Origin of the sequence: Pseudonocardia xishanensis (assembly GCF_039541715.1) — a bacterium.
Classification (GTDB): domain Bacteria; phylum Actinomycetota; class Actinomycetes; order Mycobacteriales; family Pseudonocardiaceae; genus Pseudonocardia; species Pseudonocardia xishanensis.
This window is the reverse complement of record NZ_BAABGT010000038.1, coordinates 1-55,418: the sequence shown is the minus strand read 5'-3', so window position 1 is coordinate 55,418 and position 55,418 is coordinate 1. Positions and strand designations below refer to the sequence as shown.

Here is a 55,418-nt window from a genome sequence, read left to right as displayed (position 1 = left end):
TCGGCCTCGAACTGCGACCAGCCGACGACGGTCGTCCCGATCGGCTTGTTGGCCTGCCCGTTCGTGCACTTGGGCGGGAAGACCTTGCCCTCGCGCCGGACCTGTGAGCGCTCCACCTCCAGGACCATCGTGTGCCGACCCGGGCGCTGGGCCTCCGGCAGCGTGGCGGGATCGACGGCACGCCGCTCGGCGGCCTTCGCGTTGTCGGCCGCCGCCTGGTCCCGGCGATCGGGTGTCACGCACACGAGGTCCTTCGGGAAGGCCAGCCGCCACACGAAGCCCGACTTGCAGGTCTCCGGCCCCCAGGCGCCCCCACCGGGCTCGCGGCGCGACGCGGCGAGGGCGTTCTCCTCGTGCGTCGTCTGCCGGGTGGCGGGGGTGACACAGACCAGGTCCTCCGGGGCGGCGGTCCGCCAGACGTAGCCCTGCTTGCAGGTCGCGGGCCCGTACGGCAGCGCGACCAGCCGCACGTCGGGCGCGGCGCTCTCGTGCCGATGGGTGGCGCCGGCCGCCGGGGCCAGGCTCGCGAGGACGCCTGCGGCGGCGATCCCCGTGAGCAGGCCTGCGGCCACTCGCCTGCGGATGGTTCTGGACATGACGGCTCCGATGCTGGTTGCGGGTGGGCTGCGGTCGACCGCACCGCGCCGGGTGGACTCCGGCGCCGGTCTCGTCCTGGTGGATGCCGGGCCGGGCACCGGAGTTACACGGGAGCGGAGGATTCCTGCGGCGGCCCCGCCCCGGCTCCCCGCGTCGATCATCGGGTCTCGACACGGGTCGCCCGGTGCCCAACACTTCCGTCTCACCGTCGGACTTCAGGGCCGTCCGGGTGGAGGGCCGCGATGGCGGGCCGGAGAGGCGAGGACGTGGAACAGTTCGGCCAGTACAGGCTCGAGCAACTGATCGGCCGCGGCGGGATGGGAGAGGTCTTCCGCGCCCACGACACCGTGCGCGACCGCGTGGTGGCGCTCAAGCGCCTGCCGGCCCACCTGGCCGCCGACGCCACCTTCCAGGCCCGGTTCCGGCGGGAGTCGGCCCTGGCGTCTCGACTGTCCGAGCCGCACATCGTCCCGATCCACGACTTCGGCGAGATCGACGGCCGGCTCTACCTGGACATGCGGCTGGTCACCGGCCAGGACCTCGGCGAGATCCTGGCCGCGGGCGGTGCCCTCGCCCCCGACCGGGCCGTCGCGATCATCTCGCAGATCGCGGGCGCGCTGGACGCCGCCCATGCGGACGGGCTCGTCCACCGCGACATCAAGCCGTCCAACGTGCTGGTCACCGGCCCGGCCGGCCGCGAGTTCGTCTATCTCGTGGACTTCGGGATCGCCCGAGCCCTCGACGACTCCGCAGGGGCACCGGTGACCGACACGGGCACCACCGTCGGCACGCTGGAGTACATGGCGCCGGAACGGTTCCTGGGCGAGGGCGTCGATCACCGCGCGGACGTGTACTCCCTGACCTGCCTGCTGTACGAGACCCTGACCGGGCACAAACCGTTCCGCGGAGACGGCCTCCCCGCCCTGATGCACGCCCACCTGCAGCGCGATCCGCCGGTCCCGAGCCGGGAGCACCCGACCGTCCCGGTCACGTTCGACTCCGTCGTGGCGCGCGGCATGGCCAAGGAACCCGACGACCGGTATCCCACCGCGGGGGCGCTGGCCGACGCCGCCGTCGCCGCTCTGGCCGGGCACGCAGCGGTCGATACTCGCACCGTCCCGGTCGGTCGACCGCCCGTCCGGGAGGACGCGACCGCACGCCTCCCGCGGCAGGACCAGCTGCCGCGGACCCGGTCGGAGCTCCCGCTCGCACCCGGCGGACCGGGCCCCGGCGACACCCCACCGGCGTCCCCCCACCGCCGGCGCGGTCTGCTGGCGGGGGTGGCGGCCGCGGTGGTGCTGGTGGTCGCGGCGGCGGTTTCCGTCCCCCTCCTGACCGCAGGCGACCCGACGACCGGGACCGCAGGCGGGTCACCCGGGACCGGTAGCGCGACGACGACGGAGCTGACCCGCCCCGCATCACTGGCCGGCGGGGACCCGCAGGCGGACCAGGAGCTGTGGGACTCGTTGCGGAACGCCGGCGCGGCGGACGGCCTGTGCTCCTACGTCGATCCCGCCCTGCCCGGCGTGCGGTCCAGCCTCGCGTGCGAGACCGCCGACCCGGAGCTGGACCAGCCCGTGCGCTACGACTCCCACGCCGGCCCGCGAGAGGCGCAGGCCGCGGTCGCCGACGCGCACTCCCGGCTCGGCGGGGACCCCGGCACCTGCGATACGGGTGGCACCTTCCTGGGCGAGCAGTCGAGCCGGTACATGGCGTGCGGGATCCTGGAGTCCGCCGACAGCACCGCCACCAGCGTCTACCTGATCAGCTGGAGCGATCCCGGGCTGCCCATCACCGCCACCCTCGTCGACGACGACGCCGCCTCCGCCTGGGCCTGGTTCGCCGACCACGACACGCTGTGAGGCCCCGGAGAAGAATCTCCGAGGGCGCTGTAACTCCGGTGACCGGCTCGGCATCCCACTGGACAAGACCCCAGTGAACCGACGCACCGAGGAGGACGCCATGTCCGACAGCATCGACCCCACCGCCACCGCCGAGATGATCGGCGAGATCGACTTCGACGGAGACGGCCGGAACGAGGTCCTCGCCGAGGACCGCGACGGCGACGGCACCGTCGACGCGGTACTGACCGACGCCGACGGCGACGACATCACCGACTTCGGCCGGTTCGACACCGACCACGACGGACACCTCGAGACCGTCGCAGTCGACGCGGACCGTGACGGCGACGCCGACGTCCTGCTCGTCGACTCCGACAAGGACGGATACGCCGACACCACGAAGGCCTCGATCGACGAGGACTTCGAGCCCTTCTCCCTCGACGCGACGTCCGGTGGCGAAGGCCTCGACGAGACCGACCAGACCGACGAGACCGACGAGAGCGACGCCGCCGAGAGCGGGGACCCTGAGACCGGGAGCCCCGAGGCCGCCCCGTTCGACGTCTCCGCGTACGAGACCGAGAGCGACGGCGACGGCGCACAGACCGCGGAGATCCCCCCGTCCGCGGCCGTCGACCCGGCGCCGATCGAGCCGATGCCCGCGCAGACCGCCGAGGGCGAGAACGTCCTGTCCGAGTGGATGGACAACACGCTCAGCGGGCTGTTCCGCTGAGACCGGCGCTCGCCCTCCCGGAGCGGCGTGACGGGGCCCCGGCCACCGGCACGCCGCTCCGGCGGGTCCGGGCGGGGGTCCGGTGGACCGCGCCGAAGGAGGGGACTAGTGGCCCAGCGTCGACCGCATCGCACCCCGCGCCCGGTGGATCCACACCCGCACGCTGTTCACCGGCGCACTCATCACCTCGCCGACCTGCGCGTAGGTCAGCCCGCCGACCCACAGCAGGAGGGCCTCACGGTGCTTGTCCGGCAGCGTCTCCAGCGCGGCCTGGACGGTCATCGTCTCGACCACGACATCGGCGAACGGTGCCCCCGCCGTGTCTCGCGGACGGTCCGGGACCTCGTCCACGACGTCCTCCGGGCGGCGACCGCGTCCCCGGATCAGGGCGAGGGCGGCGTTGCGGGCGATGGCGTGAACCCAGGCGCCGAACGGACAGCGCCCCCCGAACCGGTGCAGGTTGCGCCACACGGCGATCTGAGTCTCCTGCAGGGCATCCGCCGCGTCGGCGCGATTTCCGGTCAACCGGAGACACAGGGCATACGCCCGCCGCTCGCTCGCCTGCCACAAGGCGCGGAAGGCAGCCTGGTCGCCCGCCATCGCGGCGGCGACGAGCTCCTCCTCGGCGGGCTCGTCCTCGACGTCGGGGAAGGGTCCGCTGGCGGCCATCGCACTCCCCGGTTCGGTCCACATGGGCCGAACCGGACGACGCCGCGGCGGGAGACGTCGAAGTCGGGCTCGACAGCTGGGAGGATACGGCCATGAGCAGCGACGAGGTAGCCAGGAGGCAGCTGCAGGAACGGCTGCTCGACGATGTCGAGCTACCCACCGACGTGGACCGTGAGGCCATGTTCGAGCGGACGTTCGCGTCGCCGCCGGACGCGGGACAGGACCTGATCCCCTCCGACGGCTTCTTCGACGCCGCCCGCGACGCCGCGGACGGAGAGGAGCCGACGAGCGGCGGCGAGTCCGACGGACAGGACCTGTTCGCCGACGACGGTGACCCGGAGCCCGCCGACTCGGAGCCCGCCGACCTCGAACCCGCCCCGGGCCCCGAACCGCTCGACGCCGAGCCGGACGACCACGACCACGACCACGAACCGCACGACGACACCCCACCCGCCGACGATTCGACCACGGACTGGTAGCGACGCACGATGAACGAGCCCGACCCGGTCTCCGTGCTGCGCGCGCTCTGCGCGGACGGCGCGCGCCGTGCCCGCGACGCCACCCTGCGAGCCGAGCTCGCGGCGATCGGACGCCTGCTGGACCGGCCGCTGCAGCTCGCGGTGGCCGGGGCGGTCGGGGTCGGCAAGTCCACGTTGATCAACGCGATGCTGCGGCGGCCGATCGCGCCGGTCGACGCCGGTGAGTGCACGACGCTGGTCACCTGGTACGAGCACGGGCCACGGGAACACGTGCTCGTCGAGTGCAGGGACGGCACGGTGCGCGAGCTCGACCTCGTCGCGGGCCGGGTGCCGGACACCGTCGGCGTCCCGATCGACCGGGTCGCGCGGCTGCGGGTCCGACTGCCGGACCCGTGGCTGCGCACGATCACCGTGGTCGACACGCCCGGGATGGACACGGTCTCCGCCGAGAACGAGGAGCGGACCCGACGGCTCCTGTTCGGCGACGCGGCCGAGGAGCACGCTCGCGCACTGCTCTACGTGGTGCGCCACGTCCAGCGGTTCGACGCCGACCTGCTGACCGAGCTCCGCGAGCTCTCCCGGGTCTGCGGGCTGACCACCGCCACGACCGCGGCGGTGCTCACCCAGGTCGACCGGCGTGGGGACGGCGTGACCCCGTGGCCGGACGCCCGCAGGCTCGCTCGGCGTGCCGGGGACGATCTGGGCGCTCTCGTGCTCGACGTGGTCCCCGTGGTCGGGCTCCTCGCGGAGACGGCGCGAGCCCGGCTGCTGGGGCCCACCGAGATGGCGGCCCTGAAGGAGCTCGCCGCACTGGAGCCCGACGAGCTCGACGACCTGCTGCTCGATCTCGCGGAGTTCGTCGATGAGGACTCGGTCGGTCCGGTCGCCCCGGCGGTGCGGCGGACGCTCGTGACCCGCCTGCACCGCTACGGCCTGCGCGAGGCGGTCGCCCACCTGCGCCGCCATCCCGGATGCAGCGCCGAGGAGCTGCACCACCAGCTGGCCGGCCGCTCGGGGTTCGGGTCGGACGACCCGGTCGGCGCCCCCACGGTCGCCTTCCGGGTGACCCCGGACGATCCCGAGCTCGGCCGCACACTGGCCGCCGTGCTGGACCGTCTCACCCGGCACGCCGGCAGGCTCACGGCCTTCGCCGCGCACCAGCGACTCGCCCGGCTCCGCGGGGGACCCGCCGACCACGCCCTCGTACAGCGCATCCGCGCGACCGTGGACGAGACCAGACCGGTCCACGACGACCTCCGATCGCTCAGACTGCTGGCCGCCTGGGACGCCGTCGGCCGGGACCGACTGCGCCTGGACGCGGCGATGACGTCCGAGCTCGTCGCCCTGGCCAGGCACGACGAACCGACCGCGCAGCTCGGGCTGCCGCCGACCGCGGGCCCGGCCGAGATCCGTGCCGCGGCGGCGACCTCGTCGCGGCGCTGGCGACAGCTCGCCCAGGTCGCGGGTCCGGGCGTCGGCGGGCAGCGGGCGCACGACGTGCTGAGGGTGCTCGACGACATCGCCGCAACCGGAACCCCGCCGCCCGCCCCTCGGCCGCCCTCCGTCGGTGGGCCGCGGCCTCCGCTCGGTCGGCAGGCCCCGCCGCCCGGGCTCGCCGACGGCTCGCCGCTCGATCGCGCGGCGCTGGACGACCTCCTCGGCTCCTCCCTGCTCGCACCCGCCGAACGAAGCGCTCTCACCGCGCTGCGGAACGCGCGCGGGGTGCGCACCGCGACCGGCGCTCCGGCGGGCGCGTCCCGCTCCGAGGTCGCCGCGGCCGCCGCCGAGGTGGCCGCCGGGTTCCGGGGGCTGCTCGACGGGCCCCTGCGCCCGTCGCAACGACGCACCGCGGAGGCCGTCGCCGAGACCATGGAGGCCGTCGCCCGCAGGATGCGAGCGGGCGGAGGGGAACGGCGATGAGCCCGCTCACACCCGTCGTCGGCCGAGTGTTGAAGCTCGCGAACGAGGTCCACGGCCTGGCCCGGAGCGCAGAGCGGGCGGACGTCGCCGACGCCCTCGCCGAGCAGGCGGCACGCTGGACGGACTCCGCCGCGACCGTCGTCGTCGCCGGAGCGCAGAAACGCGGCAAGAGCCGGCTCGTGAACGCCCTGGTGGGCCGTCCGGGTCTGATGCCCGTTGACGCCGATCTCGCCACGCACACCCAGGTGTGCCTCCGCCACGGCGACGGTCTGCGGGTCGTCGTGCACCGGACCACCGAAGCCCCCGACGGCACCCGGCGGAGTGTGGAGACCGAGATCGGCCTCGAGCAGCTGCCCGCCTTCGCCTCCGGGGCCGGGGACCCCCGCATCCTGCGGGAGGTCACCGGCGTCGAGGTGACGCTCGACGACTCTCTCCTCGAGGGTCTTCGGCTCGTCGACACACCCGGCATCGACGGCCTGACCCTCGGGCACCGGCACGCCACCACCGCCGCGCTGCGGCGCGCCGACGCGCTGCTGTTCACCGTGAGCGCGCAGGACCAGCCGATCCTGCGGCACGAGCTGGAGTTCCTCGCGGACGCCGCAGCCCGGCTCCCCACCGTCGCGTTCGTGCTCACCAAGGTCGAGGACTCGATCTCGGCGGACGCTCTCCTCGACGAGAACCGCGCACGGCTCGCCCACTTCGTCGGTCCGCGGGGCGCCGACCTCGACCCGGCCGTCGGGAGGCGGTTGCTCGACGCACCGTGGCTGCCGGTGAGCGCGACGCTCGGGGAGGCCTCGGCCGCGCTCGCCGCCGCCGGGCACTCCGAGCGGGCACGTGCACGCGCGGAGCGCAGCGGCCTGCCCGCGCTTCGGGCCCACCTCCGCGGGGTCGCCGACCGGCGCGAGCTGGTGCGGGCGACCGGGGTGCTCGCCGTGACCGCCGCCGGGCTCAGGGCCCTGGCCGCGGTCGAGGAGGATCGGATCGCGGGCGGCGCCGACAGCGACGGGCTGCGAGCCCGACGCGACGTGGTCGAGTCGCAGCTCGCCGCCCTCGCCGCGCTCCGGCGGGACCGTCGGCGGCACGCCCTCGACCACCAGCTGCTCGGGCGGGGGATCGCAGGCCGGGTACGAGCCCGGTCGGAACGCTACCGGCGCACGTACGAGCGGGAGATCGCCGAGCTCACGACGCCCGCGGCGGTCGCACGGTACGCCGACGAGCTCCCCGGCAGCCTCGACCGCACTCTCGGCGCGGCCTGGGAGGAGACCGCCGCCGACATCGACCAGACCGTCCGCAGCGCCCTGGGCCGCTACCTGAGCGGGATGGGTGCCGATCCCGCAGCTCTCGGCGCACCCGTCGCCGTCGCGCCGGTGCGGTCGCCCTCCGACCTGCGGGCGACGTCGCCGAGCGCCGCCTTCGACGTGATCGGCGAGGGGCTGCCCGCCGCGATGATGGCGGGCGGCGCCGGGTTCATGGCCTACAACGCTCTCGGCCTCGCCGCTCTGGGGATCCCGCTGATCGCGCCGCTGGCCCTCGGCGGCCTGCTCGCAGGCACGCTCGTCGCCCACCGGCGGCGGGTGGCTGCCGCCGCCCGCAACCGAACCGCGCTGACCAAGGCACTCGGAGACGCGTTCGCCGTCGCCACCACCGAGATGTGCCTGGCCGCGGAGCAGGCGGTCGCCGCGTGGCGAGCAGACGCCGAGGACGCCGTCGACCTGGCTTTCGGCGTGCGGCAGAAGGAGCTCGACACCCGGCGCAAGGCGCTGGAGACCGCGACGGCCCGCGAGGCGGCGGAGCGGCGCCGCAGCGCTGCCGCGGCGACCGAGCGACTGCAGACCTTGACCGCCTGCGCCGAGCGGGCCCGGGCACTGGACGTCGAACTGGCGGCGGCTGTGCGCGCGACGTCGACCGGGGAGGACGTCGTCCCGATGTGATGTCCAGGGGTTTCGGAGCGCGTCGAGCAGACACTCTCCCGAGGTGAGCGCGCGAAGCGGGGCCTGCCCGAACACCGTCGGAGTCGGCTTCGTGGGGGCGGGTGGCGTGGCGACGAGACACGCGGCGGTGCTGGCCGGGATCGAGGACGTGGAGCTCGTCGGCGTGACCGATCGTGATGCCTCTCGGGCTCAGCAGTTCGCCTCGACCTTCGACACGACGGCGTTCGGTGACCTCGACGGCGTGGAGATCGCCACCGACGGCCTGGTGGTGGGTGTGGGGTGGTGGCCGGGGTCCGCCGCCCGTGCCGCCCGGGGGCACGGGACGTTTCGCGGGTCGGGTCGCCCTGGCGGGGTATGTCGTGTCGAGACAGCCGAAGAGGACGGACGACGATGACACAGGACCAGTTCACCCAGCAGGACCCGACCGAGCAGCACGCCGCTCCGGGCAGCGGCGACCGCACCGTCGAACATCCCGGCCGCACCGCCGACCTGGACGTCCGGCCCGACCACGGCGAGGACACCTACCGCGGAACCGGCAGGCTCGACGGGAAGAAGACCGTCGTCACCGGCGGTGACTCGGGTATCGGCCGGGCGGTGGCGATCGCGTTCGCCCGTGAGGGCGCCGATGTCCTGATCACCCACCTCGACGCGGAGACCGACGACGCCGACGAGACGGCCCGGCTGGTCCGCGACGCGGGCCGGACCGCCATCACCCTCTCGGTGGACCTGCGCGACCAGGCCCGGTGTGGGGAGGTCGTGGAACGGGCGGTCGCCGAGTTCGGCCACATCGACGTGCTCGTCAGCAACGCGGCCTACCAGATGTCGCAGGACGGTGGGATCGACGACATCACCGCCGAGCAGTTCGACCGCGTCATGCGCACGAACGTCTATGCGATGTTCTGGCTGTGCAAGGCCGCGGTCCCGCACATGCCGCCCGGCTCGTCGGTGATCACCACCTCGTCGGTGCAGGCCTTCCAGCCGTCGCCGCACCTGCTCGACTACGCCACGTCCAAGGCCGCGATCGTGGCCTTCACCAAGGGCCTGGGCCACAACCTCGCCGGCCGTGGCATCCGCGCCAACTCCGTCGCCCCCGGACCGGTGTGGACGCCACTCATCCCGGCCACCATGGACGAGAAGAAGCTCGACGAGTTCGGCGCCCAGACCCCCATGGGCCGCGCCGCCCAACCCGCCGAGCTCGCCCCCTTCTACGTCTTCCTCGCCTCCCAGGAGTCGGGCTACATGACCTCGGAGGTTCTCGGTGTCACCGGCGGGACCCCCGTCACGTGATCGGGCCCGCGGTCGAGCCCGCCCAGGCCGCGAAGGCGGACTCCGCGTCGCGCCAGGGCGGGAAGTGCTGCCCGGCTCGGTCGCGCAGGTCCGTGCGTCGCGCGAAGTCGAGGAAGATGCCCAGGTCCGGGCGGGGCCTCCGAACCGGGCCGCGTGACCTTCGTCGGAACGGGTACCCCGCACACCGGTCCGGCCGCGGCGCAGGGCGAGTCGACCCTGCCTCCCTGCGGGGCCGGGCCTACGGGAGGACCGGAGGTGGGACACGTGCACTACCGCGAGCTCATCCACTTCGCCGTGGAACGACCGGAATCGGGTGTCTGCGTGGTGCGAGTCATCGGGACCCTGACTCGCGAGACGACGCCCATGCTGCTCAGCCTCCTCGAACGGGCGGCTCGTGACGACTCGACGCCCGTCGCGGATCTCGTCGTCGACCTCGAAGGGGTCTGTGTCTTCGGCGTCGACTGCCTCGCCGGGCTCCGCGACGCCTGGAGTGCGACGGCCGAAGACGCCGATCGACCGCAGCTGCACCTGTGCGGACTCGGGGACAGGGAACACCAGCTCCCCCTCCGGGTTGCCGACACGCTGTCGTCCTTCTCCAGGTTCCGGACCGTGGAACACGCGGTGGCCCGGCTGGGTGGCTCGGCACACTTCGCACAGGCCACGGCGGCGAGCCCGCCCGGACCGACGACGTGCCGACCGGAGCCCGGCCGTGCTGCTCAGCGTGGGAGCGTGCGCCGGTCCCCCAGCCCCTCCACCCGGATCCCGCCGGTTCCTCACGTCGCAGGGACGACGCACGGCCCTGCCGCAACCCACGTCCCGGCCGGGTGACGAACACCGTCGCCCGGGGGACGGCGGTCCGTGACGGCGCCTCGGCGGGAGTGGCGGGCCGACCGGTCTCGGAGCGGTCCGGGGAGGCGGCGATGAGTCCGCCGCCGCCGGCCGGTCCCCCCGACATGGACCTCTTCGCAGGCGTCGCGGTCAGCGACCTCAGCCGCGCCGTCGCCTGGTACGACACCCTGTTCGGTGAGGTGGAGACGTTCGAGCCGAACGACGTCGAGCGGGTGTGGACGCTGGGCGAGCACCGCCACGTCTACATCGAGCTGCTGCCCGCACACGCGGGCCACGCGAAGGTGACGCTGTTCGTCGGCGACTCGGGATCGGCGGAGCCGGCTGACGGACGCCGTGAGGAACCACCGCCCGAGCTCCGCCCCGTCGTTCCGCCCGCGGCGTGATCCGACTACCCGCCTGCCTCACGAGCCCATGATCAGCCAGGGGGACGGTCACCCACCGGGCCACCGATCGCCGGATGGTCGACGACGACGTCCTCGATCACGATGGAGACGGTGACCGGGTGGGCGCGCGAGCTCAGGGCGGCGTGGACCGCAGCCCGCACCGACGCGTCGAGGTCGGTGAGCCCGGCCGGGTAGCGGGCGGTCAGGTGGATCTCCACCTCGGTGACCGTCGAACCCCCTGCGGGCCGGCCACAGCCGGGTCGAAGACGGACCCCGACCACCCGCCGACCGGGCAGGTACGTGGCGATCTCGCCGTAGCGGCCGCCGTGTAGTCCCGCGACATAGGGGCTGGTCAGCACCGCTGCCGCGAGGAGGTCGACCTCGGCCGGTGCAGGCGGGTCGAGTGGGGTCCCGAACGCGGAGGCGACTCCGGGCGCGGGGGCTCTCATGAGACCCGCGAGTGCGGAGGCGGCGACGACGGCTCCCGGTCGGGGTCCTCCTCTTCGGGCAGGTGCACGTCGTTCACCGCGATGTTGACCTCCACCACCTCGAGGCCCGTCATCCGCTCGAGGGCACCGACGACGTTGAGGCGGATGGCGGCGGCGAGGTCGACGATCGCGACGCCGTACTCGACGACGATGTCCAGGTCGACCGCGGCCTGCTTCTCCCCGACCTCGACCCGCACGCCCTGGGAGGCGTTGGTCGTGCCGCCGGGGATGCGCTCACGCAACACCCCGAAGGCCCGCGCGGCACCGCCACCGAGGTTGTACACGCCGGAGATCTCCCGGGCTGCGAGACCGGCGATCTTCGACACCACGGTGTCGGCGACGGTGGTCGCGCCATGGCGACTCTCCAGGGTCGTCGCGGGGGCGCCCGCCCTGGACGCCGGCGCACCGGACGCCTGCTGCGAGCCGGTGGACGAGGTGGCGGGGGTGGCGGACCCGGTGGACGTCGCGTTCGTCATGACAGGCTCCTCGAGGTCGTTGGGCCGATCAGCCGAGACGACTTTCGTGATCGGGTTTCCAGAGGACCCGGCGGCCGGAGCGCCGAGTGCGTCGACGGCCCGGCCGTAGGCGGACTGTGGGACCCGGACCGGCCCGACAGGCTCCACCGTGGTCCTCGCGCTTCAGAACAGCCAGGGTCGTTGGTCCCAGACCTCGAGGCGACCTCTCCCACAACACTTGCTGTCTCAGCCACAACAGCTGTAGTGTCATCGTGTGACGACCCGCCGGGAGATGCTGCTCGACGCATCCATCCGTGTGCTCGGTGGCGGCGGGGTGCGGGCGCTGACCCATCGTGCGGTCGACGCGGCGGCGGAGGTGCCGGTCGGCTCGACCGCCAACTACTTCTCCACCCGCGAAGCGTTGCTCGAGGCCATCGTGGAACGGGTCTCGTCCCGGGAACGGGCGAACTTCGACGAGCTCGCCCTCACCGCCTGCCCCACGACACCGGCCGAGCTCGCGGCGGTCCTCGCCGCCGCCACCCGCGACGCCGCAGGCGTCCACCGGGACCTCACCCTCGCGCGCTACGCGATCCTCGTCGAGTCCGCGCACAACCCGACGATCCGACAGCGCGTCGCCGAGACCGGCAACCGGGTCGGCGCCTGGTTCGCCGCCTGGATGCGGTTGATCGGCTCCGCCGACCCCACCCACCTGCACCTGGTGGGCGACTACGTCACCGGGCTGGTCCTCCACCAGCTCGCCATGCCCGACCCCGCGTTCGACCCGACGGACACGATCACCACCCTGCTCGACGCCCTCGTCGAGCCCACGCACGCCCGGACACCCTGACCCGACCGCCTCTCAGGACGGAGAACCCGGATGGACCGCACCGAGGCCTGGAACGCGATCGACGCCCACCGCCTCAACCTCGTGCGCCTCCTGGAGGACCTCTCCGCCGACGAGTGGTCGCAGCCCTCGCTCTGCGCAGGCTGGACCGTCCGGCAGGTGGCCGCGCACCTCGCCCTCCAGAACACCCGCTGGTCGCAGCTGCCCCGCGCGGTCGTCGACACGGCCCGCCACGGCGGCCTGGACGGCGCGATCCACGCCGCGGCCCGCCGCCACGCCGAGCTGCCGGTGGACGACCTCGTCGGCGAGATCCGCGACCGCATCGGGATCCGGCGCCCACTGCCGACCGTCACCTACCGCGAGACCGCCATCGACTACCTCGTCCACGGACAGGACATCGCCCTCCCCCTCGGGCGGACCCTCCCCATGCCCGTGGACCTCGCCGCACTCGCCGCGGACCGGGTGTGGTCGAGCAGCCGGATGTTCCACGCCGCTCGACGGTTCGCCGACTACCGGTTCACCGCCGACGACACCGACTGGGCCGCCGGCCGGGGCCAGGAGGTCCACGGCCCCGTCGGCGCCCTGCTCCTGCTCCTCACCGGCCGATCGGTCGCGCTGTCCCGACTGGCAGGCCCCGGCGTCGCCACCCTGCGCGCACGCCGGACCTCCGCCGCGACGTGACACGGTGCGCCCGTCGCACACGGCGACCCTCGGTCTCGCGGCCCTCGGGGACGCCGACCTCGCCGAGCTCGTGGCCGCTCAGCTCGGTGTCCCGGAGGCCGTCGTCCTGAGCTCCGTGGTCGAGGCCCACCCGTACGACCGACCGGCCATCACGACCGCAGGCCGCCACGTCGTCACCGGCACGGCCCGGACGCCCGACGGGGAGACCCGGGCCTTCCGCTTCTTCGTCAAGGTCATCCAGGCCTACCACCGCTCGCCGCTGCGCTTCGCGGTGCCGGAACCGCTGCGCGCCGCGGCCGCCGCGGTCGTGCCGTGGCGGACCGAGGCGGACCTCTACCGATCGGACCTCCGCGACCGGTTGCCTGCAGGCCTCACGGCCCCGCGGGCGTTCGCGGTACGCGAGCTCGAGGCCGACTCCGCCGCGCTGTGGCTGGAGCAGGTTCCCCTCCGCCCGGCGACCTGGGGCCCTGCGACGTACCGGCGAGCCGCGTACCTGCTGGGCCGGTTCGCCGCGTCCCGGGCGATCGCACCGCTGGTCACTGCGGTCCACGGCGCCCGCACCCCCCGCGTCTACGCCGACGGCCGGCTCGCCGGTGTCGTCCGCCCGGCCTTCGACGGTCCCGACCTCTGGGCGCACCCACTCGTCCGAGAGTCGTTCGACCACGATCTGCGACGCCGCCTCGACGCGGCGTTCGAGGCTCTGCCCGACCTGCTCGCCGAGCTCGACGACACACCTGTCGCCGCGGCCCACGGAGACGCCTGCCCGGCCAACCTCCTCCTCGCCGCCGACCGCCCCGAGCTCGTCCTGGTGGACTTCGGCTTCTGCGGTCGCGCTCCGCTCGGCACCGACCTCGCCCGGCTCGTGACCAGCGAGATCCAGACCGGACACCGTGGCGTCGCAGACCTGCTCGGGCTCGACGACGCGTGCCTGGACTCGTACGCCGCCGGCCTCTCGGCGGAGGGTGGCCGGGTGCGCACGGCTCGACTGCGGCGGAGCCACGCGATCCTCATGACGGTCTTCACGGCCCTGTCCGCGGTGCCGGTCGAGCATCTCGGCGCCGACCCGACCGCGGAGCTCCGCCGGGAGACCCACGCCCGGGCGGCCGTGGCGCGCTTCGTCCTCGACCGGCTCGCTACCGCCAGGGATCGGTGACCTCCCGGAGCTCGGTGAGGATCGCCCCCAGCTGCTGGATGCGCGCGGGCCCGAGGTGCGCGGTCCATTCCGCCTCCACCTCGGCGACCATCTCCCGTGAGGCCGCCACCGCGCGCTCGCCGCGAGGGGCGATTCGGACCAACCGGGCCCGCCCGTCGCTCGGGTCGGCCACGCGCTCGACGTACCCCGACCGCTCGAGCTGGTCCACCAGGAAGCCCGCCGCCTGCTTACTCGTCCCGGCCTGGTCGGCCAGGTCGGTCAACCGGCTCCCCCCGGGAGCGATCCGCTGGAACACCCGGGCCTGGGCCGGGGTGAAGTCGTCGAAGCCCGCCGCGGCCAGCCCGGCGAACACCCGGGACTCCATGGCGCGGTAGGGGACGAACAGCAGTACCCCGAGATTGAGCGTCTCGTCCACTTGACGAGCCTACGAGATGGTCAGAGACTATGACTAAATTCGTCAAAGCCTTTGACCATCTTCGGGAGCATCGATGGACCAGGACGAGAAGTGGCAGATCATCTCGGCCCAGCGTCGCGTCGTGGCCGACCTCCTGGCGGGCCTCACGGAGCCGGAGTGGGAGACGCCCTCCCTGTGTCGGGACTGGCGGGTCCGCGACGTGGCCGCCCACCTCGCCCTCACACCCCGGTCCCCGAGCGTGTCCCGCATCCTCGTCGCCGGTGTGCGCGCCCGCGGCGACTTCGACGCGGTGAACCGGGATCTCGCGGTGGCGCACGCCGACCGACCGGGCGCAGACCTCGCCGACGAACTGCGCCGCGACGCCGAGAGCCGGAGCAAACCCGCCATCACCACGCTCGACAACCTGGTCATGGACACCCTCGTCCACATCCAGGACATCGCAGTCCCCCTGGGGCGTGCCGTGCCGATGCCGCCCGACGGGGCCCGGGCCGCGCTGGACCGCGTCTGGGCCATGGGCTGGCCCTTCTGGGTGCGCCGACGGTTCCGCGCCACCCGGCTCGTCGCGACCGACATCGACTGGTCGGTGGACACCGGGGCGGCGGACTCCGAGATCCGCGGGCCTGCCGATGCCCTGCTGCTCCTGCTCACCGGACGCACCGCCGCCGCGGCGGGCCGGTTGAGCGGAACAGGGACCGCCACACCACGACCAGGGCCCTGAGAAGCCCGTTGGGCCGCCGAGCCCGCCTTCCCGCGACCATCCCGAAGGAGAACGTCGTGCCCGTCGTCATTCGAAGCCGCGTCCGCGCCCCCATCGCGCTGTACGACGCCGTCCACGCCGAGGTGCTGAGGCGGTCCTCCGGCACGGTCGAGGGCCTGGTCGCCCACATCGGGGTGCCCACCGAGGAGGGTTTCGAGGTCATCGAGGTGTGGGAGTCCGCGAAGGCGTTCGAGTACTACACCGAGACACTGATCGGCCCCGTCGTCGCCACCCTGTCCGCCGGGCACACCGGCCCCCCTCCGGAGACGACGACCGAGCAGGAACAGGTCCGTGGCCTCCTCATACCGGGAGCATCGATCGTCATCTGACGACGAGCGCCTCGCACGGCCGGGGTGACCGGCCGGCAGCGGCCGCCCGCGGCGACACGTTGGCCAACGACAAGCGGTGGGCGAGCCGTTCGTCGGCGTCGCTGCACGAACGCTCGTTGCATACCGTCAGTCGGCGGATGGGCTAATGAACCGGCCGCGGATCTCGACTGTATGGGCGAGGCCGGCGTGTGGCCGTCCTCGCGAGGAGCTCGGACGATGATGATCGATGAGGCGAACGGCGGCGGCCCGCACCACGGCCCGCCCGGAAGGCGGCGGGCGGCCCGGGGGTCGGCGCTGGTCGCCGGGGCCGTTCTCGTGGTGGTGGCGGCGGCGTGTTCGAGCCCGAGTCAGGCCGCGTCGACCGCGACGTCCGTGGCTCCGGTGCCGACCGTCGCCGCGCACGGCGCGCCGGCGGGCGGCACCCCGGGCGCGCTGCGGCCGCTCGACCGAGCGGCCCTGGACGCGACGGTGGCCGAGGTGGCCACGGAGCTCCGCCAGCCCGGCATGGTCGTGCTGATCAGGACTCCGGAGGGCGAGTACGTCAACACCCACGGGGTCACCGAGCGCGGCGGGACGACTCCCGTCGCCCTCGACACCCGGGTGCGGATCGGCTCGAACACCAAGACCTGGACGGGCACTGCCGTCCTGCAGATGGTGCAGGAGGGCAGGATCGCGCTCACGGACCCGGTGAGCAAGTACCTGTCGGGCGTCCCCGGAGGCGACACGATCACCATCGCCCAGCTCGGCGACATGCGCAGCGGCCTCTACAACTACACCGAGACCCCCGAGCTCAACCGCGCCCTCGACGACGACCCGCAGAAGGTCTGGACGACCGAGGAGATGCGCGCACTCGCCTTCGCCCACCCGGCCTACTTCCCGCCCGGGCAGGGCTGGCACTACTCCAACACCAACACCATGCTGCTCGGCGAGATCGCCGAGAAGATCGACGGCAAGCCGCTGGGACAGATCTTCCAGGACCGCTTCCTCACCCCGCTGGGCATGACCGGTTCGTCCTATCCCGCCGCCGCGGACACGGCGATTCCCGCACCGTCCTCGCGCGGCTACCTCTACGGCACCAACGTCGAGACGATGGAGCAGCCGTCCATCCCGGCCGACCAGCTGGCCCAGGTCGAGGCCGGGACGCTGGCCCCGAAGGACGTGACGAACGACAACCCGTCCTGGACCGGGGCCGCGGGCCAGGGCATCTCCACCGCCTCGGACCTCGCCACGTGGGTCGAGGCGATGGTCGGCGGGACGCTCCTCGACGCCCCGACCCAGCAGGCGCGCATGGACGGAGTGCTGCCCACCGGCAAGGGCACGAGCTACGGGTTCACCCTCGCGAAGATGGGCCAGCTGTACGGCCACACCGGCGAGCTGCCCGGCTTCAACTCCTTCATGGGATACGACCCGGTCGACAAGGTGACCATCGTGGCCTGGGGCAACTCCGCCCCGTACGCCGACGGCCGCCCGCCCGCGGTCACGCTGGTGCAGGAGCTCGTCCCGCTCCTCTACGGCCCGGCTCCGGCCGCCGACATCCCGGAGGAGGGGCTGCCGGAGTGACGTCCTCGGCCCCACGACGACACCGGGGCGGCTGAGGAGTCGTGCGATGGCCGGGGACTGTCAGATGTCCCCGTCTTCGGCGACCGTCCGTGTCAGGGCGCGCCTGCCACGCTGGACTGCGGCGTGTACCGCGTCCTGGGGTCCGCGCTGGAGGGCGTCGAGGATGTCGCACACCGCCGAGAGGCAGTGCCGGGCGGCGTCCGGGTCGACGCCGCGCACGGCCATCCGGGCCTGGTCCAGAGCGGCGAGCCGGGCAGGCGCCGGTACCCCTCGCCGGTACAGATCCAGGCAGGACCGGACCAGCTCGACCGCCCTGTCGTCGGTGATCGTCACGTCCCGTTCCTCCGCCGCGCGCCATCCGGACTCGGACTTCCTCCCGAGCGGACGATGATGGCGAGTCCACCGCCGTCGTGCCCGCCGGAGCACGATGCGAAGCCCCGGGAGTCAGGGGAAGGGCCCATCGGCCCGACCACCACGGCGACCCGGGGGCGGCAGCGGAGCGAGACGGGGACCGAGCGCGCGGCGACGACCGGCGCCCGGGGTGCCGCCGCGCCACCGGGTCGGCTCAGCCGACGGGAACGGTCCAGGTCAAGACGGTGCCCCGGGGATCCCCGGCTCGGACGGTGAAGGAGCCGCCGTGGTGTTCCGCGCGCCGTCGCATGTTGGCCAGGCCGCTGCGTCGGCCGCCGTCGGGGATGCCGACTCCGTCGTCGCGGATCTCCAGGACGAGGTCGTCCGCCCTGGTCGTCAGGCTCACCTCGGCCGCGGCGGCCCGGGCATGCTTGGCGATGTTGGTCAACGCCTCCCGGGTGACGGCGAGGAGTTCGGGGAGCAACCGGGGTGGGGTGACCGTCTCGATCGGACCGGCGAACCGGACGTCGGCTTCGAAGCCGAGCATCGGTGTGAGCTCGACGGCGAGGTCCGTCAGCCGGGCGCGCAACCCGTCGTGTCCGCCCGTCGGAGGTGGGTCGAGCTCGAAGATGGTGGTGCGGATCTGTCCGATGACTCCGTCGAGCTCACGGACGGCGTCGAGGACACGGTCGGTGCTGCGCCCGGGCTGCATCCCGGCGGCCACGCTGTGCAGGGACAGTCCCGCGGCGAACAGCCGTTGGATGATGTGGTCGTGCAGGTCCGCGGCGATGCGGTCACGCTCGTCGAGCAGCACCATGCGTTGCTGTTCGGCCCGTGCGTCGGCGAGCTCGAGGGCGACCGCGGCCTGGTTGGTGAACCCCGCCGCCATGTCCAGGTCCTCGGCGGTGAAGACCGGGCGGCCCCGCCGGCGCACCACCGTCACGACGCCCCGCCCGGTGTGAATCCCCGTCAACGGCAGGATCATGATCGGACCGATGTCGAAGCGTGCGTCGTCGATCTCGGTGCCGCCCTCCTCGGGTGAGGTGAGCCGAGACGGCGTGCCGGTGCGCAGGACCTCCCGGAACAACGGGATGTCGGCCGACAGCTCGAACTCGGACCCGATCTCGAGCTGGTCGCCGGTCCCGGTCCGTGCGGCGGAGCGCAGGTGCCCGTCGGCGCTGGGTAGCCACACGGTGGCCGTGTCGGCGTCGGCGGTGCGCCGGCAGAGGTCGGCGATCAGACCCAGCGGGTCCTCGGCCGTCTCGGCGGCCTCGCCCCATGCGGTGGCCGGGGCGCCGAGCACGGTGTGGGTGACGGTGGCCGCCGCGCGCAGCCAATCGCCCCGTTCGCGGGCGATGGCGTAGAGGCGGGCGTTGTCGATGGCCACCGCCGCGGACGCGGCGAGGGCCTGGGCCAGCTCCTGGTCCTCGGCGGTGAACGCGCCGCGGGTGCTCTCGGCGAGGTAGAGGTTGCCGAAGACCTCGTCCCGGATCCGGATCGGGACGCCCAGGAAGCTCGACATCGGGGGATGACCGGGCGGGAACCCCGACGAGCGCTCGTCGTCGGCGATGCGGGCCAGCCGGATGGGCTCCGGAGTGTCGATCAGTGCCCCGAGCAGTCCCTTGCCCTGCGGGAGATGCCCGATGGTGTCGGCGAGCTCGGTCGGCATCCCGGAGTGGATGAACTGCAGCAGGTGCCCGTCGGAGCCGATGACCCCCAACGCGGCGTAGTGGGCGCCGATCAGGTCCCGGGCGGCCTCGACGATGCGCCGCAGCACCACCGGCAGGTCCAGGTCCGCGCCGACGACCTGGTGCGCACGCAGCAGACCGCGCAACCGGCCCTGGGTGGCCATGACCTCCTGGGCGCGGTCGACGAGCTGCCCGAGCAGCTGGTCCAACTCCAGGCGGGGGACGTCGACGAAGGCGAAATCGGAACGCCGTCCGTCCGAGTCCTGCTCAGCAGCGGGCTGTCGAGCCTGCGGGTCGGACATCCATCACCCCAGCATGTCGCACCGGTACTCGCCCGTGCGCGCAGCTGCGAAGTCCCCGACGCTCCACCAACCGTGCGGATGTCACGGCCCGACGGCGGTCCGCGGGCCCGGCGCCACGATACCCACCGGTCCCGCCACGCCGTCCAGGTTCTGTCCCGGTATCGAGTCCGAAGGGGTGTGCTCCTGGGCTGGTCGGACCACCCGACCGCACGCTGAGTCGGCGCCGCCGTCACAGGCGTCTGTCGTGTTCTCGGACCGGCGCGGCCCCCTGCGCGACCCGGGCGACCGCGACGGGGAGGGAGACGACCGTCGTCAGGCCGCCGCCCGGGGTGTCCTCGGCGGTCAGGGTGCCGTCCATCACCTCGGTCAGCCCGCGCGCCACCGACAGCCCCAACCCGATCCCGGACGCCCGGCGGTCGCCCAGCTTCTGGAACGGGGCGAACAGCTTCTCACGCTGCTTCGGCGGCACCCCCGGGCCGGAATCGACGACGCGGAGCTCGGCGCGTCCGTCGTGCTCGCTCGCGCGCAGCACGACGGACGCGCCGCGCCCGTGCCGCAGCGCGTTGTCCACCAGGTTGGCCACGACCCGCTCCAGCAGCCCGATGTCGGCGACCACCTCGGGCAGTCCCGCGGGGATCTCCAGCACGACCCGCTCGGCCTGCGGCAGCCCGATCAGGGCCCGCGCGGCGATCTCGTCGTACCCGACCCGCTCCAGCAGCGGCCGCACGGCGCCGGAGGCCAGCCGGGACGAGTCGAGCAGGTTTCCCACCAGCCCGGTCAACCGGTCCGTGGACTCCTCCACCGTCTCCAGCAGCTCGGCGCGGTCCGTGCCGGAGAGCCGCAGCAGCGGGTCGCGCAGGCTCCCGACGGCGGCCTTGATCGAGGTCAGGGGACTGCGGAGGTCGTGGCCGACCGCCGAGAGCAGGGCGCCCCGGGTCTCGTTGACCTCGGCGCGGCGCCGGGCGCGGTCCGCCTCCTCCACGGCGCGCTGCCCGCGCAGCGCCATCAGGGCCTGGCCGCCGACGGTCTCCAGCAGCCGGCGGTCGTGGGCGGGCAGGGCGCGGCCGGTGCCGATGAGGTGCAGGCCGTCCTCCACCTCGACGTCGACGTCCGCGTCCTCGGGCCGTCCGCACTCCGGGGGCCCGGAGACCGCGACCCGGTCCCAGTGGCCGTCGGGCTCCTCCTGCAGCAGCGCGACGCAGCGCAGCCCGAAGGCCTCCCGCACCTTCTCCAGCAGCCGGGGCAGCGGGTCGGCTCCGGTGAGCACGGTGCGGGCGAAGGAGGCGAGCAGTGCCGCCTCGGTCCGCGCCCGGGCCGCCTGCTCGCCGCGCCGCGCCGCCCGGTCCACGACCAGCGCGACGAGCACCGCGACGACCACCATCGCGCCCACCGTGACGACGTTCTCGGGCTCGCCGATCGTGAACGAGTACAGCGGCGGGGTCAGGAAGAAGTTCAGCAGCAGCCCGCCCAGCAGCGCCGCGAACACCGCGGGCCCGAGGCCCCCGATCAGCGCCGCGACCACCGTGGCCAGGAAGAACAGCACCACGTCGGTGGACAACCCGACCACCTCGTACAGCGAGGCCCCGACGACGGTCGCGACGCCCGGCCCGAGCACGGCCGACACCCAGCCGAGGATCCGCCGGTTCATCGGCACCGCGCTGCGGATCCGCAGCGGCAGCCGCAGCCCGGTGGCACCCGCGGCGGCGTGGGTGACCATGTGGACGTCGATCGTGCCGGACTCCTGCACGACCCGGGCGCCGATGCCGGCGTCGAACAGCCGGGCCAGCCGGGAGCGCCGCGAGGTGCCGAGGACCAGCTGGGTGGCGTTGGCGCCGCGGGCGAACTCCAGCAGGGCGTCGGTCACCCCGCCCGCGCCGCTGTCCCCGACGACGGTGTGGAAGGTGGCGCCGACGTCGTCCGCCAGGGTCCGCAGCGCGGTCGTCGCGCCGACGGGGGCGCCGGCGAGCCCGTCGCCGCGGAGCACGTGGACGGCGAGGAGGTCGGCCTGGCCCGCGCGCTTGGCGATCCGGGTGGCCCGGCGCAGCACGGTCTCGGACTCCGGCCCGCCGGTCAACGCCACGACGACCCGTTCCCGGGTCTCCCACGTCTCCGAGATGTGCTTCTCGGTGCGGTGCCTGCGCAGCGCCACGTCGACCTCGTCGGCCACCCAGAGCAGGGCCAGCTCCCGCAGCGCGATGAGGTTGCCGACCTGGAAGTAGTTCGCCAGCGCCGCGTCGACCTTCTCGGCGGCGTAGACGTTGCCGTGCGCGAGCCTGCGCCGCAGCGCCTCGGGGGTGATGTCGACCAGCTCAATCTGCTCGGCGCGGCGGACGAAGTCGTCCGGCACGGTCTCGCGCTGCCGCACCCCGGTGATCCGCTCGACGACGTCGTTGAGTGACTCCAGGTGCTGGACGTTCACCGTGGCCAGGACGTCGATGCCCGCGGCGAGGATCTCCTCCACGTCCTCCCAGCGCTTGGCGTTCCGCGAACCGGAGACGGAGCCCGCGGAGTCGACCATCGACGCCGGCGCGTTGGTGTGGGCCAGCTCGTCGATCAGCACCACCTCCGGGCGGCGGGCGAGGACGGCGTCGACGTCGAGCTCGCCCCCGACGGCGGTGTGCCTGCGCGGCAGGATCTCCAGACCGTCGAGCAGGGCGGCGGTCTTCGCCCGGCCGTGGGTCTCGACGACCCCGACGACGACGTCCGTGCCGCGGTCACGACGGCGCCGGGCCTCGCACAACATGGCGTAGGTCTTGCCCACGCCCGGCGCGGCGCCGAGGTGGATCCGCAGCTCGCCGCTCGCGGAGCCTGCGCGCTCGGCGCCGGGGTCGCCGTCGCTGTGCGAGGACCCGGTCATGGCAGTCGTCCCTGCGCCTGCGCGACGGCGAGGTTCAGCTCCGTCACGTTCACCGTGGGCTCCCCGAGGAAGCCGAGCACCCGGCCGTCGGTGGCGCCCGCGACCAGCCCCGCGACCTCGTCGGCGGGCAGGCCCGTGACCCGGGCGACCCGGTTGACCTGCAGCGCGGCGTAGGCCGGGCTGATGTCGGGATCGAGGCCGGACGCGCTCGCGGCGACCGCGTCCGCGGGGACCGCCTCCGGGGCGACGCCCTCGCGCTCGCCGATCAGGGCGCGGCGCTGCGCGACGGTGTCCAGCAGGTCGGTCGAGTCGGCCGCCTTGTTGGACCCACCGGAGGTGGACGTGTCGGTCGGTCCGAGCACGTCCTGCGACGACGCCGAGGGCCGGGTGTGGAAGTACGGGTCCGCGGCCGGGTCGGCCGGGACGGGGTCGACGGCGACGACCGACGAGCCGACGGCCCGGCCGTCCCGGGTGATCACCGATCCCTCGGCGCTGCCCGGGGCGATCCGCGACAGGCCCCAGACCACCAGTGGGAACACGATCCCGCAGAGCACGGTGAACACGAGCAGCAGGCGCAGACCGGTCGAGGTCTGTCGGAGCAGGGTGGACATCTACATCCCCGGGATGAGTCGGACGAGCAGGTCGATCAGGAAGATGCCGACGAACGGCGTCACGACGCCGCCGAGGCCGTAGACGAGCAGGTTGCGCCGCAGCAGGCTCGATGCCGAGCTGGGCCGGTACCGCACGCCGCGCAGCGCCAGCGGGATCAGCACCACGATGATCAGCGCGTTGAAGATCACCGCCGACACGATCGCGGACTGCGGCGAGTGCAGACCCATCACGTTGAGCAGGCCCAGCGACGGGTGGAGCGCGGCGAACATGGCGGGCAGGATCGCGAAGTACTTGGCCAGGTCGTTGGCCACCGAGAAGGTGGTCAGCGCCCCGCGGGTGATCAGCAGCTGCTTGCCGATCTCCACGATCTCGATCAGCTTCGTGGGGTCCGAGTCGAGGTCGACCATGTTGCCGGCCTCCTTGGCCGCGGCCGTCCCCGTGTTCATCGCGACGCCGACGTCCGCCTGGGCCAGCGCGGGCGCGTCGTTGGTGCCGTCGCCGGTCATGGCGACCAGCCGCCCGCCCTCCTGCTCCCGCTTGATGTAGGCCATCTTGTCCTCGGGTGTGGCCTCGGCGATGTGGTCGTCGACGCCCGCCTCCGCGGCGATGGCCCGCGCGGTGCGCGGGTTGTCGCCGGTGACCATGACCGTGCGGATGCCCATCGCGCGCAGCTCGGCGAAACGCTCCGCGATGCCGGGTTTGACCACGTCGGACAGCCGGATCACCCCGAGCACCCGCGCGTCGCGGCCGCTCGGCGAGGCGGCCTCGACGACGGCGAGCGGGGTGCCGCCCTCGTCCCCGATGGCGTCCGCGATCCGCTCGACCTCGGCCCACACCGGGGACTCCGGCGCACCCCAGGCCTTCGCCGCGGAGCCCGCACCCTTGCGCACCGACCGCTCCGGCAGGTCCAGCCCGGACATCCGGGTCTGGGCGCTGAAGGGCACGAACTCCGCGCGGGCCTCCGCCGCGGAGGCCTCCGCGGACAGCCCGAACTCCCGCGCGCAGAGCTCGACGATGCTGCGCCCCTCCGGGGTCTGGTCCGCCAGGCTGGACAGCCGGGCGGCGACGGCGAGCTCCTCCGCGGTGGCGTCGGAGACCGGGAGCAGCTCGGTGGCGCGCCGGTTGCCGAAGGTGACGGTGCCGGTCTTGTCCAGCAGCAGGGTGTCGATGTCGCCCGCCGCCTCGACGGCGCGGCCCGACTTGGCGAGCACGTTGCGCTGCACGAGCCGGTCCATGCCCGCGATGCCGATCGCGGAGAGCAGGGCGCCGATCGTCGTCGGGATCAGGCAGACGAGCAGGGCCACCAGCACCACGACGTCCTGCGGGCCGCCCGCGTAGGCGCTCATCGGCTGCAGGGCCACGACCGCGAGCAGGAAGACGACCGTCAGCGCCGAGAGCAGGATCGTCAGCGCGATCTCGTTGGGGGTCTTCTGCCGCGACGCCCCCTCGACGAGCGCGATCATGCGGTCCACGAAGGACTCACCGGGCTTCGTGGTGATCTCCACGACGATCCGGTCGGACAGCACGGTCGTGCCGCCGGTGACGCTGGAGCGGTCCCCGCCCGCCTCGCGGACGACCGGCGCGGACTCGCCGGTGATGGCGGACTCGTCCACGGTCGCGATGCCCTCGACGATGTCGCCGTCACCGGGGATGGTCTCCCCCGCCACGACCACGACCCGGTCGCCGACCCGCAGCTCGGTGCCCCCCTTGGTGGTGCCGTCCACGAGCCGCGCGACGGTGTCCCGCTTCGTCCGGCGCAGGGTCTCGGCCTGCGCCTTGCCGCGCCCCTCGGCGACGGCCTCGGCGAGGTTGGCGAACAGCACCGTGAACCACAGCCACACGGCCAGCAGCCAGCCGAACAGGCTCGGCGAGAAGATCGCGTCGAGCGTGACCAGCACGGAGCCGACACACACCACGAACATGACCGGGTTGCGGAGCTGGGCCCTGGGGTGGAGCTTGCGCAGCGCCTCCGGCAGCGCGGCCCAGAGCTGCGCCGGCCGGAACGCGCCCGCCTCGACGGGCGCGCCCGCCGACTCGACGGGCTTCTCCAGAGTGGTGGTCACGAGAGTGCCTCCGCGAGCGGCCCCAGCGCGAGCGCCGGGAAGAAGGTGAGGGCGGCGACCAGGATGAGCGTCCCGCCGACGAGGACCCCGAACAGCGGCTTGTCGGTGGCGAGGGTCCCGGCCGTGGCCTCGACCCGCTTCTGCCGGGCGAGCGAGCCCGCCAGCGCGAGGACCGCCAGGATCAGCACGAACCGGCCGAACACCATCGCCAAGCCGAGCGTCGACTGGAAGAAGTCGCTGGTCACGGTGATGCCCGCGAAGGCCGACCCGTTGTTGTTGGCGGCGCTGGCGAAGGCGTAGAGGACCTCCGAGAAGCCGTGCGCGCCGTCGTTGTTCAGCGCGTCGAGCGTGCCCGGCAGCGCGATCGCCAGACCGGCGCCGAGCAGCACGATCGCGGGCATCACCAGGATGTAGACCGCGGCGAACGTCACCTCGCGCTGCCCGAGCTTCTTGCCCAGGTACTCCGGGGTGCGCCCGACCATCAGGCCGGCCAGGAACATCGCGATGATCGCGATCACCAGGATGCCGACCAGCCCGACCCCGACGCCGCCGGGTGCGACCTCGCCGAGCAGGATGTTCAGCAGGGTCACCCCGCCCGCGCCGCCGCTGTAGCTGTCGTGCAGCGAGTTCACCGCGCCCGTCGAGGTCCCCGTCGTCGAGACCCCGAACAGGATCGAGCCGGGGATGCCGAAGCGGGTCTCCTTGCCCTCCAGGGACCCGGCCGCGATCCCGGCGGCGCCGTTGGGGTGGGTCTCGGCGAACCACGCCACCGCCAGCAGCGCGCCCCAGAGCGCGCCCATCACCGACAGCAGGACCGTGCCCTGACGACGGTTGCCCACCATCGTGCCGAACGTGCGCGTCATCGAGACCGGGATGACGAGCATCAGGAAGTTCTCGAACAGGTTCGACAGCGCGTTCGGGTTCTCGAACGGGTGCGCCGAGTTGGCGTTGAAGATCCCGCCGCCGTTGGTGCCGAGCATCTTCACCGCCTCCTGCGAGGCGGTCGGGGCGAGCGGCACGGTGCTGCCGCCGATGTCCACACCGGAGCGCAGCGACATCGTCACGCCCATGGCCAGCAGGCCGACCGCCGCGACGAGGGACAGCGGCAACATGATCCGCAGCGTGGCCCGGGTCAGGTCGACCCAGAAGTTGCCGATGCGGTCGGTGCCCGCGCGGACGAAGCCACGGATCAGCGCCGCGGCGATCGCGAGCCCGACGGCGGCGGACAGCACGTTCTGCACCGTCAGCCCGGCCATCTGCACGGTGTTGCCCACCACCTGCTCGGGCACGTAGGACTGCCAGTTCGTGTTGGTGACGAACGAGATCGCCGTGTTGAACGCCATCGACGGCTCCACCGCGCCGCGGCCGAAGGACATCGGCAGCACCGGCTGCAGGCGCTGCAGCAGGTAGAGCAGCACGATCGAGACGAACGAGAAGCCCAGCACACCGAGGGCGTAGGTGGGCCAACGCTGCCCGGACCGCGCGTCGACCCGCACGAACCGGTAGAGGGCGGCCTCGATCCGCCAGTCCTTCTCGGACGTGAAGACCCTGGCCATGTAGTCGCCGAGCGGGGCGTAGCAGGCCGCGAGCAGGACCAGCAGCAGCGCGACCTGGAGCAGGCCCGCGAGAGTGTCGTTCACGACCGTCCCCCCGCGGGACGGAGCACGTCGGGACGCATCAGAACCTCTCCGGCCGCAGCAGCGCCACCACGAGGTAGACGAGCAGTGCGAGCGCGACGACTCCGCCGACGACGTTCGTCACGAGATCGGCGGTACTCACAGGCGCTCCAGCCCACGCAGGCACAGCACCAGGACGGCGAACCCGCCGACCAGCAGCAGTGCGTAGAGCACATCGGCCACCGGACAACTCCCTCTCCACTCTCCGCCGGGACCTCCGACGGAGCCGGGAGCGAGTCTGTGCGCGGGCGGGACCGTGCGGACAGCGGTGCTACGCGACCTTGATGCCGATCTCGGCGATCTTGACGCGTCCTTGATGCGCCTACGCGATCCCCAGGACGCCGGCGACGACGCGCGGGAGGACGCGGTCGAGCACGTCCTCGCCGTCCCCGGCCCCGCCGGGGGCGGCGATGGCGGCGCTCAGGTTCGGGTGGCGGCCCTCCGCGACGATCGCGGTGAGGTACTCCACCTGAGCCGCCTGCCAGTCGGCCGAGCTCCGTCCCGCGGCGACCTCCAACCGGGTCAGCTGGGCGACCAGGCCGGTGGCCAGCGCGATCGCCTCCATCTTGGCGCCGCCCGGCGCCTGCACGTCCCGCAGGATGGCCAACGCGTACTCCAGGAACGCGACGCTGCGCGGCGTGAGCGGCGCCTGGCCCTGGGCCAGGTCCAGCAGCCACGGGTGCCTGCGGTAGACGGCCCGGAGGTCGTGGGCGAGGACGAGGAGGTCGCCGCGCCAGTCGCCGGTGACGGGTGCGGTCAGGTCGAGCTCGCCGGTGGCGGTGTCCAGCATGAGCTCCAGCAGCTCGTCGCGGCTCCGGACGTAGCGGTAGAGCGAGGTCGCACCGGCCCCGATGGCGGCGGCGACCCTCCGCGTCGACACGGCGTCCAGCCCACCTGCGTCGGCGAGGTCGATGGCGGCGGCGGCGATCCGGTCGCGGCCGTGCTCCGGGGTCGGCCCCCGCCCGCTCCGCTCCCTGCGGAGCCAGATGCTCCGGCTCTCCGGCATCCCCGGACTCCTTTTCCGCGTACAGCGCTCGCAGTGTAGTACCGTTGCTACTGCGAACACTGCTCACAGAAGGAGTGAGGATGACGAACGACCCCGCGGTCTCCGTCGAGGGCCTGGTCAAGGCCTACGGCTCGGTCCGCGCCCTCGACGGGCTCGAGCTCACCGTCCGACCGGGCACCGTGTGCGCCCTGCTCGGACCCAACGGCGCGGGCAAGACGACCGCGGTCCGGGTCCTGGCGACCCTCGTGACGCCCGACGCCGGGCGTGCCCGAGTGCTCGGACACGACGTCGTCACCGACGCGCTCGCGGTCAGGCGCTCGGTCGGGTTGGCGGGCCAGCACGCCGCGGTGGACGACGACCTGACCGGACGCGAGAACCTCGTGGTCCTGGGCCGGATGCTCCACCTGGGCCGCCGCGGGGCCCGCGCCCGGGCGGACGAGCTCCTGGCCGAATTCGACCTGGCCGACGCCGCCGACCGGCTCGTGAAGACCTGGTCCGGCGGCATGCGGAGGCGGCTCGACCTGATCGCCAGCTTCGTCGTCCCGCGCCCGGTCCTCCTGCTCGACGAACCGACGACGGGCCTTGACCCGCGCAGCCGCACCGAGATCTGGGCGACCGTCCGGGGTCTGGTCGCCGCGGGCACCGCCGTCGTCCTCACCACCCAGTACCTGGAGGAGGCCGATCGGCTCGCCGACGACGTCGTGATCATCGACCGGGGCCGTGCGGTGGCCACCGGATCGCCCGACGCGCTCAAGGCGAGGATCGGGGTCCGTATCGACATCGAGGTGGACAGCCCCTCGGACCTGCTGGCGGCGGCGTCCGCCCTGGCCGCGGTCTCCGGTGCGGCACCCGAGGTGGATCCCGATCGCCGTCGGGTGAGCGCCCCGACGTCGGACCACGCCGTGACCCTCCCCGCCGTCGTCCGTCACCTCGACGCCGCGGGGGTGGCGATCACGGACGCCGCGGTCCGCCGCCCCACGCTCGACGAGGTCTTCCTGACCCTCACCGCGAAGGAGCACGCCGCATGAGCACGCTCGACACCCGCCCGCGTCCGCTCACCGACGGGGCCGCGGCGGCGGCCCGGATGTTCGCCCGGATGCGCCACGACCCGACCGCGATCGCCGTGACCGTCGGCGCGCCCGTCGTCATGACGCTCATCTTCGGCTACGTCTTCGGGCCCGCCATCGCCCTGCCGGGCGCGGGGGACTACCGCGAGTTCCTCGTCCCCGGACTGTTCGTGCTGATCGCGTTCAACCCGGTCCCGGCGATGGTCACCATGGCCCGGGACGCGGGGCGCGGATCGGTCGACCGCTTCCGGTCGCTCCCGATCAGCCGCGCCGCCATCCCGTTCGGCCAGGCGGCGGCCGCCGCGGTCTACGGCGCGGCGTGCCTGCTGCTGATGGCCGTGTGCGGACTCGCCGTCGGCTGGCGGATCGACGGCGGCGTGCCTGCCGCCCTCGGCGCGCTCGGCATCCTGGTCGCGGCCCAGTTCGCGTCGACCTGGATCGGGATGTACCTCGGGCTGGTCATCGGCAGGGAGGAGACCGCCTCGCAGCTGTCGATCCTGGTCCTGCCGCTCGCCATGCTGTCGACCATCTTCGTCCCCACCGCAGGCATGCCCGCCTGGCTGCGCACGGTCGCGGACTGGAACCCGGTGAGCGCCTTCGCCGCCGCGGTGCGCACCCTCTTCGGCAACCCCACCGCCCCGACGAACGACGCCTGGCCGCTGGAGAACCCGATCACGGCCTCACTGGCGTGGGTGGCCCTGTTCCTGCTCCTGTTCGTGCCCCTCTGCTCCCTGCGGTACGCCCGGCAGGAGAGGTGACGAGGACCGCTCGGGCGGCCCCGGGCGGCTCGACGCGGATCCTGCCGGTCGAGCCCGTCGGCGGTCGAGCGCCGCGGCACCCGTTGGTCACCTTCACCGCCTACGGTCCCTCGCATGACGGGTGCGCAGGTTCGACGGCTGGGTCCGGGCGACTCGGTCGTGATCGGGCTGGCGTCGATGCTGGGGGCCGGGGTGTTCTCCGCCTTCGGGCCCGCCGCCGCGGCCGCGGGCAGCGGGATGCTGGTCGCCCTGGTCATCGCCGGGATCGTGGCCTACTGCAACGCCACGTCGTCGGCCCGGCTCGCCGCGCGCCACCCGCAGTCCGGCGGCACCTACGTCTACGGGAGACGGCGGCTGGGGCCGGTGTGGGGGTTCACGGCGGGCTGGGGGTTCGTCGTCGGGAAGACGGCGAGCTGCGCGGCGATGGCGCTGACCTTCGGCGCGTACGTCTGGCCCGCGCACCCGAGCGTGCCCGCGGTCGTGGTCGTCCTCCTGCTGACGGCGGTGAACCTGCTCGGGGTGACCCGGACCGCGCTCGCCGCGCGGGTCCTGCTCGCCCTCACCCTGGCCACCCTCGTGCTGGTGGTCGCGGCGGGCCTCGCCGGCGGGCACACGGCCCCGGTCGAGGCGCCGACCGGCGGCCCGCTCGGGGTGCTCCAGGCCGCCGGCCTGCTCTTCTTCGCCTTCGCCGGGTACGCCCGGATCACCACCCTCGGCGGGGAGGTGCGCGACCCCGCGCGGACGATCCCGCGCGCGGTCGCGATCGCGCTGGGCGCGGTGCTGGTGGTGTACGCACTGGTGGGCACGACCGCCCTGCTCGTGCTCGGCCCCGCCGGGCTCGCCGGTGCCACGGCCCCGCTCGTGCAGGTGGCCACCGCCGGGGGGCTCGCCGCCGCGGAGCCCGTGGTCCGGGTGGGCGCGGCGGCGGCCTGTGCGGGGGTGCTGCTCACCCTGGTCGCCGGGGTCGGGCGCACGCTGGCCGCGATGGCGGCCGACGGGGAGCTGCCCCGGGCGCTGGCGCCCGTCGACCGGCGGACCGGGGTGCCGCGGCGGGCCGAGCTCGCCGTGGGCCTCGTGGCGGTCACGGTGGTGCTGACCGCGGACCTGCGCGGCGCCATCGGGTTCGCGGGGGTCGGGGTGCTCGTCTACTACGCGATCGCCAACGCGGCGGCGCTCACCCTGGGACCGGGCAGGCGAGCCGTCGCGGTGGCGGGGCTGGTCGGGTGCGTCGTGCTCGTGGTCACGCTGCCGGTCGAGGCGGTCCTGGTCGGCGCCGCCGTGTTCGCCGTCGGGCTCGAGGGCAGGGCTGTGCGGATGCGGCTGGGCTGAGCCTCCCCGGCGGTGTCGAGTTGCCGGCCCCCGGGACCACGGTTAGCGTCGAGGACGAGCAGCGACATCTCGGCCCTCATGCCCTGGACCCGGCGTGGCGTACGACCACCCGTCGTCCGGGGCCCCTCGTTCCGGGCCCTTCACCGGCGGCGCGCCCCGTCCTCGCTGCCCTCCCGTCGAGCCATGTGCGGGTCACCCGAGTCGTCCTCAGTGGACGGCACACGTCCACCGACCCCAGGGGTTCCCCATGTGCCACGGACCCGTCCCCGATCACCCCGCCCGACGTGGCCGCGGCCCAGCGGCAGCTCGCGTGGTGTCAGTGGGCCATTCCCGCGCTGACCGCAGACATGATCGTCCTCTCCGCCGTGCACGGCGAGCAGCAGCGCCCCGGGCAGCAGCTCGCCGGCATCCTCACCACCCCCGGGCGGTGGCTCAATGCCGCCGCGTGACCGCCTCGCCGAGCTGTCGTCCGCGGGCGTGTCGGTCCGGCTGACGACCTCCCGCGAACGGCTGCGCTCCGGCGGCCTCGCCGCGCTGATCCGCGAGCGGAGCGTGGTCGGGGTGACGACCAACCCCACCGTCTTCGCCACCGCCCTGGCCCGGGGCGAGGCCTACGACCAGCAGGTCCGTGAGCTCGTGGCCGCGGACACCGACGTTCCCGCGGCCATCCGCGCGATCACGGTGGCCGACGTGCAGCAGGCCTGCGACCTGTTCCGCGGCACCTGGGAGACCAGCGGCGGCGTCGACGGGCGGGTGCCCCTCGAGGTCGACCCGACCCTCGCCGACGACACCGACGCGGACGCCGTGGACCTGTGGCGCACCGTCGACCGGCCCAACCTGGCGTCGTTCTTCGTCTCCCGGGTCGACGGGGAGATCGACCGACGGCTCGACGCGCTCCAGGCCGTCGGCATCGACCTCACCGAGGTGTTCCCGGCCCTGGAGCGGGACGTCGAGGGGTGACGGCTCGGGTTGCCGGGTCCCGGCCCGGCCCCTACCGTCATTCGGACAGCAGCGTTCTCGCTGTTCATGCCCCGGACCCCGGCGTGGCGCACCACCACCGGCGAGTCGGGCCCCCACCTCGGCTCTCGTCCACGCATGGGAGCTCCAGATGTCACACGCCACCACCCGCCCCGCGCCCGGTCGGGGGCTCCGTGTTCTCGCGTGACACGGCGGCGGGCCTCGAGCAGGTCGTCCTGGTCGACGACCGGGGCAGGCCGGTCGGGGCCGCGGACAAGGCCACCGTCCACCAGGCCTCGACCCCCCGCCACCTCGGCTTCTCCTGCTACGGCTTCGACGACGCCTGCCGGGTCCTGGTCACCCAGCGCTCCCGGCTCAAGCAGACCTTCCCGCTGGTGTGGTCCAACACGTGCTGCGGGCACCCGGCCCCCGGCGAGAGCGTGGCGGCCGCGGTGCGCAGGCGGCTCCACCACGAGCTCGGCGTCCGGGCCCACGAGCTGACGATGGTGCTGCCGGACTTCTCCTACCGCGCCGCGAGCGGCGGGATCGAGGAGAACGAGCTGTGCCCGGTCATGGTGTGCCGGATCGAGGAGATCCCGCTCGCCCGGCCGGACGAGGTCGAGTCCTGGCAGTGGTGGTCGTGGCCGCACCTGGTCCGGGAGGCCGGGAAGTCCGACTCGATCCTCTCCCCCTGGGCGCGCCTGCAGATCCCGCTGCTCGCCGCGCACCGCCCGGTGTCCGCGGCGGCATCGACCGGGTGAGCACCCTCGGGACCGGCCGCGGCTCGTTCGACGACCGCCTCGCCGCTGTGCCCGACCTGGCGGCGCTGCTCCGCGACGCCGAAGCCGCGGGTGGGGTGCGGGGAGCCGGGCCGCTGCGTCAGGGCTCCCGGCGCCGGGTGGCGGGCCGGGTGCTCCTGGTCGGGGACGCCGCGGGGTACGTCGACGCCTGACCGGGGAGGACCTCGCCCTCGCCCGCCGGCAGCACGCCCCGAGCGCGGCGGGTCAGCGCTCGGTGGTGAGGTAGCGCCTCGGGTCGCCGTCGGGGCGGGGTTCGGTGTCGAGCCAGCGACGGAAGCCCTGGGGGTCGCGGCGCTCCAGCTCGTCGAGCAGGGTCTGCCGCATGGCGGCGACCTCGCCGCGCCGGTCCCGGACCCGCGGGTCGCTGATCAGCCCGTAGCTGCGCTGCCAGGCGACGCAGAGCGCGAGTGTGCTCACCGACCCGGGTCGGACCTGCCGCAGGTGGACCTCGGCCGGGACGACCTCGACGGCCATGGCCGCCGGGGTGAGCAGCCCCCGCACGCGCCGCCCCCAGACCGCCCGGCGCCGCCACACCCGGAACGCGCCGCCCCCCAGTGCCACGAGCACCACGGGGACCGCGGCCGCGCCCAGGACGGCGACCAGCCCCGCGACGGCGCCGCCCGCCGCCATCAGGACGGCGGTGGCCGCCGTTCCGCACCGGACGGCGACGCGGCCGCCCCGGCCCGTGCCGTGGACCAGCACGGCGGCGGCCGGGCCGACGAGCAGGACGGCGAGCGCCCAGATCGTCAGGACCACCGCGGGGTAGGCGAGGACCCCGACGACGCAGAGGAGCGTCCCCGCTCCGGTCCCGACGACACGGGCGAGGCGGGCGAGGCGGCCCGGCCCGGTGTGGTCCGACTCGATGTGTTCCGACTCGATGTGTTCCGACACGGCTGTCCCCCCGTCGGCTCAGGAGTGGTACCGCTGCACCACCGGGCAGCGGAACGGGTCCCGCTCGGTGAGGCCGACGGCGTTCAGGTAGCGGACGACGATCCCGTAGGACTGCCAGATGCCGGTCTCGGTGTAGGCGACGCCGTGTTCGCGGCAGTGCGCCCGGACGTACGACTGCGCGTGTCGCAGGTTCGGCCGGGGCATGCTCGGGAACAGGTGGTGCTCGATCTGGTAGTTGAGCCCGCCCATCATGAAGTCGGTCATCGGACCGCCGCGGATGTTGCGGGACATGAGGACCTGGCGGCGCAGGAAGTCGACCTTCACCGTGGCCGGGACAAGCGGCATCCCCTTGTGGTTCGGGGCGAACGAGCCGCCGAGCAGCAGGCCGAGCAGCGCGAGCTGCATCCCGACGGCGGCGACGGCGATCCCGGGCGAGACCAGCACGGCCAGCAGCGCGAGCCAGCCGCCAAGCCGCACCGCGATGAACGCGAGCTCGAGGAACCGGTGGGTACGGCTCCGGTCGCCCCACAGCGTCTGCACGCTCGCGACGTGCAGGGACAGCCCCTCCAGCGTCAGCAGCGGGAAGAACGCCCAGCCCTGCCGACGGGTGAACCAGGCGGCGAAGCCGGTGCGGCCCGCGGCCGCGTCGGGGGTGAAGGCCAGCACGCCCGACCCGATGTCCGGGTCCTTGCCCTCCTGGTTCGGGGCGTTGTGGTGCTTGCTGTGCTTGCCCATCCACCAGCTGTAGCTCAGCCCGGTGAACAGCCCGGAGACCACCCGCGCCGACCAGACGTTCCAGCTCGCCGAGGCGAAGACCTGTCGGTGGGCCAGGTCGTGGCCGAGGAACCCGAACTGGGCGCTGACCAGGGCCAGGACGGCGGCGGGCACGAGCTGCCACCAGGTGTCGCCCAGCCACACCACGGCCGCGATCACCCCGGCGAACGCGCCGAGCAGGGCGGCGAAGCGGGTCCAGTAGTAGGCGTGGCGGCGGCGCATCAGGCCCAGGGCGAGGATGTCGCGGCTGAGCGGTGTGTACAGGCTCGGTTTCGCCGTGCGGGAGGGGTCTCGGGGTCGGAGACCGGTCGTGGGCGCCATGGGACCTCGGCTGTCCGGAAGGAGTGATGGGGACGACGACCGGGGTCAGGGGACGCAGAGGTGGAGTAGCCGGAATCCGGCTCGGCTACACCTGTTCAGCGATGTCGGGCACCGGAGTACTCGGCGAGCACGGCCGCGGCGTCGAGCCGCTGGTTGACCAGGTCTCGGGCCACCTCGACCAGCCGCAGGTTGCGCCCCCGGGAGTAGCGGCGCAGCCGCTCGAAGGCCTGGTCCATCGCGAGGCCCCCGACCTGGGAGAGGACTCCCTTGGCCTGCTCGATGACGACCCGGCTGTTGAGTGCGGTCTGCAGCTGCTCGGCGACGATCTCGCCGCGCCGGATCGCCCGCTCGGCCAGGATCCCGACGGTCGCGACGTCCGCCAGCGCCTGGCCCAGCGCCAGGTCGTCCGCGGGCAGCGGGCCGGGCACGCGGTGCAGCAGGTTCATCGCCCCGATCGCCTCGCCCCGCAACCGCAGCGGCAGCGCGTGCACCGACCGGAAGGCGCCGCGCGTAGCCGCCGCGGCGACGAACCGCGGCCAGCGGTCGGTGGTGGTCAGGTCGGTCACCACGACCGGCGCGGAGGTCCGGACGCTCTCCATGCACGGACCCTCGCCGGACTGCAGCTGCAGCAGCTCCATCAGCTGGGCGTCCTCGCTGGAGGCCGCCACCGTGCGCAGGCCGCCGTCCGCGTCCGCCAGCATGATCGCCGCCGCGTCCGCGGCGAGCAGGTCCACGCTGTGCGCGACCAGCCGGTCCAGCAGGTCGATCATGTCGTAGTCGTCCACCAGGGTGTCCGCGAGCTCGACGAAGGCGCGGGCGATCCGCTGCTCGCGCGTCGGCTCTACGGCGGCGGTCTCCGCCGGGTCCTGCGGCTCGCTCTGCATCGGCACCTACCCAATCTCCTCGGTGAACACCACTCGGCGGGCGACGACATCGTGTGCCACGTCGATGAGCATTCGCTGCTCGATGAAGGCCCTTGCGCGCATCCTGGTCAACGCCTCCTCCGGTCCGATCCCCAGCTGGGCGAGGACCATCCCGACCGCCTGGTGGATCTCGGGGTTGCCGAAGACGCCGTCGCTCAGCCCGTCCACCCCGTTCCCAGGGTGCCCTCGACCGTTGCCGACCGCACCTGCGACGTCGTCGGCGGGACCCGGTGGGCGCGGGCGGGTGCGCCTGCTCAGCAGCAGCATCGAGGTGGTCTGCGCCACTCCGAGCAGGTCCCGCCACTGGGCCGTCGTGAAGTCCCCCGCCCGGAGCCGGTAGAGGTCCAGCACCCCGATCGTCACCGCCCCCCACTGCAGGGGCAGGGCGTAGAGCGCCCGGGCCGGGGTCCGCGCGGACACCTCGACCCCGAACACCGGCCACCGAGCCAGGCGCGCGGCCTCGGTGAGATCGGGCACGGCCACCGGGACCCCACTGGTCGCGGCCTCCAGACACACCCCTTCGTTCAGGGTGAACTGCAGGTCCTCCAGGGCGAGGGCGGTCTCGTCGGTCGCCCACAGGGTGCGCCGGGACGGCTCGGTGGGCAGCACGGAGATCGCGGCCCCGTCGACGTCCAGTCCGGCGACGCAGGCCTCGCAGACCACGCGGGCGAGGTCCTCCTCGGCCAGGTCCTCCGCCGCCAGCCGCGCGACGACCGCCGTGACAGCCCCGCGGTCAGCCACCGGTCGACCCCGGCACGGCACGCACCGGTCGAGTGTGGCTCACGGGCCTCTCCCCGTCCGTCCGTCCCGCTGGTGACGGGGACCCGGCTGGACTCCTCGCGCTCAGCGGCACCGTACCCGCACTGGTCGTGCACCGCCCGAATCGCGGTGCGCCCCCGCAGCGGCTACAAAGACATGCCCGCGACCGCGGGCGACATCCTGCGGTGGAGGCTCCATGCAGATCTGGCCCGGCTCGTCCTACCCCCTCGGGGCGAGCTTCGACGGCGGCGGGACGAACTTCGCCCTGTTCTCCGAGGTCGCCGAGCGCATCGAGCTGTGCCTGTTCGACGCCGACGGCACCGAGCACCGCGTCGACCTGCCCGAGCGCAACGGGCTCGTGTGGCACGGGTACGTGCCGCGGATCTGGCCGGGGCAGCGCTACGGCTACCGGGTCCACGGGCCGTACGAGCCCGCCGCCGGGATCCGCTGCAACCCGGCGAAGCTGCTGCTCGATCCCTACGCCAAGGCGATCGACGGCCGCATCGACTGGGACGAGTCGCTGTTCTCCTACCGCTTCGGTGACCCCGACTCGGTCAACGACGACGACTCGGCCCCGCACGCGCTGCACTCGGTGGTGATCAACCCGTTCTTCGACTGGGCCGGTGACCAGCCGCCGAACGTCCCCTACAACGAGACCGTCATCTACGAGGCCCACGTGAAGGGGATGACCGCGCGCCACCCGGACATCCCCGAGGACGTCCGCGGCACCTACGCGGGCCTGGCCCACCCGGCGATGATCCAGCACTTCCGCAGGCTCGGGGTGACCGCCGTCGAGCTGATGCCGGTGCACCAGTTCGTCCACGACTCCACCCTCGAGGAGAAGGGGCTGGCGAACTACTGGGGCTACAACACGATCGGCTTCTTCGCCCCGCACAACGGCTACTCCTGCTTCGGCACCCGCGGCGAGCAGGTCTACGAGTTCAAGTCCATGGTCCGCGCCCTGCACAAGGCGGGCATGGAGGTGATCCTCGACGTGGTCTACAACCACACCGCCGAGGGCAACCACATGGGCCCCACGCTGTCCTTCCGCGGGATCGACAACCAGGCCTACTACCGGCTCGTCGACGGCGACGAGGCCTACTACTACGACACCACCGGCACCGGGAACTCGCTCAACGTCCGCCACCACGAGTCGCTGCGCCTGATCATGGACTCGCTGCGGTACTGGGTCACCGAGATGCACGTGGACGGGTTCCGGTTCGACCTGGCGTCCTCCCTCGCCCGCGAGTTCCACGAGGTGGACCGGCTGTCGGCCTTCTTCGACCTGGTCAACCAGGACCCGGTGGTGTCGCAGGTCAAGCTGATCGCCGAGCCCTGGGACGTCGGGGACGGCGGGTACCAGGTCGGCGGGTTCCCTCCCCTGTGGACGGAGTGGAACGGGCGCTACCGGGACACGGTCCGCGACTTCTGGCGCGGCGAGCCCTCCAGCCTGGGCGAGTTCGCGGCGCGGTTCACCGGGTCCTCGGACCTCTACGAGACCGACAACCGCCGCCCCATCGCGTCGATCAACTTCGTCACCGCGCACGACGGCTTCACCCTCGCCGACCTCGTGTCCTACAACGAGAAGCACAACGAGGCCAACGGCGAGGACAACAACGACGGGGAGAGCCACAACCGCTCCTGGAACCACGGCGTCGAGGGCGAGACGGACGACGAGCACGTCCTGGCTCTGCGGGCGCGCCAGGAGCGCAACATCCTCACCACGCTGCTGCTGTCCCAGGGCGTGCCCATGATCGCCCACGGGGACGAGCTGGGGCGGACCCAGCAGGGCAACAACAACGTCTACTGCCAGGACAACGAGCTGTCCTGGGTGGACTGGGACCGTGCCGCGGAGTACGACCGGCTGACCTCGTTCACCGCCCGGCTGGTGACGCTGCGGGCGGAGCACCCGGTCTTCCGGCGGCAGCGGTTCTTCCAGGGCAGGCCGCTGCGCGGGCAGGGCGTGGACGACATCGCCTGGCTCGGCCCGGACGCGCAGCCGATGAGCGACGAGGACTGGGACGGCACCCACACCCGCACCCTGACCATCTACCTCAACGGCCGCGGCATCCCGGACCGGGACGACCTCGGCGTCCGGGTGGAGGACGACTCGTTCCTGCTGCTGATCAACGCGCACGACGAGCAGCAGGCCGCCATGCTGCCGGACGAGAGCTACGGCGCCGGGTGGCAGGTCGTCGTCGACACCGCCGCACTGGACGACGGGCCCGCCATCTCCCTGAAGCCCAACGACTCGGTGGAGCTGCCCCCGCACAGCCTGCTCGTGCTGCAGAGCGGGTCGCACCAGTGAGCCGCCGCTGAGCCAGCCCCTCTCACCTGCGAGAACACTGCAACAGGGATCTTCTGGAGAGAGTGCCGGGCCCGTTCCCCGCGCGGGCCCGGCGCTCTACCGTTCCCGACATGAGCGTTCACACCCACGAGCACAGCCACGGCGACACCGCGCACGTCCACGAGCACGGGGCGCACGAGCACGAGCACGTCGAGCACACCCACACCCACACGCACTCCGGGGACACCCACGAGCACACCCACGTGCACGACGCCTCCGCCGAGCAGGTGCACGAGCACGCGCACTAGGTCACTCGAGCCGGGCCTTCGCGGAGTCGACGGCACTGCGCCTGCGGTGCCGGACTCGGCGCCGGAGGGGCCCGCTCAGTCCAGGACGTGCGGGTGCGGGACCCGCGCCGCGCCGTGGTCGAGCTGGTGGTCGAGGTCGACCGCGGCGCTGATCATTGCGAGGTGGCTGAAGGCCTGCGGGAAGTTGCCGAGCTGCTCGCCGGTCGCGCCGATCTCCTCCGAGTAGAGGCCCAGGTGGTTGGCGTAGGTCAGCATCTTCTCGAAGGCGGTGCGGGCGTCGCCGAGCCTGCCGGAGCGGGCCAGCGCGTCGACGTACCAGAAGCTGCAGAGCGAGAAGGTGCCCTCCGTGCCGGTCAGCCCGTCCGGTGAGGCGGCGGGGTCGTAGCGGAACACCAGCCCGTCGGACACGAGGTCGCGGTCGATCGCGCGCAGGGTGCTCTGCCACATCGGGTCGCTCGGCACGACGAAGCCGGCGCGCGGCATCATCAGCACGCTCGCGTCGAGCACGGCGTCCCCGTAGGACTGGACGAAGGCCCGCCGGTCCGCGTCCCAGCCCTTCTCGATGACCTGCTCGTAGATCGCGTCCCGCTGCACGGTCCAGCCCGGGACGTCGGCGGGTCGGGCGCGGTCGCGCGCCATCCGGATGGCGCGGTCGAAGGCGACCCAGGACATCAGCCTGCCGTAGACGAAGTCCCGGCGGCCGCCGCGGGTCTCCCACACGCCCTCGTCGGTCCGGTCCCAGTTCGCGCCGAGCCAGCCGACCATGTCCCGCACGGCCTGCCAGCCGCGGTGGTCGAGCCGGACGGCGTGCCGGTCGGCGAGGTAGAGCGAGTCCAGCGCCTCCCCGACGATGTCGAGCTGCAGCTGGTCGGCGGCGCCGTTGCCGATCCGGACGGGCCGCGAGCCGCGGTAGCCCTCCAGGTGGTCGAGGGACTCCTCGGTGAGGTCGGCGCCGCCGTCGACCCGGTACATGATCTTGAGGGGGCGACCCTCGTGCTCGCCGACCCGGTCGCTCAGCCACGAGCCGAAGGCCGCCGCCTCCTCGGTGTAGCCCAGGCTGAGCAGGGCGTGCACCGAGAACGACGCGTCCCGGATCCAGGTGTAGCGGTAGTCCCAGTTGCGCTCGCCGCCGACCTGCTCCGGCAGCCCGGCGGTCGGCGCGGCGACCAGCGCGCCGGTCGGGGCGTAGGTCATGAGCTTGAGCGACATCGCGGACCGGTGGACCGTCTCGCGCCACCGCCCGACGTAGGTCGAGCGCTCCAGCCAGCGCCGCCAGAACCCCACGGTCTCGTCGAACCGCTCGTCCGCCGCGCCGAGCGCGATGCGGCGGGGGCGCAGGCCGGTGCCGGACTCCAGCACCACCCCGACGGCCTGCCCCGCGTCGAGGGTGACGGTGGTGCGCGCGTCGGGTCCGTCCCGCTCCCAGTCCCGCGCCTCCCCGACGGTGTGGAGGGCGAGGTCGAACGCGCCGTGGCTCGCGTTGGACCGGAACACAGCCCCGTCCGCGGTGACCTCGGTGGTGTGCTCGGCCCGGCCGTAGTCGAACCGCGGCCTGCACTCGATGCCGAACCGCATGGTGCCCCGCACCACCCGCAGCACCCGGACGATCTCGTGCCGGTCGGTCGCGGCCCCGTCCCGCACCGGCATGAAGTCGTAGAGGGACGCCACGCCGTCCGCCGTCATGAAGCGGGTCATGAGCACGGCGGTGTCGTGGAAGTACCACTGCGTGCGGGTGACCTGCGCGGTCGTGTCCGGCGCGATGCGGAAGTAGCCGCCGCGGCGGCGGTCCAGCAGCGCGCCGAACACGCTCGGCGAGTCGAACCGGGGGCAGCAGAACCAGTCCACGGTCCCGTCGGTGGTGACCAGCGCCGCGGTCTGCAGGTCGCCGATCAGCCCGTGCTCGGCGATCGGCGGATAGTCGTCCGGGTAGGCCACGCCACCTCCTGGGTCCGCGGTCGCGCTCGCTCCGCGAGGGCGGGCCGTTACGCCCGGCCCGCCGCCCGCCCGGCGCCGGGCTTGACACCGACGAGGACTATCCGGATGCTCTTCACCTGAAGAGTCGTTCACATGTTCGTGTCTCAGGAGGTACTCATGGCCCAGGGCGCGTCGCTCCCTGTCCGGTCGGCCGCGGCCATCCCGGTCGTCCCGCTGCGCGAGCTCCTCCCGTGGGCCGTGTTCGCCGGGGTGATCCTGCTGGCCCTGCTCTACCTGGTCGGCATGGACCAGGGCGCCACCTCGGTGTTCTCGGGCGAGATGCTGCACGAGTTCGTCCACGACGGCCGGCACCTGCTCGGCTTCCCCTGCCACTAGGCATGATCAGGACGCTGTTGGTCCGCGGCATGCTCGCGGGCCTGGCCGCCGCCGCGCTCGCGTGGGTGTTCGCCTACTTCGTGGGCGAGCCCGCGCTGGACGGCGGTATCGCCTACGAGGACATGCTCGCAGCGGGTGCGGCGGCCGAGGAGCCGATGGTCACCCGGGGTGTCCAGAGCACGGTCGGCCTGCTGGTCGCGCTGGTGGTCTACGGCGTGGCCGTCGGCGGGATCTTCGCGATCGTCTTCGCGGCGGCGTACGGCAGGCTCGGCAGGCTCTCCGCCCGCGCCACGGCCGGGGTGCTCGCCCTGGTCGGGTACGTCGCGGTGATCGGCGTGCCGTTCCTGAAGTACCCGTCGAACCCGCCCGCCTCCAGCGCGGACGACACGATCGGGCTGCGCAGCGGCACGTTCGTGCTGATGGTCGTGTTCTCGGTGCTGGCCGCGGCCGGGGCGGCACTGCTCGCCCGGCGGTTGGTCGCCCGGCTGGGCACGTGGAACGGCGTGCTCCTCGCGGTCCTCGCCTACGTGGTCGTGGTCGTCGTGGTCGGGGCCCTGCTGCCCACGGTCGCGGAGACGCCCGCGGACTTCCCGGCCGCCGTGCTCTACGACTTCCGGATGTCCACCCTCGGGTTGCACGCGGTCCTGTGGGGGGTGCTGGGCCTGCTGTTCGGCGCGCTCGTCGAGCGGGGCACCCGCCGGGCGGGCGCCGAGGTCGCGGCCGGGAGCTGATCCCCGCTCCCGCATGAGACTCCTCGTCCTGCTGGGTACCACCCTGCTCCTGTCGCTCGGCTCGGCCGGGGTCGCCGCGGCCCACAGCGGCGGCCTCGCCTCCGAGCCGTACCTGCCACGCGTCCTGGCGGTCGACCCGCCGGTCCCGGGGCTGTCCGTGGCGGTCGTCGAGGGCGGCGCCCGGCTCGCGCTGGCCAACGACACCGCCCTGCCGGTCGAGGTGCTGCCCGCGGGGCCCCAGCGCGCCGAGGAACCGGTCGTCGAACCGGGTGGGCGCGGGCACTGGGCGGACCCCCGGGTCGCCACCGAGGCCGCGACGTGGTCGGTCCCACTGCGGGTCGGCGACCAGCAGGTCACGGTCCGGGGCGAGACGATCGTGCCGCCGGCCCCCGCCACGGCGGGCTGGTGGGCGCTCACCGCGGGGCTCGCGCTCGGCACCGCGCTGGTGGGGGCCGTCTCGGTGCGGCGCCGGGCGGTCGAGGCCGTCGTCGCGGTGCTGGGGCTCGGCGCGGTCGCCGCGCACCTCGTGCACGTGCTCGGCTCGGCGTCGGTGCCGGTCGACCTGCCCTACTGGCCGACGGTCCTCGGCACCGCGGGCATCGGGATCGGGGCGTGGGTCGCGGCGCTCACCGGGGCGGTGCTGACCGCCGTCGGCACGCGCTGGGGACTGCTGCTGACCGGGATCGGCGGCGCGGTCCTGGCACTGGTCACGGTGTCGGACACCGACAGCTTCGCCGACGCCGTCCTGCCGTACGCCTGGGACCCGACCCTCGACCGGGTCGCCACCGCGGTCACCGTCGGCGTGGGGGTCGGGCTGTTCCTGACCGGGTTCGCGGCGTTGCGCGCGATGACTCCCGACACCCTGCCCGGCACCGAGACCCAGCCGCTCCCCGACCCCTTGCCCGAGGAGACCCGATGATCCGCCGCCTGCTCCCCCCGCTCCTGCTCGTCGGAGCGGTCGCGGGGTGCGCCCAGGCCGCGCCGACAACCGCAGCCGCACCGACCGCCGCGGCCCAGCCCGCCGCGCCGGCCGCGGCCGGGCAGGTCGCGCCGGGGACGTCGGCCCGCGTCCTGCGGGTCTCGTTCGCGAACGGGCGGGTCACCGGGGACACGGGCACCGTGCCCGTCGCACTCGGCGAGCGGGTCCGGCTCGAGATCACCAGCGACACCGCCGAGGAGGCCCACCTGCACGGCTACGACTGCGAGGTCCGGGTCCCCGCGGGCGGGACGGCCTCGATCGACCTCACCGCCGACATCCCCGGCGAGTTCGAGCTCGAGCTGCACCACTCCGGCGCCCCGCTCGCCACCCTCCGCGTGAGCTGATGATCCTCGCGCACGGCGTCGGCACCCGCGGCGACCTCCCGGTCCCGGTCGAGTACGCCGCGGTCGCCGCCGGGCTGGTCCTGGTGCTCACGTTCGTGCTGCTCGGGATGCTGTGGAAGAGCCCGCGGCTGACCGCTCCGCCGCCTCGGGCGCCCCTGCCCGGATGGTGGGTGGCGCTGCTCCGGGGCGTGACGACGGCGGCCGCGCTCGCCGTCATCGTGATCGGTGTCGTGGGCCCGCCGGAGACCGCGGACAACCTGGCCCCCTGGGCCTTCTACGTGACGTTCTGGGTCGGGCTGGTGCCCGCGTCACTGCTGCTCGGGCCGGTCTGGCGGGTGCTGAACCCGCTGCGCGCCGTGCACGCCGGGGTGGCGTGGGCGCTGCGGGTCGATCCCGAGCGCGGAGTGCGGGACCTGCCCGTCCGGGTGGGTCTGTGGCCCGCCGCCGTGGCGCTGTTCGCGTTCGGTTGGCTGGAGCTGGCGGCGCCGGAGCCCGCGGACCCGCGGCTGGTCGCCGCCTGCCTGACCGGCTACGCGGTCGTCCAGGTCGGCGCGGCGACGGTGTTCGGTCGGGACTGGTTCGCCCACGGGGACGGCTTCGAGGTCTGGTCCACGCTGCTCGGGTCGCTGTCCCCGCTGCCCCGCCGCAACCCCCTCGCCGGGCTGGAGGCGGTGCGCCCGCAGCCGGGCCTGGCCGCCGTCGTGCTGGTGCTGCTGGGCACCACGGCCTTCGACGGGCTCTCCCGCTCCGCCCTGTGGACCACCCGCTCGGTCCTCTGGGCCACCATCGGGCTGGTCGGGGTCACCGCCGCCGTGGTGGCGTTGTGGCTGTTGGGGACCTGGCGCGCCGACCCGGTCCGGGGCGACGAGCGCGCGCCGCTGCCCGTCGCGTTCGCGCACACCCTCGTCCCGATCGCCGCGGGCTACGCGGTCGCGCACTACTTCTCGCTGCTGGTCTTCGACGGGCAGAAGGTCGTCGCGCTGCTCTCCGACCCGTTCGGGACGGGGGCGGACCTCCTCGGCACGGCGGATCGGGCCGTCGACTACACCGTCGTGGGCGTGGGCGCGATCGCCGCCGTCCAGCTCACCGCCATCGTGCTCGGCCACGTCGTCGCCGCGGTCGCCGCGCACGAGCGGGCCGTGCGACTCTTCCCGCCCCGCGTCGCGCTGCGCATCCAGTACCCGGTGCTGGCGTCCATGGTGGTGCTGACCTGCGCCGCCGTGGCGTTGGTGTTGGCTCCCTGAGCTGCTCAGACCACCGTCACCACGCCGGTGTCCCCGTCCACCCGGACGCGGTCGCCGGTGCGGATGCGGTCGGTCGCCGAGCCCGTGCCGAGCACGGCGGGGATGCCGTACTCCCGGGCCACGATGGAGCTGTGGCTCAGCGGGCCGCCGATGTCGGTGACGACCGCCGCCGCCCGGGCGAACAGCGGGGTCCAGGCCGGGGTGGTCATGCGGGCGACCAGGACCTCGCCCGGGGCCAGCGCGGCGAAGTCCGCCGGTCCGCGCACCACCCGCGCCGGCGCCGTCACGGAGCCCGCGGAGCCCGGGACGCCCTTCAGCGCGTCCCCCGCCGCGGCCTCGGCGCCGGGCAGGAACCTGCCGAACACGACCTTCAGCCAGCGCGCATCGGGGAGCATCTGCGGCGGCGAGACGAGGGCGCGGCTGCGGCGCAGCGCCTTGCGCTCGGCGATCGGCGGGTCCACGGACCCACCCCGGATCGCGGCGCGCAGCTCGGCCTCGGTGAGCCAGAAGACGTCGTCCTCGCCGAGGTCCAGCCTGCTGCCGAGCTCGCGGAGCATCCGGCGGATCAGCGGCCACGCCAGCCCGACGTCCGTCAGCGCGTCCTCGCGGATCGGCCCGAGCCTGCGCGCCCGCGCGAGCAGGGCGTCGAAGACCCTGCGCCGCAACGGTCCCAGCCGGGCGCGGACGCGGCGGGTGTGCGCCTCCCGGTCCGCCACCAGGCCGGCGCGCCGGACGGCCGGGTCGACGCCGTGGTCGGTCATCTGGAAGCGGATGGTGTCCAGCAGGGGGCCGGGCTCGTCCGCCGGAGTGGGCTCGGCGAAGTCCAGGTTGTACACCGCGTGCCCGTAGCGCGCGAGGTGCTCGCGGAACCGGCCCTGCCACGCATCGTCCATTCCGGACTCCCGGGCCTCCGTGGCCAGCGCGTACAGCGACTGCTCGGCGCGGATGGGCTCGCTCTCCTCGCCGAGCAGCAGGACGTGCGCGGCGGGGTCCCCCGGCTTGCGGACGAGCCGGTCGTAGAAGGCCCCGAACACGATCTCCGCGGAGGCGGCGAGCGGGATCACGGACTGGACCGCCGTGTAGTAGACGGCACCCGCGCGCAGGAGCTCGACGACGCCGTCGAGCAGCTCGGCCGGGGTCAGCGCGGCGAGGTCCCGGGTGCCCCACCGCCCGACGGTCCCGACGTACGTCGGGTGCGCGTGCTCCCGCCACCCGCGCACCCCGCCGCGGGTGCCGGGCCTGGCCAGGGCCTTGATCGCGAGCGGGGTCTGCAGCGTCACCCGGACCAGGCCCGCGGTCCGGTAGTAGTAGTACGCGTAGCCGTTGACCGTGGGGAAGAGGATGTCGCCCTCGGGGAGCGACCGGCCGAGCAGCCCGGCCATCAGCTCCCGGATCGAGTCCGAGACGGCGGGGCCGATCAGGTCCGCGAACAGCGGGGTCAGCGGGTCCGGGAGCTGCTCGACGATGCTGGCCCGGAAGTACGCCCCCTTCGGGTACGGCAGCGGCCACGTCCGCGGCGGCGCCGCCGCGGGCTCGGGCAGCGCGGTGATCGGCCGGGACTGGACCAGCGCGAACTCCCCGCCCGCCCGCACCCACTCGACGTCCTGCGGCGCGCCGAAGTGCTCCTCGGCCCGCGCGCCGAGCCGGGCCAGCTCCCCGACGGCCGCGGCGTCGAGCACGGCCGTGCGCCGCCGCTTCGCGGGCACCGGGACCTGCGCGGTGCCGCCGTCGGCGTACACCGTCATCTCCGCCTTGTCCGCGATCCGCCGCTCCACCTCGGTGAACGTCCCCTTGTCGACGACGTGGTCGTCCGTGCCCACCAGCCCGCCGACCACCGACTCCCCCAGCCCCCGGGCCGCGCTGACCACGATCCGGTCGCGGCGCCCCGTCGTGGGGTCGGCGGTGAAGAGCACGCCGGAGGCCTCGGCCTCGACCATCCGCTGCACGACGACGGCGAGCCGCGGGTCGGCCACCTCCCGCCGGGCGCGGTAGTCGATCGCCCGCGCGGTCCACAGCGACGCCCAGCACCGCACGACGGCGGCGAGCAGCGCCTCCTCGCCGCGGACGTTGAGGAACGTGTCCTGCTGCCCGGCGAAGCTCGCGTCGGCGAGGTCCTCGGCGGTGGCGGACGAGCGCACCGCGACGGGTCCGCCGCCGAGCTGGGCGTAGGCCCCGCGCAGGGCGTCGGCGACCTCCGCGGGGACCGCGGCCGCGTGCAGGGCGGCCTGGATCCGTGCGGCCGCGGCCTCCGGGTCCTCGCCCTCCCGCGGTCCGACCGGCTCCCGCGGTGTCGCGGCGACCGCGACCCCGGCGAGCTCCGGCTCGAGCACCGCGGCACCGGCGAGGCCGGGTTCGGCGAACGCGGCGTCGACGAACGCGGCGTACGCCCCCGTCGTCAGCACGAACCCCGCAGGGACGGGCAGGCCCGCTCTCGCCAGCTCGCCGAGGTTCGCACCCTTGCCCCCGACCGCGGCGAGGTCACCCGACCCGACCTGCGCGAACCACCGCACGGCGTCCATGGGACCAGTCTGGCCCCGGGTCAGGGGCGCTCGCCACGCGCCGCGCGCTCCACGATCCGGGCGATCCGGTTCGCCCGGGTCTCCGGGCGCTTGGCCAGCGCGAGCGACTCCAGCCCCGCCCGCCGGGCCGAGGGCGGGAAGGCGGCGAAGTGCTCCGCGGCGGCGGGCACGGCGTCGAGCGCGGCGCGCAGGTCGTCCGGCACGATCCCGGCCTGGGCGTCGGCGAGCAGCAGCCAGGTCCCGGTCGCCTCGGCGTGCTCGACCAGCGCCAGCCCCGCGGGCGCCATCCGCCCCTCGGCGATCAGCCGTTCCGCGGCGGCCCGGTTGATCGTGCTCCACGCCGCCTTCGGGTTCCGCGGGCTGAACCGCTGCGCCCGCGCCTCGGCGGAGAGCGAGCGCGAGAGGCTGTCGATCCACCCGAAGCACAGCGCCTCCTCCACGGCCTCGGTGTGCGTGATCCCCCGCCCGCCCCGCGGGACCACCAGCCACACCTCGGCGGTGTCGGCGGCGTGGGCCTCCAGCCAGGCCCGCCACCCCGCCCGATCGACCTCCAGCGTCTCCATGTCCCCAGGATGCGGGATCGAAGTGCTCACTTTCTGCACACTTCTGCGCGGCGCCGCAGCTGCGCGGCCCGACCCTCCTCCTGCGGCAGGGCGAGCGCGGCGTCCCAGGCCCGTCGGGCGCCCGCGCGGTCGCCGAGACGGGTGAGCAGCTCGGCGCGGGAGGCGTGCCACAGCGGGTACCGCTCCAGGCCGACGACGGCCTCGACCGCCGCCAGCCCCGCGGCGGGCCCGTCCCGCTCCGCGACCGCCGCGGCCCGGTTCAGCGCGACGACCGGCGTCCCGGCGACCGTGAGCAGCACGTCGTACCAGGACACGACGGCGGCCCAGTCGGTGTCCGCCCAGGTCGGGGCGAGGGCGTGGCAGGCCGCGATGGCCGCCTGCACGACGTACGGGTCGGGCACGTCCGGGCTGCGCCGCAGCCCCTCCCCGACCAGCTCGATCCCCTCGCCCACGAGGTCCGGGCGCCAGCGGGTCCGGTCCTGGTCGGCGAGCAGGACCGGGTGGCCCGCGGCGTCCCGACGGGCGTCGCGGCGGGCGTCGGACAACAGCTCCAGGGCGAGCAGGCCGAGCACCGAGGGCTCGCCCGGCATCAGCTCGCGCAGCAGCCGGGTGAGCCGGACGGCCTCGTCGACCAGCGCGGGGCGCGCCTCGCCGATCGGGTCGTCGCCCTCGGTGAAGAGCAGGTAGACGGTGGCGAGCACGCCGCGCAGCCGGTCCGGCAGCTCGTGGTCGGCGGGCACCCGGTAGGGGATCCGGGCCCGGGCGATCTTCTGCCGGGCGCGGGTGAGCCGCTTGGCCATCGTCTCCGGCGGGACCACCAGCGCCTCGGCGATCTCGTCCACGGAGAGTCCACACAGGACCTTGAGGGCCAGCGCGACCTGGGTCTCGTGGGCGAGCGCGGGATGGCAGCAGGTGAACAGCAGGCGCAGCTGGTCGTCGCGCACGGTCTCGGGTTCCGTGGCGTCGTCGACGGGCATCGCCAGGACCTCCTTGGCCGGCCGCGCCGACTCCCGCCGCAGCAGGTCGACGGCCCGCCGCCGCGCGGTGAGCGTGAGCCAGGCCCGGGGCTCCGCCGGGACGCCGTCGCGCGGCCAGCGCTCGAGCGCGCGCAGGGTGGCGTCCTGCACGGCGTCCTCGGCCAGCTGCAGGTCCCCGGTCAGCCGGACCAGCGTGGCCAGCACGCGCCGGCCCTCGTCGCGGACGAGCGCGACGAGGACCGAGCGGGCCGGGTCCAGGGTCAGCCCCCGAAATCGATCACCGGGCGGACCTCGACGGCCCCGTCCCAGGCGCCGGGGATGGTCGCGGCGACCTTCACCGCCTCGTCGAGGTCGCTGCACTCCAGCAGGTAGAAGCCGGTCAGCGCCTCCTTGGTCTCGGCGTACGGGCCGTCGGTGGTGACGATGTCGCCCCCCTTCCCGCCCTGCACGCGGACCGTGGTGGCGGTCGCGGTCTGGTAGAGCGCGGCACCCCCGCGCAGGATGGCGGCGGCGGCCTGCCCGAACTCGGCGTAGTCCTTCGTCTCCTGGTCGAACTCCGGCCGCGTCCAGTCGACGTCACGGCTGTAGATGAGGGCGGCGTACTGCGGCATGGTGGCTCCTCGGCTCGTGCGCCGGCGTGGGCGCCGGCGTCATCCGATGGACGAACGGGGTGCCGCCGGAATGGACAGCCTCCGCGCAGAACTTCTCGCGGCCGCCTCCCGCAGCGTTTCGCGAGCCGCGCCGAATGCCCGGTCTCGTCCCGTTCAGCCGGTCGACCCGCGCCCATCCCCGCCCCGGCCCGATCACTCCTGGACGCCGAACTCCTTCTTCACCTCGGCCCGCCAGGCCGCGTAGTCGTCGTTGCCTGCGAGGCCGAGCTGTCCGATGCAGTCCGCGCAGCGGCCGACGATCCGCAGGAGGGCCTGCGAGCCGCACCGGACGCAGGTCTGCGGGAGGGCGGTGGAGGTGTCGTCGTCGGACATGCCCCGAGTGTGCCCGACGGCCCACGGCGCGGATCCGGGGCCCGGCGTCGTCGACGGCGAGGGCTGCACCGACCGGACCGCCACCGTCCGACCCCGACCACGCGGTCGTCGTCAGCGCAGCAGGATGCAGCTCGAGCTCGCGGCCGCCAGCAGGCGGTCGTCCGCGTCGCGCAGCTCGGCCTGCGCCAGCGCGGTGCGCCTGCCCGCGTTGAGGACCCAGCCCGTGGCCGTGACCTCGCCGCTGGTCGCGGTCATCGGGCGGAGGAACTTCACGTCCAGGTCGAGGCTGGTGTAGCCGACGCCTGCGGGCAGGGTCGTGTGCACCGCGCAGCCCATCGCGGAGTCCAGCAGCGTGGCGAACACCCCGCCGTGCACCGTGCCGAGTGGGTTGTACTGGTGCTCCCCCGGCGTCATCCGGAAGACCGCGCGGCCGTGGCTGAACGAGTCCAGCGCGAACCCGACGAGCGACAGGATGGGCGGCGGGGGCAGCTCGCCGGCGAGCAGGGCGGCGAACACCTCCATCCCGGTCATCCCGGCCGCCCCTGCCATCCCGGCCGGGTCCTCCCAGGTATGGGTCCGGCTGCGGGTGACGGGTTGCACGTCGGTCATGCGGCCCACCCTAGCTGGATTCCGAAGAAGAACCCAGCACCGGCCGCGCGCGCGGTGGCAACGATCCGGTCGCGGCGATCGAGAACCGTCCGACCCGCCCGCTAGCGTGATCACCCCCGGACCCGGAAGGCCGCTCCCGTGACCTCACCCTCTCGCCGGCCGCGCCGACGGTGGATCCCGATCGTCGTGGCCCTCGTGCTGGGCGCCGTCCTGGTGGTCGTGGTGCGCGCGCTGGTCACCGGAGGCGGCGGGGCGGGGAGCGACGACCCGGCGCCGAGCCGCGCCGACCGGGCGGACTGCGTGCCGCTGAACGTCACGGCGTCGTCGGAGAAGGCGGCGCTGCTGTCCGCGGTCGCGAACAGCTACAACAACACCGACCGGCAGGTGGACGGGCGGTGTGCGGACGTGCGGGTCACCTCGATGGCGTCCGGCGAGGCGGCCGCGGCGCTCGCGGCGGACTGGAACGAGGCGGTGAGCGGACCGCGGCCGGACGTCTGGAGCCCGGCCGCGTCGTCCTGGGCGGGCGTGCTGGAACAGCGGCTGACGGCGGCGGACCGGCCGAACCTCGTGCCCGCCGACCGGCCGTCGGTCGCACAGACACCGCTGGTCATCGCGATGCCGCAGCCGATGGCGGAGGCGCTGGGCTGGCCGGACGAGGCGATCGGCTGGACCGAGCTCGCCGCGCTGGAGGCGGAGCCGCAGGGCTGGGGCGCGCGGGGGCACCCGGAGTGGGGGACCTTCCGGCTCGGCAAGACCAATCCCACGCTCTCCACGTCCGGGCTGAACGCCACCGTCGCCGCGTTCTTCGCCGCCACCGGCCGGTCCACGGACCTGGTCTCCGCGGACGTGGCCGCCGAGCCCAACCGCGCGTTCGTGCAGCGGGTGGAGAGCGGCGTCGTGCACTACGGCGACACCACGCTGACCTTCCTGCAGAACCTCGCGGAGGCGGACGCGCGCGGCAACTCGTTGTCCTACATCAGCGCGGTGACCGTCGAGGAGAAGTCGGTCTGGGACTACAACCAGGGCAACCCCTCCGGCGACCCGGCCACCGCGGGCCGGGGCGCGAAGCCGCGCGTCCCGCTCGTCGCGATCTACCCGCGGGACGGCACCCTGCTCTCGGACAACCCCTTCCTCACCCTGACCGCCCCCTGGGTGGACGCGCCGAAGCAGGCCGCGGCCGCGGACTTCCTGGCCTACCTGCGCGAGCCGGAGCAGCAGCAGCGCTTCACCGACGCCGCGTTCCGCAGCTTCGAGGGCGTCCCCGGCGCCCCGATCACCCGCGAGAACGGCCTGCTGCCGGAGACCCGGCTGGCGGTGCTCGGGCCGCCGCCCGCCCCGGTGCTTGCCGAGATCGTCGCGTCCTGGACGGACCTGCGGAAGAAGGCCAACCTGGTCTTCGTGATGGACGTCTCGGGATCCATGGGCGAGGCGGTCTCCGGCACCGGCCGCACCCGGCTGGACCTGGCCAAGCAGGCCGCCGAGGAGGGGCTGGGGCTGCTCGGCGCGGAGGACACGCTCAGCGTGTGGACCTTCAGCACGCCCCAGGCGGGCGAGCGGCAGCCGTTCCGGGTGGTGGTGCCGCCCGGGCAGGTCGGGGCGAGCCGCGACCAGGTGCAACGCGTGGTGCGCAGCCTCGAACCGGGCGGCGGGACCGCGCTCTACGCCACGACCCGGGCGGCCGTCGAACAGGTGCGGCAGACCTTCGACCCGAACCGGATCAATGCCGTCGTGCTGCTGACGGACGGGGTCAACGAGTACCCGCCGGACAACGACCTGGACGGGCTGGTCGCGGGCCTGGACGCCGAGGACGCCTCGCAGGTCGTGCGCGTCTTCCCGATCGCGTACGGCGAGGACGCCTCGCTGGACGTGCTCAGCGGGATCGCGAAGGCCACCCGCGCGGCGTCCTACGACGCCGGGGACGAGGCCTCGATCCGCCGGGTCATGACGAACGTGATCTCGAACTTCTGATGTCGCTGAGGGCGCGCCTGGCCGATCCGTGGGCGGCGGTGATCGGGGCTGTCGCAGGTGGCCTGACCTGGGCGGTCATCCCCGCGGGCGGGATCGGCATCGCCGCGGGAGCGGGGGTCGCGGCGGTGGTCTACGGCGCCAAGGTCGCGTCGGACGCCGTGCTGAACCGCAGCCCCGAGCCCGATCCGCTCCCCCAGCCGCTCGCCCTGCCCGACCCGCCGCGGGGCAGCGCCGCGCGGCGGCTGCTGGACCGTGCCGAGGAGGCCCTGCGCGCGTTGGACGCGACCGTGGAGGGCGCCGCGGCAGGCGTCACCCGGGACCAGATCCGCGAGGTCGGGGACAAGGCCGCAGGCGCGCGCTCGCAGATCCGCAGGCTGGCGGGCCGGGCCACGGCGTTCGACCAGGCCTGCGGGCAGATCCCCGTGGAGCGGCTGACCGCGGAGCGGGCCCGGCTCGAGCGGGCCCGGCCGAAGGATCCGGCGGTGCGCGCGGAGCAGGACAGCGCCCTGGTGAGCGTCGAGGGCCAGCTCGCTGCCTACGAGCGGTTGACGGCGGCGCGAGACGCCGCGCTCGCCAGGCTGCACTCCACCGCCGTCGGGTTGGAGGGGCTGCGCACCCGGGCCGTCGAGCTGCTCGCCCTGGCCGCCACGACCGGGGACGAGCCGGGTGAGCTGGGCGGGGAGCTCACCGCGAACCTGGGCGCCGAGCTGGACGCCCTGCGCTCCGCCCTCGCCGAGGTGGACCGGCTGGCCCGGGGTTAGCGCTGCCGGTACGCCATGTCCTGGAGGCGCTTGATGCGCTCGGCGATCGGCGGGTGGGTCGAGAACAGCCGCGCCATGTGCTCGCCGGGCCGGAAGGGGGAGGCGATCATGAGGTGGGACTGCGAGACGAGCTGCGGGTCCGGGGGCAGCGGGGCCAGTGCGGTGCCGCGCTCCAGCTTGTGCAGCGCCGACGCCAGCGCCAGCGGGTCCCCGGTGAGCCGTGCGCCGGAGGCGTCCGCCTGGAACTCGCGCGAGCGGCTCACGGCCATCTGCACGACGCCTGCGGCGATCGGCCCGAGCAGCGCGATCAGGATCGCGGCGACCGGGTTCGGCCGGTCCTCGTCGTCTCCGAACAGCCCGGCGAACATCGCCATGTTCGCCAGGAAGCTGATCATCGAGGCCATCGCGCCCGCGACGCAGGAGATCAGGATGTCCCGGTTGTACACATGGGACAGCTCGTGACCGAGGACGGCGCGCAGCTCGCGCTCGTCCAACAGCTCGAGCAGCCCGGTGGTGGCGCAGACCGCCGCGTTGCGCGGGTTGCGGCCGGTGGCGAACGCGTTCGGCGCGTCGGTGGGGCTGAGGTAGAGCTGCGGCATCGGCTGCCGCGCGCGCTGCGACAGCTCGCGCACGATCCGGTAGAGCCCGGGCGCCTCCGCCTCGGTCACCGGGCGGGCGTGCATGGCACGCAGGGACATCGTCGCCGAGTTGAAGTAGGCGTAGCCGTTCAAGGCCAGCGCGACGACCAGGGCGAGGATCAGCCCGGTCCGGCCCGCGACCAGGCCACCGACCAGCAGGACGAGCGCGCTCATCCCGCCGAGCAGCACCGCCGTCTTCAGCCCGTTGAGGTGACCGTGCACCGTGCCCACTCCCGCCCCTCCCCACTTCCTGCCGAGACAACGACCCGGGTCCGGAGCGTGTTCCGCGGGACGGCCGGTTCACCGCCGCCGCTCATGTCAGGATCACCCCATGAGCACCGAAGTCCGCACGACGGTCGAGGACGGCGTCGCCCTGCTGACCGTGTCGAACCCCGAACGACGCAACGCGATGAACCTCGACCTCTCGGCGAAGCTGGTGGCGGCGTTGGACGCGGCGGTGGCGGATCCGGCCGTCGGCGCCGTCGTCATCACCGGTGAGCCGCCCGCGTTCTGCGCGGGCGGGGACCTGTCCGAGCTCCAGGGCGCCGACCCGGAGCGGCTCCGCACGGTCTACGCCGGTTTCCTCTCCGTCGCGCAGTGCCCGCTGCCCACCGTGGCCGCGGTCAACGGGGCCGCCGTGGGCGCCGGGCTGAACCTCGCCCTGGCCTGTGATCTCCGTCTCGCCGGGCCCGGCGCGCGGTTCGACGCCCGCTTCATGCAGCTCGGCCTGCACCCCGGCGGCGGCTACACGTGGATGGTCGACCGGGCGCTCGGCACCCAGGGCGCGAAGGCCCTGACGCTGTTCTGTGACGTGCTGGACGCGGCCGAGGCGGAGCGCGTCGGGCTCGTCTGGCGCCGGTACGACGACGACGCCGCCCTGCTCGCGGGCGCCCTGGAGCTGGCGGGCCGGGCCGCCGCCGCCCCCCGGTCGCTGATCGAGACGACCAAGGCCACCATGCGGGTGACCGCGGGAGCGATCTCGCACACCGAGGCGACCGAGATCGAGGTGAGGGCGCAGGCGGCTTCCGTACACTCGGCGGAGTTCCAGGAGAGGGTCACCGCGTTGCAGGCACGGATCAGCAGACGGTGACCGCGTCCTGCAGGGCCAACCGCGCGGATGTGACGTCACGCCGGGCTCGGGGACACTGCGGGACACAGGGCGTTAACCTCGTCCGGACATTCGAGCACACGAACCGAATCGGGGAATGACCTCGACATGACGACCAACGACACAGCCGTCACGTCCGAGCCCGAGGTCGTCACCAAGGACCGGGTCGTCATCCGGTTCGCGGGCGACTCGGGTGACGGCATGCAGCTCACGGGTGACCGTTTCACCTCCGAGACCGCGACGTTCGGCAACGACCTGTCGACCCTGCCGAACTTCCCCGCGGAGATCCGGGCTCCTGCCGGGACCCTGCCCGGGGTGAGCTCGTTCCAGCTGCACTTCGCCAACTACGACATCCTCACCCCCGGGGACCGGCCGGACGTGTTGGTGGCGATGAACCCCGCCGCGCTCAAGGCCAACATCGCCGACCTGCCCAAGGGCGGGGTGTTGATCGTCAACACCGACGAGTTCACCAAGCGGAACCTGACCAAGGTCGGGTACGCCACCAACCCCCTCGAAGACGACTCGCTCGACGACTTCCAGGTCCACGAGGTCGCCATGGCCACCCTGACCCGGGGTGCGTTGGAGGA

At 73.9% G+C, this 55,418-nt stretch carries 56 protein-coding genes and 1 pseudogene (1 of these 57 running past the window's edge); 32 read left to right on the top strand and 25 right to left on the bottom strand.

Annotation, left to right across the window (positions count from 1 at the left end; translation table 11 throughout):
* Positions 1–596: the 5' portion of a hypothetical protein gene (locus ABD993_RS16310; protein WP_345418451.1), read on the bottom strand. The gene continues 532 nt to the left of window position 1, outside the view; only the first 596 of its 1,128 coding nucleotides appear in the window; its start codon is at positions 594–596; the stop codon falls past the left edge of the window.
* Positions 597–839: 243 nt separating this feature from the next.
* On the opposite strand from ABD993_RS16310, the gene ABD993_RS16305 reads away from it, so the two are divergent.
* Together ABD993_RS16305 and ABD993_RS16300 are read left to right on the top strand one after the other, a co-directional pair.
* Positions 840–2,459 (top strand): serine/threonine-protein kinase, encoded by a 1,620-nt coding sequence (locus ABD993_RS16305; RefSeq protein WP_345418448.1) that lies wholly within the window; start codon positions 840–842, stop codon positions 2,457–2,459.
* 100 nt (positions 2,460–2,559) lie between these two features.
* Positions 2,560–3,168 carry a hypothetical protein gene (locus ABD993_RS16300; protein WP_345418445.1) on the top strand — a complete coding sequence of 203 codons (609 nt, stop codon included), beginning with the start codon at positions 2,560–2,562 and terminating at the stop codon, positions 3,166–3,168.
* A gap of 105 nt (positions 3,169–3,273) precedes the next feature.
* Here the strand turns inward: ABD993_RS16300 and ABD993_RS16295 are convergent, their stop codons facing one another.
* Positions 3,274–3,837, bottom strand: coding sequence for an RNA polymerase sigma factor (locus ABD993_RS16295; RefSeq protein WP_345418442.1), 564 nt, complete (start codon positions 3,835–3,837; stop codon positions 3,274–3,276).
* Between the two features lie 92 nt (positions 3,838–3,929).
* On the opposite strand from ABD993_RS16295, the gene ABD993_RS16290 reads away from it, so the two are divergent.
* The 6 genes from ABD993_RS16290 (at position 3,930) to ABD993_RS16265 (ending at position 10,686) form a co-directional block, all read left to right on the top strand.
* The gene (locus ABD993_RS16290) at positions 3,930–4,316 is read left to right on the top strand and encodes a hypothetical protein (protein ID WP_345418439.1); all 387 of its coding nucleotides are present in this window, start codon (positions 3,930–3,932) and stop codon (positions 4,314–4,316) included.
* Between the two features lie 9 nt (positions 4,317–4,325).
* On the top strand, positions 4,326–6,236 hold the full coding sequence (locus tag ABD993_RS16285; RefSeq protein WP_345418436.1) for a dynamin family protein: 1,911 nt from the start codon (positions 4,326–4,328) through the stop codon (positions 6,234–6,236).
* On the top strand, positions 6,233–8,167 hold the full coding sequence (locus ABD993_RS16280; RefSeq protein ID WP_345418433.1) for a dynamin family protein: 1,935 nt from the start codon (positions 6,233–6,235) through the stop codon (positions 8,165–8,167). The genes ABD993_RS16285 and ABD993_RS16280 overlap by 4 nt, the downstream gene beginning before the upstream one ends.
* A gap of 43 nt (positions 8,168–8,210) precedes the next feature.
* Complete coding sequence (locus ABD993_RS16275) at positions 8,211–8,561, top strand: Gfo/Idh/MocA family oxidoreductase (protein WP_345418430.1); 351 nt, start codon at positions 8,211–8,213, stop codon at positions 8,559–8,561.
* Complete coding sequence (locus tag ABD993_RS16270) at positions 8,558–9,454, top strand: SDR family oxidoreductase (protein ID WP_345418427.1); 897 nt, start codon at positions 8,558–8,560, stop codon at positions 9,452–9,454. The genes ABD993_RS16275 and ABD993_RS16270 overlap by 4 nt, the downstream gene beginning before the upstream one ends.
* A gap of 920 nt (positions 9,455–10,374) precedes the next feature.
* Positions 10,375–10,686: a VOC family protein gene (locus tag ABD993_RS16265; RefSeq protein ID WP_345418422.1), complete on the top strand. Its 312-nt coding sequence runs from the start codon at positions 10,375–10,377 to the stop codon at positions 10,684–10,686.
* A 32-nt stretch (positions 10,687–10,718) separates the two neighbouring features.
* On the opposite strand, the gene ABD993_RS16260 is transcribed toward ABD993_RS16265, so the two are convergent.
* Both ABD993_RS16260 and ABD993_RS16255 read right to left on the bottom strand, forming a co-directional pair.
* Positions 10,719–11,135, bottom strand: a complete 417-nt coding sequence (locus ABD993_RS16260) for a hypothetical protein (RefSeq protein ID WP_345418419.1) — start codon at positions 11,133–11,135, stop codon at positions 10,719–10,721.
* Positions 11,132–11,650, bottom strand: a complete 519-nt coding sequence (locus ABD993_RS16255) for an Asp23/Gls24 family envelope stress response protein (protein ID WP_345418416.1) — start codon at positions 11,648–11,650, stop codon at positions 11,132–11,134. The genes ABD993_RS16260 and ABD993_RS16255 overlap by 4 nt, the downstream gene beginning before the upstream one ends.
* A 253-nt stretch (positions 11,651–11,903) precedes the next feature.
* On the opposite strand from ABD993_RS16255, the gene ABD993_RS16250 reads away from it, so the two are divergent.
* From ABD993_RS16250 to ABD993_RS16240, 3 genes are read left to right on the top strand one after another with little or no spacing between them, the layout of a single operon-like run.
* A complete protein-coding gene (locus tag ABD993_RS16250) occupies positions 11,904–12,476 on the top strand; it encodes a TetR/AcrR family transcriptional regulator (RefSeq protein WP_345418413.1) in 573 nt (190 codons plus the stop codon).
* A 30-nt stretch (positions 12,477–12,506) separates the two neighbouring features.
* On the top strand, positions 12,507–13,154 hold the full coding sequence (locus ABD993_RS16245; protein ID WP_345418410.1) for a maleylpyruvate isomerase family mycothiol-dependent enzyme: 648 nt from the start codon (positions 12,507–12,509) through the stop codon (positions 13,152–13,154).
* Between the two features lie 4 nt (positions 13,155–13,158).
* Positions 13,159–14,307: a phosphotransferase gene (locus tag ABD993_RS16240; protein WP_345418407.1), complete on the top strand. Its 1,149-nt coding sequence runs from the start codon at positions 13,159–13,161 to the stop codon at positions 14,305–14,307.
* On the opposite strand, the gene ABD993_RS16235 is transcribed toward ABD993_RS16240, so the two are convergent.
* Positions 14,288–14,722 carry a MarR family winged helix-turn-helix transcriptional regulator gene (locus ABD993_RS16235; RefSeq protein ID WP_345418404.1) on the bottom strand — a complete coding sequence of 145 codons (435 nt, stop codon included), beginning with the start codon at positions 14,720–14,722 and terminating at the stop codon, positions 14,288–14,290. The two genes, ABD993_RS16240 and ABD993_RS16235, sit on opposite strands and share 20 nt — an antisense overlap.
* Before the next feature lie 73 nt (positions 14,723–14,795).
* On the opposite strand from ABD993_RS16235, the gene ABD993_RS16230 reads away from it, so the two are divergent.
* From ABD993_RS16230 to ABD993_RS16220, 3 genes are all read left to right on the top strand, one after another.
* Positions 14,796–15,440: a maleylpyruvate isomerase family mycothiol-dependent enzyme gene (locus tag ABD993_RS16230; protein ID WP_345418401.1), complete on the top strand. Its 645-nt coding sequence runs from the start codon at positions 14,796–14,798 to the stop codon at positions 15,438–15,440.
* A 56-nt stretch (positions 15,441–15,496) separates the two neighbouring features.
* Entirely contained in the window at positions 15,497–15,808 is a 312-nt protein-coding gene (locus tag ABD993_RS16225; protein ID WP_345418398.1) for a hypothetical protein, read from the top strand.
* A gap of 216 nt (positions 15,809–16,024) precedes the next feature.
* Positions 16,025–17,368, top strand: a complete 1,344-nt coding sequence (locus ABD993_RS16220; protein WP_345418395.1) for a serine hydrolase domain-containing protein — start codon at positions 16,025–16,027, stop codon at positions 17,366–17,368.
* A 60-nt stretch (positions 17,369–17,428) separates the two neighbouring features.
* Here the strand turns inward: ABD993_RS16220 and ABD993_RS16215 are convergent, their stop codons facing one another.
* The 8 genes from ABD993_RS16215 to ABD993_RS16180 form a co-directional block, all read right to left on the bottom strand.
* Positions 17,429–17,701: a hypothetical protein gene (locus ABD993_RS16215; RefSeq protein WP_345418392.1), complete on the bottom strand. Its 273-nt coding sequence runs from the start codon at positions 17,699–17,701 to the stop codon at positions 17,429–17,431.
* 232 nt (positions 17,702–17,933) lie between these two features.
* Positions 17,934–19,709 (bottom strand): GAF domain-containing sensor histidine kinase, encoded by a 1,776-nt coding sequence (locus ABD993_RS16210; protein WP_345418389.1) that lies wholly within the window; start codon positions 19,707–19,709, stop codon positions 17,934–17,936.
* A gap of 229 nt (positions 19,710–19,938) precedes the next feature.
* Positions 19,939–22,566, bottom strand: a complete 2,628-nt coding sequence (locus ABD993_RS16205; protein ID WP_345418387.1) for a DUF4118 domain-containing protein — start codon at positions 22,564–22,566, stop codon at positions 19,939–19,941.
* Positions 22,563–23,177 carry a potassium-transporting ATPase subunit C gene (locus ABD993_RS16200; RefSeq protein ID WP_345418384.1) on the bottom strand — a complete coding sequence of 205 codons (615 nt, stop codon included), beginning with the start codon at positions 23,175–23,177 and terminating at the stop codon, positions 22,563–22,565. The genes ABD993_RS16205 and ABD993_RS16200 overlap by 4 nt, the downstream gene beginning before the upstream one ends.
* Positions 23,178–25,241, bottom strand: coding sequence for a potassium-transporting ATPase subunit KdpB (kdpB, locus tag ABD993_RS16195; protein ID WP_345418381.1), 2,064 nt, complete (start codon positions 25,239–25,241; stop codon positions 23,178–23,180). It abuts the gene before it with no gap.
* Positions 25,238–26,881 carry a potassium-transporting ATPase subunit KdpA gene (gene kdpA / locus ABD993_RS16190; RefSeq protein ID WP_345418378.1) on the bottom strand — a complete coding sequence of 548 codons (1,644 nt, stop codon included), beginning with the start codon at positions 26,879–26,881 and terminating at the stop codon, positions 25,238–25,240. Before kdpA ends, kdpB begins: the two co-directional genes overlap by 4 nt.
* A 37-nt stretch (positions 26,882–26,918) precedes the next feature.
* Entirely contained in the window at positions 26,919–27,020 is a 102-nt protein-coding gene (gene kdpF / locus ABD993_RS16185) for a K(+)-transporting ATPase subunit F (RefSeq protein ID WP_345418375.1), read from the bottom strand.
* 219 nt (positions 27,021–27,239) lie between these two features.
* Positions 27,240–27,923: a TetR/AcrR family transcriptional regulator gene (locus ABD993_RS16180; protein ID WP_345418372.1), complete on the bottom strand. Its 684-nt coding sequence runs from the start codon at positions 27,921–27,923 to the stop codon at positions 27,240–27,242.
* 80 nt (positions 27,924–28,003) lie between these two features.
* Here ABD993_RS16180 and ABD993_RS16175 point away from each other — a divergent pair, with 80 nt between their 5' ends.
* The 7 genes and pseudogenes from ABD993_RS16175 (at position 28,004) to ABD993_RS16145 (ending at position 32,986) form a co-directional block, all read left to right on the top strand.
* Positions 28,004–28,951: an ATP-binding cassette domain-containing protein gene (locus tag ABD993_RS16175; protein WP_345418369.1), complete on the top strand. Its 948-nt coding sequence runs from the start codon at positions 28,004–28,006 to the stop codon at positions 28,949–28,951.
* Complete coding sequence (locus ABD993_RS16170; protein WP_345418366.1) at positions 28,948–29,748, top strand: ABC transporter permease; 801 nt, start codon at positions 28,948–28,950, stop codon at positions 29,746–29,748. The genes ABD993_RS16175 and ABD993_RS16170 overlap by 4 nt, the downstream gene beginning before the upstream one ends.
* Positions 29,749–29,862: 114 nt before the next feature.
* Positions 29,863–31,077: an APC family permease gene (locus ABD993_RS16165; RefSeq protein ID WP_345418364.1), complete on the top strand. Its 1,215-nt coding sequence runs from the start codon at positions 29,863–29,865 to the stop codon at positions 31,075–31,077.
* A 284-nt stretch (positions 31,078–31,361) separates the two neighbouring features.
* The gene (locus tag ABD993_RS16160) at positions 31,362–31,526 is read left to right on the top strand and encodes a hypothetical protein (RefSeq protein ID WP_345418361.1); all 165 of its coding nucleotides are present in this window, start codon (positions 31,362–31,364) and stop codon (positions 31,524–31,526) included.
* Positions 31,513–31,974, top strand: a pseudogene (locus ABD993_RS16155) (transaldolase family protein); the annotation flags it as partial. The gene ABD993_RS16160 and the pseudogene ABD993_RS16155, both read left to right, overlap by 14 nt.
* A 254-nt stretch (positions 31,975–32,228) precedes the next feature.
* Positions 32,229–32,795, top strand: coding sequence for an isopentenyl-diphosphate Delta-isomerase (gene idi / locus ABD993_RS16150; RefSeq protein WP_345418358.1), 567 nt, complete (start codon positions 32,229–32,231; stop codon positions 32,793–32,795).
* Positions 32,792–32,986, top strand: a complete 195-nt coding sequence (locus ABD993_RS16145; protein WP_345418355.1) for a hypothetical protein — start codon at positions 32,792–32,794, stop codon at positions 32,984–32,986. The genes idi and ABD993_RS16145 overlap by 4 nt, the downstream gene beginning before the upstream one ends.
* Before the next feature lie 52 nt (positions 32,987–33,038).
* Here the strand turns inward: ABD993_RS16145 and ABD993_RS16140 are convergent, their stop codons facing one another.
* From ABD993_RS16140 to ABD993_RS16125, 4 genes are all read right to left on the bottom strand, one after another.
* Complete coding sequence (locus ABD993_RS16140) at positions 33,039–33,725, bottom strand: hypothetical protein (protein WP_345418352.1); 687 nt, start codon at positions 33,723–33,725, stop codon at positions 33,039–33,041.
* 18 nt (positions 33,726–33,743) lie between these two features.
* Entirely contained in the window at positions 33,744–34,820 is a 1,077-nt protein-coding gene (locus ABD993_RS16135; RefSeq protein WP_345418349.1) for a fatty acid desaturase family protein, read from the bottom strand.
* 95 nt (positions 34,821–34,915) lie between these two features.
* Complete coding sequence (locus ABD993_RS16130; RefSeq protein WP_345418898.1) at positions 34,916–35,704, bottom strand: GAF and ANTAR domain-containing protein; 789 nt, start codon at positions 35,702–35,704, stop codon at positions 34,916–34,918.
* A 6-nt stretch (positions 35,705–35,710) separates the two neighbouring features.
* Complete coding sequence (locus ABD993_RS16125; RefSeq protein WP_345418347.1) at positions 35,711–36,484, bottom strand: GAF and ANTAR domain-containing protein; 774 nt, start codon at positions 36,482–36,484, stop codon at positions 35,711–35,713.
* A 214-nt stretch (positions 36,485–36,698) separates the two neighbouring features.
* On the opposite strand from ABD993_RS16125, the gene glgX reads away from it, so the two are divergent.
* On the top strand, positions 36,699–38,810 hold the full coding sequence (gene glgX / locus ABD993_RS16120) for a glycogen debranching protein GlgX (RefSeq protein WP_345418344.1): 2,112 nt from the start codon (positions 36,699–36,701) through the stop codon (positions 38,808–38,810).
* A 110-nt stretch (positions 38,811–38,920) separates the two neighbouring features.
* Positions 38,921–39,097 (top strand): zinc transporter Slc39a7, encoded by a 177-nt coding sequence (locus ABD993_RS16115; protein WP_345418341.1) that lies wholly within the window; start codon positions 38,921–38,923, stop codon positions 39,095–39,097.
* Positions 39,098–39,172: 75 nt separating this feature from the next.
* On the opposite strand, the gene ABD993_RS16110 is transcribed toward ABD993_RS16115, so the two are convergent.
* Positions 39,173–41,032 (bottom strand): glycoside hydrolase family 15 protein, encoded by a 1,860-nt coding sequence (locus tag ABD993_RS16110; protein WP_345418338.1) that lies wholly within the window; start codon positions 41,030–41,032, stop codon positions 39,173–39,175.
* A 156-nt stretch (positions 41,033–41,188) separates the two neighbouring features.
* Here ABD993_RS16110 and ABD993_RS16105 point away from each other — a divergent pair, with 156 nt between their 5' ends.
* Genes ABD993_RS16105 through ABD993_RS16085 form a run of 5 tightly spaced genes read left to right on the top strand, consistent with a single transcriptional unit; the run spans position 41,189 to position 44,705 of the window.
* On the top strand, positions 41,189–41,407 hold the full coding sequence (locus tag ABD993_RS16105) for a CbtB domain-containing protein (protein WP_345418895.1): 219 nt from the start codon (positions 41,189–41,191) through the stop codon (positions 41,405–41,407).
* A gap of 2 nt (positions 41,408–41,409) precedes the next feature.
* A complete protein-coding gene (locus ABD993_RS16100; RefSeq protein ID WP_345418335.1) occupies positions 41,410–42,138 on the top strand; it encodes a CbtA family protein in 729 nt (242 codons plus the stop codon).
* Between the two features lie 13 nt (positions 42,139–42,151).
* Complete coding sequence (locus ABD993_RS16095) at positions 42,152–43,057, top strand: hypothetical protein (protein WP_345418332.1); 906 nt, start codon at positions 42,152–42,154, stop codon at positions 43,055–43,057.
* Positions 43,054–43,461 carry a cupredoxin domain-containing protein gene (locus ABD993_RS16090; RefSeq protein WP_345418329.1) on the top strand — a complete coding sequence of 136 codons (408 nt, stop codon included), beginning with the start codon at positions 43,054–43,056 and terminating at the stop codon, positions 43,459–43,461. Before ABD993_RS16095 ends, ABD993_RS16090 begins: the two co-directional genes overlap by 4 nt.
* Positions 43,461–44,705 (top strand): hypothetical protein, encoded by a 1,245-nt coding sequence (locus tag ABD993_RS16085; protein ID WP_345418326.1) that lies wholly within the window; start codon positions 43,461–43,463, stop codon positions 44,703–44,705. The genes ABD993_RS16090 and ABD993_RS16085 overlap by 1 nt, the downstream gene beginning before the upstream one ends.
* A gap of 5 nt (positions 44,706–44,710) precedes the next feature.
* Here the strand turns inward: ABD993_RS16085 and ABD993_RS16080 are convergent, their stop codons facing one another.
* The 6 genes from ABD993_RS16080 to ABD993_RS16055 form a co-directional block, all read right to left on the bottom strand.
* Complete coding sequence (locus ABD993_RS16080; protein ID WP_345418323.1) at positions 44,711–47,224, bottom strand: PEP/pyruvate-binding domain-containing protein; 2,514 nt, start codon at positions 47,222–47,224, stop codon at positions 44,711–44,713.
* 20 nt (positions 47,225–47,244) lie between these two features.
* Positions 47,245–47,787, bottom strand: a complete 543-nt coding sequence (locus tag ABD993_RS16075) for a YdeI/OmpD-associated family protein (RefSeq protein ID WP_345418320.1) — start codon at positions 47,785–47,787, stop codon at positions 47,245–47,247.
* Between the two features lie 26 nt (positions 47,788–47,813).
* Positions 47,814–49,022: an RNA polymerase sigma factor gene (locus tag ABD993_RS16070; protein WP_345418892.1), complete on the bottom strand. Its 1,209-nt coding sequence runs from the start codon at positions 49,020–49,022 to the stop codon at positions 47,814–47,816.
* Between the two features lie 2 nt (positions 49,023–49,024).
* Positions 49,025–49,375, bottom strand: a complete 351-nt coding sequence (locus tag ABD993_RS16065) for a YciI family protein (RefSeq protein WP_345418317.1) — start codon at positions 49,373–49,375, stop codon at positions 49,025–49,027.
* 192 nt (positions 49,376–49,567) lie between these two features.
* Positions 49,568–49,747 carry a hypothetical protein gene (locus ABD993_RS16060; protein WP_345418314.1) on the bottom strand — a complete coding sequence of 60 codons (180 nt, stop codon included), beginning with the start codon at positions 49,745–49,747 and terminating at the stop codon, positions 49,568–49,570.
* A gap of 111 nt (positions 49,748–49,858) precedes the next feature.
* Positions 49,859–50,356, bottom strand: a complete 498-nt coding sequence (locus ABD993_RS16055) for a PaaI family thioesterase (protein WP_345418311.1) — start codon at positions 50,354–50,356, stop codon at positions 49,859–49,861.
* A 186-nt stretch (positions 50,357–50,542) separates the two neighbouring features.
* Here ABD993_RS16055 and ABD993_RS16050 point away from each other — a divergent pair, with 186 nt between their 5' ends.
* Positions 50,543–52,324 (top strand): substrate-binding domain-containing protein, encoded by a 1,782-nt coding sequence (locus tag ABD993_RS16050; RefSeq protein ID WP_345418308.1) that lies wholly within the window; start codon positions 50,543–50,545, stop codon positions 52,322–52,324.
* Positions 52,324–53,085, top strand: a complete 762-nt coding sequence (locus tag ABD993_RS16045) for a hypothetical protein (RefSeq protein WP_345418305.1) — start codon at positions 52,324–52,326, stop codon at positions 53,083–53,085. The genes ABD993_RS16050 and ABD993_RS16045 overlap by 1 nt, the downstream gene beginning before the upstream one ends.
* Here the strand turns inward: ABD993_RS16045 and htpX are convergent.
* Entirely contained in the window at positions 53,082–53,945 is an 864-nt protein-coding gene (gene htpX, locus ABD993_RS16040) for a zinc metalloprotease HtpX (RefSeq protein ID WP_345418889.1), read from the bottom strand. The genes ABD993_RS16045 and htpX overlap by 4 nt on opposite strands.
* A 109-nt stretch (positions 53,946–54,054) precedes the next feature.
* On the opposite strand from htpX, the gene ABD993_RS16035 reads away from it, so the two are divergent.
* Both ABD993_RS16035 and ABD993_RS16030 read left to right on the top strand, forming a co-directional pair.
* On the top strand, positions 54,055–54,813 hold the full coding sequence (locus ABD993_RS16035) for an enoyl-CoA hydratase (protein WP_345418303.1): 759 nt from the start codon (positions 54,055–54,057) through the stop codon (positions 54,811–54,813).
* Between the two features lie 126 nt (positions 54,814–54,939).
* Positions 54,940–55,418: 2-oxoacid:acceptor oxidoreductase family protein (locus ABD993_RS16030; RefSeq protein ID WP_345418301.1), on the top strand; the 479-nt coding region annotated here is incomplete at its 3' end.

Excerpts from the sequence above, each read along its gene's own strand:
- ABD993_RS16305 (WP_345418448.1), top strand. The coding sequence starts at position 840 with ATGGCGGGCCGGAGAGGCGAGGACGTGGAACAGTTCGGCCAGTACAGG.
- ABD993_RS16300 (WP_345418445.1), top strand. The coding sequence starts at position 2,560 with ATGTCCGACAGCATCGACCCCACCGCCACCGCCGAGATGATCGGCGAG.
- ABD993_RS16295 (WP_345418442.1), bottom strand. The coding sequence starts at position 3,837 with ATGGCCGCCAGCGGACCCTTCCCCGACGTCGAGGACGAGCCCGCCGAG.
- ABD993_RS16290 (WP_345418439.1), top strand. The coding sequence starts at position 3,930 with ATGAGCAGCGACGAGGTAGCCAGGAGGCAGCTGCAGGAACGGCTGCTC.
- ABD993_RS16285 (WP_345418436.1), top strand. The coding sequence starts at position 4,326 with ATGAACGAGCCCGACCCGGTCTCCGTGCTGCGCGCGCTCTGCGCGGAC.
- ABD993_RS16280 (WP_345418433.1), top strand. The coding sequence starts at position 6,233 with ATGAGCCCGCTCACACCCGTCGTCGGCCGAGTGTTGAAGCTCGCGAAC.
- ABD993_RS16270 (WP_345418427.1), top strand. The coding sequence starts at position 8,558 with ATGACACAGGACCAGTTCACCCAGCAGGACCCGACCGAGCAGCACGCC.
- ABD993_RS16265 (WP_345418422.1), top strand. The coding sequence starts at position 10,375 with ATGAGTCCGCCGCCGCCGGCCGGTCCCCCCGACATGGACCTCTTCGCA.
- ABD993_RS16260 (WP_345418419.1), bottom strand. The coding sequence starts at position 11,135 with ATGAGAGCCCCCGCGCCCGGAGTCGCCTCCGCGTTCGGGACCCCACTC.
- ABD993_RS16255 (WP_345418416.1), bottom strand. The coding sequence starts at position 11,650 with ATGACGAACGCGACGTCCACCGGGTCCGCCACCCCCGCCACCTCGTCC.
- ABD993_RS16245 (WP_345418410.1), top strand. The coding sequence starts at position 12,507 with ATGGACCGCACCGAGGCCTGGAACGCGATCGACGCCCACCGCCTCAAC.
- ABD993_RS16230 (WP_345418401.1), top strand. The coding sequence starts at position 14,796 with ATGGACCAGGACGAGAAGTGGCAGATCATCTCGGCCCAGCGTCGCGTC.
- ABD993_RS16220 (WP_345418395.1), top strand. The coding sequence starts at position 16,025 with ATGATGATCGATGAGGCGAACGGCGGCGGCCCGCACCACGGCCCGCCC.
- ABD993_RS16210 (WP_345418389.1), bottom strand. The coding sequence starts at position 19,709 with ATGTCCGACCCGCAGGCTCGACAGCCCGCTGCTGAGCAGGACTCGGAC.
- ABD993_RS16205 (WP_345418387.1), bottom strand. The coding sequence starts at position 22,566 with ATGACCGGGTCCTCGCACAGCGACGGCGACCCCGGCGCCGAGCGCGCA.
- ABD993_RS16200 (WP_345418384.1), bottom strand. The coding sequence starts at position 23,177 with ATGTCCACCCTGCTCCGACAGACCTCGACCGGTCTGCGCCTGCTGCTC.
- ABD993_RS16180 (WP_345418372.1), bottom strand. The coding sequence starts at position 27,923 with ATGCCGGAGAGCCGGAGCATCTGGCTCCGCAGGGAGCGGAGCGGGCGG.
- ABD993_RS16175 (WP_345418369.1), top strand. The coding sequence starts at position 28,004 with ATGACGAACGACCCCGCGGTCTCCGTCGAGGGCCTGGTCAAGGCCTAC.
- ABD993_RS16170 (WP_345418366.1), top strand. The coding sequence starts at position 28,948 with ATGAGCACGCTCGACACCCGCCCGCGTCCGCTCACCGACGGGGCCGCG.
- ABD993_RS16165 (WP_345418364.1), top strand. The coding sequence starts at position 29,863 with ATGACGGGTGCGCAGGTTCGACGGCTGGGTCCGGGCGACTCGGTCGTG.
- ABD993_RS16135 (WP_345418349.1), bottom strand. The coding sequence starts at position 34,820 with ATGGCGCCCACGACCGGTCTCCGACCCCGAGACCCCTCCCGCACGGCG.
- ABD993_RS16130 (WP_345418898.1), bottom strand. The coding sequence starts at position 35,704 with ATGCAGAGCGAGCCGCAGGACCCGGCGGAGACCGCCGCCGTAGAGCCG.
- glgX (WP_345418344.1), top strand. The coding sequence starts at position 36,699 with ATGCAGATCTGGCCCGGCTCGTCCTACCCCCTCGGGGCGAGCTTCGAC.
- ABD993_RS16115 (WP_345418341.1), top strand. The coding sequence starts at position 38,921 with ATGAGCGTTCACACCCACGAGCACAGCCACGGCGACACCGCGCACGTC.
- ABD993_RS16105 (WP_345418895.1), top strand. The coding sequence starts at position 41,189 with ATGGCCCAGGGCGCGTCGCTCCCTGTCCGGTCGGCCGCGGCCATCCCG.
- ABD993_RS16100 (WP_345418335.1), top strand. The coding sequence starts at position 41,410 with ATGATCAGGACGCTGTTGGTCCGCGGCATGCTCGCGGGCCTGGCCGCC.
- ABD993_RS16095 (WP_345418332.1), top strand. The coding sequence starts at position 42,152 with ATGAGACTCCTCGTCCTGCTGGGTACCACCCTGCTCCTGTCGCTCGGC.
- ABD993_RS16090 (WP_345418329.1), top strand. The coding sequence starts at position 43,054 with ATGATCCGCCGCCTGCTCCCCCCGCTCCTGCTCGTCGGAGCGGTCGCG.
- ABD993_RS16085 (WP_345418326.1), top strand. The coding sequence starts at position 43,461 with ATGATCCTCGCGCACGGCGTCGGCACCCGCGGCGACCTCCCGGTCCCG.
- ABD993_RS16080 (WP_345418323.1), bottom strand. The coding sequence starts at position 47,224 with ATGGACGCCGTGCGGTGGTTCGCGCAGGTCGGGTCGGGTGACCTCGCC.
- ABD993_RS16075 (WP_345418320.1), bottom strand. The coding sequence starts at position 47,787 with ATGGAGACGCTGGAGGTCGATCGGGCGGGGTGGCGGGCCTGGCTGGAG.
- ABD993_RS16065 (WP_345418317.1), bottom strand. The coding sequence starts at position 49,375 with ATGCCGCAGTACGCCGCCCTCATCTACAGCCGTGACGTCGACTGGACG.
- ABD993_RS16060 (WP_345418314.1), bottom strand. The coding sequence starts at position 49,747 with ATGTCCGACGACGACACCTCCACCGCCCTCCCGCAGACCTGCGTCCGG.
- ABD993_RS16055 (WP_345418311.1), bottom strand. The coding sequence starts at position 50,356 with ATGACCGACGTGCAACCCGTCACCCGCAGCCGGACCCATACCTGGGAG.
- ABD993_RS16045 (WP_345418305.1), top strand. The coding sequence starts at position 52,324 with ATGTCGCTGAGGGCGCGCCTGGCCGATCCGTGGGCGGCGGTGATCGGG.
- ABD993_RS16035 (WP_345418303.1), top strand. The coding sequence starts at position 54,055 with ATGAGCACCGAAGTCCGCACGACGGTCGAGGACGGCGTCGCCCTGCTG.